The sequence below is a fragment of the Rhizobiaceae bacterium genome (assembly GCA_023953845.1).
Lineage (GTDB): Bacteria > Pseudomonadota > Alphaproteobacteria > Rhizobiales > Rhizobiaceae > Arvimicrobium.
In genome coordinates, this window is record JAMLJC010000001.1 from 3,850,989 (window position 1) to 3,906,277 (window position 55,289).

General features: G+C 63.3%; 61 protein-coding genes (2 of these 61 cut by a window edge). 49 read left to right on the forward strand and 12 right to left on the reverse strand.

Annotated elements, in window-relative coordinates; translation table 11 throughout:
• From rplJ to rpoC, 4 genes are all read left to right on the forward strand, one after another.
• Positions 1–201, forward strand: partial view of a 50S ribosomal protein L10 gene (rplJ, locus tag M9955_18965; protein MCO5083723.1) — the 3' portion only. The gene continues 318 nt to the left of window position 1, outside the view; 201 of the gene's 519 nt are visible here — the last part of the coding sequence; its start codon lies off the left edge, out of view; it ends in the stop codon at positions 199–201.
• A gap of 54 nt (positions 202–255) precedes the next feature.
• The gene (gene rplL, locus M9955_18970; protein ID MCO5083724.1) at positions 256–633 is read left to right on the forward strand and encodes a 50S ribosomal protein L7/L12; all 378 of its coding nucleotides are present in this window, start codon (positions 256–258) and stop codon (positions 631–633) included.
• 237 nt (positions 634–870) lie between these two features.
• Positions 871–5,010 (forward strand): DNA-directed RNA polymerase subunit beta, encoded by a 4,140-nt coding sequence (gene rpoB / locus M9955_18975; GenBank protein ID MCO5083725.1) that lies wholly within the window; start codon positions 871–873, stop codon positions 5,008–5,010.
• Positions 5,011–5,145: 135 nt separating this feature from the next.
• Complete coding sequence (rpoC, locus tag M9955_18980; protein MCO5083726.1) at positions 5,146–9,342, forward strand: DNA-directed RNA polymerase subunit beta'; 4,197 nt, start codon at positions 5,146–5,148, stop codon at positions 9,340–9,342.
• Between the two features lie 99 nt (positions 9,343–9,441).
• Here rpoC and M9955_18985 read toward each other — a convergent pair whose 3' ends face one another.
• The 4 genes from M9955_18985 to M9955_19000 form a co-directional block, all read right to left on the reverse strand.
• Complete coding sequence (locus M9955_18985; GenBank protein MCO5083727.1) at positions 9,442–10,503, reverse strand: peptidoglycan-binding protein; 1,062 nt, start codon at positions 10,501–10,503, stop codon at positions 9,442–9,444.
• Positions 10,504–10,616: 113 nt separating this feature from the next.
• A complete protein-coding gene (locus M9955_18990) occupies positions 10,617–11,546 on the reverse strand; it encodes a Gfo/Idh/MocA family oxidoreductase (protein MCO5083728.1) in 930 nt (309 codons plus the stop codon).
• 85 nt (positions 11,547–11,631) lie between these two features.
• On the reverse strand, positions 11,632–12,744 hold the full coding sequence (locus M9955_18995) for a PLP-dependent cysteine synthase family protein (protein MCO5083729.1): 1,113 nt from the start codon (positions 12,742–12,744) through the stop codon (positions 11,632–11,634).
• A 2-nt stretch (positions 12,745–12,746) separates the two neighbouring features.
• Entirely contained in the window at positions 12,747–13,028 is a 282-nt protein-coding gene (locus M9955_19000; GenBank protein MCO5083730.1) for a transcriptional regulator, read from the reverse strand.
• A 476-nt stretch (positions 13,029–13,504) separates the two neighbouring features.
• Between M9955_19000 and rpsL the strand changes: the two genes are divergently transcribed.
• The 32 genes from rpsL to recJ all read left to right on the forward strand — a co-directional run bounded on the left by rpsL (position 13,505) and on the right by recJ (position 34,347).
• Positions 13,505–13,876, forward strand: coding sequence for a 30S ribosomal protein S12 (gene rpsL, locus M9955_19005; GenBank protein MCO5083731.1), 372 nt, complete (start codon positions 13,505–13,507; stop codon positions 13,874–13,876).
• Positions 13,877–13,943: 67 nt separating this feature from the next.
• Positions 13,944–14,414 carry a 30S ribosomal protein S7 gene (gene rpsG, locus M9955_19010; GenBank protein ID MCO5083732.1) on the forward strand — a complete coding sequence of 157 codons (471 nt, stop codon included), beginning with the start codon at positions 13,944–13,946 and terminating at the stop codon, positions 14,412–14,414.
• A gap of 32 nt (positions 14,415–14,446) precedes the next feature.
• Complete coding sequence (gene fusA, locus M9955_19015; protein ID MCO5083733.1) at positions 14,447–16,537, forward strand: elongation factor G; 2,091 nt, start codon at positions 14,447–14,449, stop codon at positions 16,535–16,537.
• A gap of 69 nt (positions 16,538–16,606) precedes the next feature.
• Positions 16,607–17,782 carry an elongation factor Tu gene (gene tuf, locus M9955_19020; GenBank protein MCO5083734.1) on the forward strand — a complete coding sequence of 392 codons (1,176 nt, stop codon included), beginning with the start codon at positions 16,607–16,609 and terminating at the stop codon, positions 17,780–17,782.
• 70 nt (positions 17,783–17,852) lie between these two features.
• The gene (rpsJ, locus tag M9955_19025) at positions 17,853–18,161 is read left to right on the forward strand and encodes a 30S ribosomal protein S10 (GenBank protein MCO5083735.1); all 309 of its coding nucleotides are present in this window, start codon (positions 17,853–17,855) and stop codon (positions 18,159–18,161) included.
• Positions 18,162–18,264: 103 nt separating this feature from the next.
• Complete coding sequence (gene rplC / locus M9955_19030) at positions 18,265–18,978, forward strand: 50S ribosomal protein L3 (protein ID MCO5083736.1); 714 nt, start codon at positions 18,265–18,267, stop codon at positions 18,976–18,978.
• Positions 18,978–19,598 (forward strand): 50S ribosomal protein L4, encoded by a 621-nt coding sequence (rplD, locus tag M9955_19035; GenBank protein MCO5083737.1) that lies wholly within the window; start codon positions 18,978–18,980, stop codon positions 19,596–19,598. Before rplC ends, rplD begins: the two co-directional genes overlap by 1 nt.
• Complete coding sequence (locus M9955_19040; protein MCO5083738.1) at positions 19,595–19,888, forward strand: 50S ribosomal protein L23; 294 nt, start codon at positions 19,595–19,597, stop codon at positions 19,886–19,888. The genes rplD and M9955_19040 overlap by 4 nt, the downstream gene beginning before the upstream one ends.
• A gap of 22 nt (positions 19,889–19,910) precedes the next feature.
• Positions 19,911–20,744, forward strand: coding sequence for a 50S ribosomal protein L2 (gene rplB / locus M9955_19045; protein ID MCO5083739.1), 834 nt, complete (start codon positions 19,911–19,913; stop codon positions 20,742–20,744).
• A 15-nt stretch (positions 20,745–20,759) separates the two neighbouring features.
• Positions 20,760–21,038 (forward strand): 30S ribosomal protein S19, encoded by a 279-nt coding sequence (gene rpsS, locus M9955_19050; GenBank protein MCO5083740.1) that lies wholly within the window; start codon positions 20,760–20,762, stop codon positions 21,036–21,038.
• A gap of 2 nt (positions 21,039–21,040) precedes the next feature.
• Positions 21,041–21,430 (forward strand): 50S ribosomal protein L22, encoded by a 390-nt coding sequence (rplV, locus tag M9955_19055; GenBank protein MCO5083741.1) that lies wholly within the window; start codon positions 21,041–21,043, stop codon positions 21,428–21,430.
• Complete coding sequence (gene rpsC / locus M9955_19060) at positions 21,430–22,140, forward strand: 30S ribosomal protein S3 (protein MCO5083742.1); 711 nt, start codon at positions 21,430–21,432, stop codon at positions 22,138–22,140. Before rplV ends, rpsC begins: the two co-directional genes overlap by 1 nt.
• Positions 22,141–22,218: 78 nt before the next feature.
• Complete coding sequence (rplP, locus tag M9955_19065) at positions 22,219–22,632, forward strand: 50S ribosomal protein L16 (protein ID MCO5083743.1); 414 nt, start codon at positions 22,219–22,221, stop codon at positions 22,630–22,632.
• 14 nt (positions 22,633–22,646) lie between these two features.
• The gene (gene rpmC, locus M9955_19070; GenBank protein MCO5083744.1) at positions 22,647–22,847 is read left to right on the forward strand and encodes a 50S ribosomal protein L29; all 201 of its coding nucleotides are present in this window, start codon (positions 22,647–22,649) and stop codon (positions 22,845–22,847) included.
• An 11-nt stretch (positions 22,848–22,858) separates the two neighbouring features.
• Positions 22,859–23,101 carry a 30S ribosomal protein S17 gene (rpsQ, locus tag M9955_19075; protein ID MCO5083745.1) on the forward strand — a complete coding sequence of 81 codons (243 nt, stop codon included), beginning with the start codon at positions 22,859–22,861 and terminating at the stop codon, positions 23,099–23,101.
• A gap of 65 nt (positions 23,102–23,166) precedes the next feature.
• Positions 23,167–23,535 (forward strand): 50S ribosomal protein L14, encoded by a 369-nt coding sequence (rplN, locus tag M9955_19080; GenBank protein ID MCO5083746.1) that lies wholly within the window; start codon positions 23,167–23,169, stop codon positions 23,533–23,535.
• A gap of 12 nt (positions 23,536–23,547) precedes the next feature.
• Positions 23,548–23,859 (forward strand): 50S ribosomal protein L24, encoded by a 312-nt coding sequence (gene rplX / locus M9955_19085; protein MCO5083747.1) that lies wholly within the window; start codon positions 23,548–23,550, stop codon positions 23,857–23,859.
• The gene (gene rplE, locus M9955_19090; GenBank protein ID MCO5083748.1) at positions 23,852–24,412 is read left to right on the forward strand and encodes a 50S ribosomal protein L5; all 561 of its coding nucleotides are present in this window, start codon (positions 23,852–23,854) and stop codon (positions 24,410–24,412) included. Before rplX ends, rplE begins: the two co-directional genes overlap by 8 nt.
• 27 nt (positions 24,413–24,439) lie before the next feature.
• A complete protein-coding gene (gene rpsN / locus M9955_19095; GenBank protein MCO5083749.1) occupies positions 24,440–24,745 on the forward strand; it encodes a 30S ribosomal protein S14 in 306 nt (101 codons plus the stop codon).
• 12 nt (positions 24,746–24,757) lie between these two features.
• Positions 24,758–25,156, forward strand: a complete 399-nt coding sequence (gene rpsH / locus M9955_19100; protein MCO5083750.1) for a 30S ribosomal protein S8 — start codon at positions 24,758–24,760, stop codon at positions 25,154–25,156.
• Positions 25,157–25,189: 33 nt separating this feature from the next.
• Positions 25,190–25,723, forward strand: coding sequence for a 50S ribosomal protein L6 (gene rplF, locus M9955_19105; GenBank protein MCO5083751.1), 534 nt, complete (start codon positions 25,190–25,192; stop codon positions 25,721–25,723).
• Between the two features lie 109 nt (positions 25,724–25,832).
• Positions 25,833–26,192: a 50S ribosomal protein L18 gene (rplR, locus tag M9955_19110; protein MCO5083752.1), complete on the forward strand. Its 360-nt coding sequence runs from the start codon at positions 25,833–25,835 to the stop codon at positions 26,190–26,192.
• A gap of 150 nt (positions 26,193–26,342) precedes the next feature.
• On the forward strand, positions 26,343–26,918 hold the full coding sequence (rpsE, locus tag M9955_19115) for a 30S ribosomal protein S5 (GenBank protein MCO5083753.1): 576 nt from the start codon (positions 26,343–26,345) through the stop codon (positions 26,916–26,918).
• A gap of 23 nt (positions 26,919–26,941) precedes the next feature.
• On the forward strand, positions 26,942–27,154 hold the full coding sequence (gene rpmD / locus M9955_19120; GenBank protein ID MCO5083754.1) for a 50S ribosomal protein L30: 213 nt from the start codon (positions 26,942–26,944) through the stop codon (positions 27,152–27,154).
• Positions 27,155–27,171: 17 nt separating this feature from the next.
• Positions 27,172–27,669 (forward strand): 50S ribosomal protein L15, encoded by a 498-nt coding sequence (rplO, locus tag M9955_19125; protein MCO5083755.1) that lies wholly within the window; start codon positions 27,172–27,174, stop codon positions 27,667–27,669.
• Between the two features lie 126 nt (positions 27,670–27,795).
• Positions 27,796–29,136, forward strand: coding sequence for a preprotein translocase subunit SecY (gene secY / locus M9955_19130; GenBank protein ID MCO5083756.1), 1,341 nt, complete (start codon positions 27,796–27,798; stop codon positions 29,134–29,136).
• Entirely contained in the window at positions 29,133–29,726 is a 594-nt protein-coding gene (locus tag M9955_19135; GenBank protein MCO5083757.1) for an adenylate kinase, read from the forward strand. Before secY ends, M9955_19135 begins: the two co-directional genes overlap by 4 nt.
• Positions 29,727–29,915: 189 nt before the next feature.
• On the forward strand, positions 29,916–30,284 hold the full coding sequence (gene rpsM / locus M9955_19140; GenBank protein MCO5083758.1) for a 30S ribosomal protein S13: 369 nt from the start codon (positions 29,916–29,918) through the stop codon (positions 30,282–30,284).
• Between the two features lie 116 nt (positions 30,285–30,400).
• Positions 30,401–30,790, forward strand: a complete 390-nt coding sequence (gene rpsK / locus M9955_19145; GenBank protein ID MCO5083759.1) for a 30S ribosomal protein S11 — start codon at positions 30,401–30,403, stop codon at positions 30,788–30,790.
• Between the two features lie 98 nt (positions 30,791–30,888).
• Positions 30,889–31,899, forward strand: a complete 1,011-nt coding sequence (locus M9955_19150) for a DNA-directed RNA polymerase subunit alpha (GenBank protein MCO5083760.1) — start codon at positions 30,889–30,891, stop codon at positions 31,897–31,899.
• A 104-nt stretch (positions 31,900–32,003) separates the two neighbouring features.
• Complete coding sequence (gene rplQ, locus M9955_19155) at positions 32,004–32,435, forward strand: 50S ribosomal protein L17 (protein MCO5083761.1); 432 nt, start codon at positions 32,004–32,006, stop codon at positions 32,433–32,435.
• 127 nt (positions 32,436–32,562) lie between these two features.
• Positions 32,563–34,347, forward strand: coding sequence for a single-stranded-DNA-specific exonuclease RecJ (gene recJ, locus M9955_19160; GenBank protein MCO5083762.1), 1,785 nt, complete (start codon positions 32,563–32,565; stop codon positions 34,345–34,347).
• Between the two features lie 7 nt (positions 34,348–34,354).
• Here recJ and M9955_19165 read toward each other — a convergent pair whose 3' ends face one another.
• The 3 genes from M9955_19165 to folE all read right to left on the reverse strand — a co-directional run bounded on the left by M9955_19165 (position 34,355) and on the right by folE (position 36,512).
• Positions 34,355–35,329, reverse strand: a complete 975-nt coding sequence (locus M9955_19165) for a patatin-like phospholipase family protein (GenBank protein MCO5083763.1) — start codon at positions 35,327–35,329, stop codon at positions 34,355–34,357.
• Between the two features lie 75 nt (positions 35,330–35,404).
• Positions 35,405–35,854 carry a phosphoribosyl-AMP cyclohydrolase gene (gene hisI / locus M9955_19170; protein ID MCO5083764.1) on the reverse strand — a complete coding sequence of 150 codons (450 nt, stop codon included), beginning with the start codon at positions 35,852–35,854 and terminating at the stop codon, positions 35,405–35,407.
• A gap of 31 nt (positions 35,855–35,885) precedes the next feature.
• The gene (folE, locus tag M9955_19175) at positions 35,886–36,512 is read right to left on the reverse strand and encodes a GTP cyclohydrolase I FolE (protein MCO5083765.1); all 627 of its coding nucleotides are present in this window, start codon (positions 36,510–36,512) and stop codon (positions 35,886–35,888) included.
• A 214-nt stretch (positions 36,513–36,726) separates the two neighbouring features.
• On the opposite strand from folE, the gene M9955_19180 reads away from it, so the two are divergent.
• Positions 36,727–37,176, forward strand: coding sequence for an iron-sulfur cluster assembly scaffold protein (locus M9955_19180; protein ID MCO5083766.1), 450 nt, complete (start codon positions 36,727–36,729; stop codon positions 37,174–37,176).
• Positions 37,177–37,179: 3 nt separating this feature from the next.
• Here M9955_19180 and M9955_19185 read toward each other — a convergent pair whose 3' ends face one another.
• Positions 37,180–38,232: an LLM class flavin-dependent oxidoreductase gene (locus M9955_19185; protein ID MCO5083767.1), complete on the reverse strand. Its 1,053-nt coding sequence runs from the start codon at positions 38,230–38,232 to the stop codon at positions 37,180–37,182.
• 213 nt (positions 38,233–38,445) lie between these two features.
• Between M9955_19185 and yidD the strand changes: the two genes are divergently transcribed.
• Positions 38,446–38,802 carry a membrane protein insertion efficiency factor YidD gene (yidD, locus tag M9955_19190; GenBank protein ID MCO5083768.1) on the forward strand — a complete coding sequence of 119 codons (357 nt, stop codon included), beginning with the start codon at positions 38,446–38,448 and terminating at the stop codon, positions 38,800–38,802.
• A 112-nt stretch (positions 38,803–38,914) separates the two neighbouring features.
• Positions 38,915–40,894, forward strand: a complete 1,980-nt coding sequence (gene thrS / locus M9955_19195) for a threonine--tRNA ligase (GenBank protein MCO5083769.1) — start codon at positions 38,915–38,917, stop codon at positions 40,892–40,894.
• Positions 40,895–40,953: 59 nt separating this feature from the next.
• On the opposite strand, the gene M9955_19200 is transcribed toward thrS, so the two are convergent.
• Entirely contained in the window at positions 40,954–41,940 is a 987-nt protein-coding gene (locus M9955_19200; protein MCO5083770.1) for a hypothetical protein, read from the reverse strand.
• 120 nt (positions 41,941–42,060) lie between these two features.
• Here M9955_19200 and M9955_19205 point away from each other — a divergent pair, with 120 nt between their 5' ends.
• Both M9955_19205 and M9955_19210 read left to right on the forward strand, forming a co-directional pair.
• Entirely contained in the window at positions 42,061–42,645 is a 585-nt protein-coding gene (locus M9955_19205) for a nitroreductase (protein ID MCO5083771.1), read from the forward strand.
• The gene (locus M9955_19210; GenBank protein MCO5083772.1) at positions 42,645–43,262 is read left to right on the forward strand and encodes a flavin reductase family protein; all 618 of its coding nucleotides are present in this window, start codon (positions 42,645–42,647) and stop codon (positions 43,260–43,262) included. The genes M9955_19205 and M9955_19210 overlap by 1 nt, the downstream gene beginning before the upstream one ends.
• 7 nt (positions 43,263–43,269) lie before the next feature.
• Here M9955_19210 and M9955_19215 read toward each other — a convergent pair whose 3' ends face one another.
• Positions 43,270–44,145 carry a CoA ester lyase gene (locus M9955_19215; GenBank protein ID MCO5083773.1) on the reverse strand — a complete coding sequence of 292 codons (876 nt, stop codon included), beginning with the start codon at positions 44,143–44,145 and terminating at the stop codon, positions 43,270–43,272.
• A 2-nt stretch (positions 44,146–44,147) separates the two neighbouring features.
• Positions 44,148–44,603, reverse strand: coding sequence for a MaoC family dehydratase (locus M9955_19220; protein MCO5083774.1), 456 nt, complete (start codon positions 44,601–44,603; stop codon positions 44,148–44,150).
• Positions 44,604–44,731: 128 nt separating this feature from the next.
• Here M9955_19220 and M9955_19225 point away from each other — a divergent pair, with 128 nt between their 5' ends.
• Positions 44,732–45,853 (forward strand): DUF2336 domain-containing protein, encoded by a 1,122-nt coding sequence (locus M9955_19225; protein MCO5083775.1) that lies wholly within the window; start codon positions 44,732–44,734, stop codon positions 45,851–45,853.
• A gap of 21 nt (positions 45,854–45,874) precedes the next feature.
• Here the strand turns inward: M9955_19225 and parE are convergent, their stop codons facing one another.
• The gene (parE, locus tag M9955_19230) at positions 45,875–47,926 is read right to left on the reverse strand and encodes a DNA topoisomerase IV subunit B (protein MCO5083776.1); all 2,052 of its coding nucleotides are present in this window, start codon (positions 47,924–47,926) and stop codon (positions 45,875–45,877) included.
• 225 nt (positions 47,927–48,151) lie between these two features.
• On the opposite strand from parE, the gene cpaB reads away from it, so the two are divergent.
• The 7 genes in view from cpaB to M9955_19265 are tightly spaced (at most 35 nt apart) and all read left to right on the forward strand, a layout consistent with a single transcriptional unit that may run on beyond the window.
• Positions 48,152–49,183, forward strand: a complete 1,032-nt coding sequence (gene cpaB, locus M9955_19235; GenBank protein ID MCO5083777.1) for a Flp pilus assembly protein CpaB — start codon at positions 48,152–48,154, stop codon at positions 49,181–49,183.
• Between the two features lie 35 nt (positions 49,184–49,218).
• On the forward strand, positions 49,219–50,649 hold the full coding sequence (locus M9955_19240; GenBank protein MCO5083778.1) for a type II and III secretion system protein family protein: 1,431 nt from the start codon (positions 49,219–49,221) through the stop codon (positions 50,647–50,649).
• Between the two features lie 4 nt (positions 50,650–50,653).
• A complete protein-coding gene (locus M9955_19245; protein MCO5083779.1) occupies positions 50,654–50,929 on the forward strand; it encodes a hypothetical protein in 276 nt (91 codons plus the stop codon).
• Positions 50,930–50,937: 8 nt separating this feature from the next.
• Positions 50,938–52,152, forward strand: a complete 1,215-nt coding sequence (locus M9955_19250) for a response regulator/pilus assembly protein (GenBank protein ID MCO5083780.1) — start codon at positions 50,938–50,940, stop codon at positions 52,150–52,152.
• The gene (locus tag M9955_19255) at positions 52,149–53,564 is read left to right on the forward strand and encodes a CpaF family protein (protein MCO5083781.1); all 1,416 of its coding nucleotides are present in this window, start codon (positions 52,149–52,151) and stop codon (positions 53,562–53,564) included. Before M9955_19250 ends, M9955_19255 begins: the two co-directional genes overlap by 4 nt.
• A 6-nt stretch (positions 53,565–53,570) precedes the next feature.
• Positions 53,571–54,527 (forward strand): type II secretion system F family protein, encoded by a 957-nt coding sequence (locus M9955_19260; protein ID MCO5083782.1) that lies wholly within the window; start codon positions 53,571–53,573, stop codon positions 54,525–54,527.
• 7 nt (positions 54,528–54,534) lie between these two features.
• Positions 54,535–55,289, forward strand: the 5' portion of a protein-coding gene (locus M9955_19265; GenBank protein MCO5083783.1) for a type II secretion system F family protein. Its footprint extends 208 nt past the window's final position; 755 of the gene's 963 nt are visible here — the first part of the coding sequence; its start codon is at positions 54,535–54,537; its stop codon lies beyond the right edge, outside the window.

Genomic DNA, 55,289 nt, shown 5'->3' on the forward strand with positions numbered 1-55,289 from the left:
GGCGGCGCGATGGGCGCGACCACACTCAACCCCGATGCGGTGAAGGCTCTCGCCTCGCTGCCGTCGCTGGACGAGCTGCGCGCCCGCCTGGTTGGCATGATCGCCACCCCGGCTACCCGGATCGCCCAGGTCGTCAATGCGCCCGCGGCATCCGTCGCGCGCGTCATCGGCGCCTATGCCCGGAAGGACGAGGCGGCATGAGGCCGTTCCTCGCTGTCGAAAACACCTGTTCGAACTTTTTGAAGGAAAACGAAAATGGCTGATCTCGCAAAGATCGTAGATGACCTGTCCTCGCTGACCGTCCTCGAGGCGGCCGAGCTGTCGAAGCTCCTGGAAGAGAAGTGGGGCGTGTCCGCCGCTGCTCCGGTGGCGGTCGCCGCTGCCGGCGGTGGCGCTGCCGCCGCCGCTCCGGTCGAGGAGAAGACCGAGTTCGACGTCGTTCTGGCTGCCGCCGGCGACAAGAAGATCGAGGTCATCAAGGAAGTGCGCGCCATCACCGGTCTCGGCCTGAAGGAGGCCAAGGACCTCGTCGAGGGCGCTCCGAAGACGGTGAAGGAAGCGGTCAACAAGGCCGACGCCGCCAAGATCAAGGAGCAGCTCGAGAAGGCTGGCGCCAAGGTCGAGCTGAAGTAATCGGGTACCGACGGGCGGTGTCCTCACCGCCCGTCTGCCTCGCCTTGCGGGGCGCTCGTTGGGGGAGAGTGACGGAAACCTCTTTCCTGAGGGCCGGGAGCGGCTTTCAGGAAACAGGTTTCCAGCCGTTTTGGAAGACCGCCGGCTGGCGGAGTTGATTTTGGCCGCTTTCCGGGCGGCCGCGAGTTGCAAGGCGGTTCGGCGGAGCCGCCCCAAGAAGCAAGCCAAGGAGCGACGATGGCCCAGACCCAGACTTTCAATGGCCGCAGACGCGTACGCAAGTTCTTCGGAAAGATCCCCGAAGTCGCGGAAATGCCGAACCTCATCGAGGTGCAGAAGGCATCTTATGACCAGTTCCTGATGGTGGACGAGCCCAAGGGCGGCCGTGCGGACGAAGGCCTGCAGGCTGTTTTCAAGTCGGTCTTCCCGATCTCGGACTTTTCGGGCGCGTCCATGCTGGAGTTCGTCCGGTACGAGTTCGAGGCGCCGAAGTTCGACGTCGACGAATGCCGGCAGCGCGATCTGACTTATGCCGCGCCGCTGAAGGTGACGCTGCGCCTGATCGTGTTCGATATCGACGAGGATACCGGCTCGAAGTCCATCAAGGACATCAAGGAGCAGGACGTTTACATGGGCGACATGCCGCTCATGACGATGAACGGCACCTTCATCGTCAACGGCACCGAGCGCGTCATTGTCTCGCAGATGCACCGCTCGCCGGGCGTCTTCTTCGACCACGACAAGGGCAAGTCGCACTCGTCGGGCAAGTTGCTGTTCGCGGCGCGCGTCATTCCCTATCGCGGCTCGTGGCTCGACATCGAGTTCGACTCGAAGGACGTCGTGCATGCGCGCATCGACCGCCGCCGCAAGATCCCCGTCACCAGCCTGCTGATGGCGCTGGGCATGGACGGCGAGGAGATCCTGTCGACCTTCTACAACAAGATCACCTACAAGAAGTCCAAGGACCACTGGCGCATTCCGTTCTCCGTCGAGCGCTTCAAGGGCCTCAAGGCCGTCAACGATCTGGTTGACGCCGACACCGGCGAAGTGGTCGTGGAGCAGGGCAAGAAGATCACTGCCCGTCAGGCGCGCCAGCTCGCCGACAAGGGCCTGAAGGCGATCAAGGCCACCGAGGACGATCTCTACGGCTCCTATCTCGCCGAGGATATCGTCAACTACGCCACCGGTGAGATCTATCTCGAAGCCGGAGACGAGATCGACGAGAAGACCCTGAAGGTCCTGCTTTCGGCAGGCGAGGAGGAGATTCAGATCCTCGACATCGACCACGTCAACGTGGGCGCCTACATCCGCAACACGCTGGCCGTCGACAAGAACGAGAGCCGCCAGGACGCGCTGTTCGACATCTACCGCGTCATGCGCCCGGGCGAGCCGCCGACGCTTGAGACGGCCGAGGCGATGTTCAACTCGCTGTTCTTCGATGCCGAGCGTTACGACCTGTCGGCTGTCGGCCGCGTCAAGATGAACATGCGTCTGGAACTCGATTGCCCGGATACGGTGCGCGTGCTCCGCAAGGAGGACATCATCGCCGTCGTCAAGACGCTGGTGGAACTGCGCGACGGCAAGGGCGAGATCGACGACATCGACAATCTCGGCAACCGCCGCGTGCGTTCGGTCGGCGAGCTGATGGAGAACCAGTATCGCGTCGGCCTGCTGCGCATGGAGCGCGCCATCAAGGAGCGCATGTCCTCGATCGAGATCGACACGGTCATGCCGCAGGACCTGATCAACGCCAAGCCGGCGGCCGCCGCCGTGCGCGAGTTCTTCGGCTCCTCGCAGCTCTCGCAGTTCATGGACCAGACCAACCCGCTCTCCGAGATCACGCACAAGCGTCGCCTATCGGCGCTCGGACCCGGCGGTCTGACCCGCGAGCGCGCCGGCTTCGAGGTGCGCGACGTGCACCCGACGCACTATGGCCGCATCTGCCCGATCGAGACGCCGGAAGGCCCGAACATCGGTCTTATCAACAGTCTGGCGACGTTTGCTCGCGTCAACAAGTACGGCTTCATCGAGTCTCCGTATCGCAAGATCATCGACGGCAAGCTCACCAACGAGGTGGTCTATCTGTCGGCGATGGAAGAGGCGAAGCACTTCGTCGCGCAGGCGAACGCCGAGCTCGACAAGGAAGGCCGTTTCGTCGACGAATTCGTCATCTGCCGCAACGCCGGCGAGGTGATGATGGCGCCGCGCGAGAACGTCGACCTGATGGACGTGTCGCCGAAGCAGATGGTTTCGGTCGCGGCCGCGCTCATCCCGTTCCTTGAGAACGACGACGCCAACCGCGCGCTGATGGGCTCGAACATGCAGCGTCAGGCCGTGCCGCTGGTGCGCGCCGAAGCGCCGTTCGTCGGCACCGGCATGGAACCGGTCGTCGCCCGCGACTCCGGCGCCGCCATCGGCGCCCGCCGCGGCGGCATCGTCGATCAGGTGGACGCGACGCGTATCGTCATCCGCGCCACGGAAGACCTCGAAGCCGGCAAGTCCGGCGTCGACATCTACCGGCTGATGAAGTTTCAGCGGTCGAACCAGAACACCTGCATCAACCAGCGTCCGCTGGTAAAGATGGGTGATCACGTCAACAAGGGCGACATCATCGCCGACGGTCCCTCGACCGATCTCGGCGATCTGGCGCTCGGCCGCAACGTGCTCGTCGCGTTCATGCCGTGGAACGGCTACAACTACGAGGACTCGATCCTTCTGTCCGAGCGCATCGTCGCGGACGACGTCTTCACCTCGATCCACATCGAGGAGTTCGAGGTCATGGCCCGCGACACCAAGCTCGGGCCTGAGGAGATCACGCGCGACATTCCGAACGTGTCGGAAGAGGCGTTGAAGAACCTCGACGAGGCCGGCATCGTCTATATCGGCGCGGAAGTGCAGCCGGGCGACATCCTGGTCGGCAAGATCACGCCGAAGGGCGAGAGCCCGATGACGCCGGAAGAAAAGCTTCTGCGCGCCATCTTCGGCGAGAAGGCGTCCGATGTCCGCGACACCTCCATGCGCATGCCGCCCGGAACCTTCGGCACGGTCGTCGAGGTGCGCGTCTTCAACCGCCACGGCGTGGAGAAGGACGAGCGCGCCATGGCGATCGAGCGCGAGGAGATCGAGCGTCTCGCCAAGGACCGCGACGACGAGCAGGCCATCCTCGACCGCAACGTCTACAGCCGCCTGAGCGACATGCTCGACGGCGCCGAGGCGATTGCGGGTCCGAAGGGCTTCAAGAAGGGAACCAAGCTCTCCAAGGAGTTGCTGGCGGATTATCCCCGCTCGCAGTGGTGGCAGTTCGCCGTGGAAGTCGAAAAGCTTCAGGGCGAGCTGGAAGCCCTGCGCGGCCAGTATGACGAGTCCAAGAAGGCGCTGGAACAGCGCTTCATGGACAAGGTCGAGAAGGTGCAGCGCGGCGACGAGATGCCTCCTGGCGTCATGAAGATGGTCAAGGTCTTCGTGGCTGTGAAGCGCAAGATGCAGCCGGGCGACAAGATGGCCGGCCGTCACGGCAATAAGGGCGTCGTGTCGCGCATCGTTCCGGTCGAGGACATGCCGTTCCTCGAGGACGGCACGCATGCCGACATCGTGCTCAATCCGTTGGGCGTGCCGTCGCGCATGAATGTCGGCCAGATCCTGGAGACGCACCTAGGCTGGGCGTGCGCGGGCATGGGCCGGAAGATCGGGCAGCTGATCGACGCCTACAAGTCCAGCGGCGACATCAAGCCGTTGCGCCAGACGATCGAGCAGATCATTCCGGACAACGACCGCAACGAGCCGGTCCGCAGGTTCGACGATGACTCCATCGTGCGGCTCGGCGAGCAGATGCGACGTGGCGTTTCGATCGCCACCCCGGTGTTCGACGGCGCGCACGAGGTCAACATCAACGAGATGCTGGAGCAGGCGGGCCTGCATTCCTCCGGCCAGTCGACGCTCTATGACGGGCGCACCGGCGAGCCGTTCGATCGCAAGGTGACGATGGGCTACATATATATGCTCAAGCTGCATCACCTCGTGGACGACAAGATCCACGCCCGTTCGATCGGACCGTACTCGCTCGTCACCCAGCAGCCGCTGGGCGGCAAGGCGCAGTTCGGCGGCCAGCGTTTCGGCGAGATGGAGGTCTGGGCGCTGGAAGCCTACGGCGCGGCCTACACGCTGCAGGAGATGCTGACGGTGAAGTCGGACGACGTGGCCGGCCGCACCAAGGTCTACGAGGCGATCGTCCGCGGCGACGACACGTTCGAAGCCGGCATCCCGGAGAGCTTCAACGTTCTCGTCAAGGAAATGCGGTCGCTCGGGCTCAATGTCGAGCTTGAGAACACCAAGGTCGACGACCAGGCGCAGCAGCGTCTGCCCGACGCCGCGGAATAGCGGCGTATCCTCGCGGCGTATGATGCCGCACCACGAAGCCGGCAGCGCGCCTTCTGCGCGCTGCGCCGGCAACGCGAAGGGCCGCGGCGCCCGTCAGAAATTCAGGGGGTCACGAGGCCCCGAAAGGAGAACGGCATGAACCAAGAGGTCATGAATCTCTTCAATAACCAGGCTCCGGCGCAGGTGTTCGATTCCATTCGCATCTCGCTGGCGAGCCCCGACAAGATCCTGTCCTGGTCGTTCGGCGAGATCAAGAAGCCGGAGACGATCAACTACCGCACGTTCAAGCCCGAGCGTGACGGCCTGTTCTGCGCGCGCATCTTCGGTCCGATCAAGGACTACGAGTGCCTGTGCGGCAAGTACAAGCGCATGAAGTACAAGGGCGTCATCTGCGAGAAATGCGGCGTGGAAGTCACCCTGTCGCGCGTTCGCCGCGAGCGCATGGGCCATATCGAGCTGGCCGCGCCCGTCGCCCATATCTGGTTCCTGAAGTCGCTGCCGTCGCGCATCGGCACGCTGCTCGACATGACGCTCAAGGATATCGAGCGGGTTCTCTATTTCGAGAACTATATCGTCATGGAGAACGGCCTGACCGATCTCAAGCAGCACCAGCTCCTCTCCGAAGAGGAGTACATGCTGGCGGTCGACAATTACGGTGAAGACGCCTTCACCGCCAAGATCGGCGCCGAGGCCATCCAGGAACTGCTGGCCGGCATGGAGCTGGAGAAGATCGCGGGCGAACTGCGTTCGGAACTCGCCTCGACCACGTCGGAGCTGAAGCAGAAGAAGCTGCTGAAGCGCCTGAAGGTCGTCGAAAACTTCATGGAATCCGGCAACCGTCCGGAATGGATGATCCTCAACGTCATCCCGGTCATCCCGCCGGATTTGCGCCCGCTCGTCCCGCTGGACGGCGGCCGCTTCGCCACGTCGGATCTGAACGACCTCTACCGCCGCGTCATCAACCGCAACAATCGCCTGAAGCGGCTGAAGGAGCTGCGCGCCCCCGGCATCATCATCCGCAACGAGATGCGCATGCTGCAGGAGGCTGTCGACGCGCTGTTCGACAACGGTCGCCGCGGCCGCGTTATCACCGGCGCCAACAAGCGCCCGCTGAAGTCGCTCTCCGACATGCTGAAGGGCAAGCAGGGTCGCTTCCGCCAGAATCTGCTCGGCAAGCGCGTCGACTATTCCGGCCGTTCGGTCATCGTGACCGGTCCGGAGCTCAAGCTGCATCAGTGCGGCCTGCCGAAGAAGATGGCGCTGGAGCTGTTCAAGCCGTTCATCTACGCCCGCCTCGACGCCAAGGGTTACTCCTCGACGGTCAAGCAGGCGAAGAAGCTGGTCGAGAAGGAGAAGCCGGAAGTCTGGGATATCCTCGACGAGGTTATCCGCGAGCATCCGGTGCTGCTGAACCGCGCGCCGACGCTGCACCGCCTGGGCATCCAGGCGTTCGAGCCGATCCTGATCGAAGGCAAGGCGATCCAGCTTCATCCGCTGGTCTGCACGGCCTTCAACGCGGATTTCGACGGCGACCAGATGGCCGTGCACGTCCCGCTGTCGCTGGAAGCGCAGCTGGAAGCGCGCGTGCTGATGATGTCGACCAACAACATCCTGCACCCGGCCTCCGGCGCGCCGATCATCGTGCCGTCGCAAGACATGGTGCTCGGCCTCTACTATCTCTCGATCGTCAACGAAAACGAGCCGGGGCAGGGCATGGCGTTCGCCGACATGGGCGAGCTCCAGCACGCGCTGGAGACGAGGGCCGTCACTCTGCACGCCAAGATCAAGGGTCGTTTCCGCACGGTCGACAAGGACGGCAACGTCGTCTCGAAGATCTACGATACGACGCCCGGCCGCATGATTATCGGCGAGCTTCTGCCGAAGAACCACAACGTGCCGTTCGAGACCGCCAACCAGGAGATGACCAAGAAGAACATCTCCAAGATGATCGACACCGTCTACCGCCACTGCGGTCAGAAGGAGACGGTCATCTTCTGCGACCGCATCATGTCGCTCGGTTTCGCCCATGCCTGCCGCGCCGGCATTTCATTCGGCAAGGACGACATGCTGATCCCGGACACCAAGGCGAAGCTGGTGGCGGACACCGAGGCTTTGGCCAAGGAGTACGAGCAGCAGTACAATGACGGCCTGATCACGCAGGGCGAGAAGTACAACAAGGTGGTCGACGCCTGGGCCAAGTGCTCGGAGAAGGTCGCGGACGAGATGATGGGCCGCATCAAGGCGGTTGAATTCAACGACAATGGCCGCCAGAAGCCGATGAATTCGATCTACATGATGAGCCACTCCGGCGCCCGCGGCTCGCCGACGCAGATGCGTCAGCTTGCCGGCATGCGCGGTCTGATGGCCAAGCCGTCGGGCGAGATCATCGAGACGCCGATCATCTCGAACTTCAAGGAAGGCCTGACCGTGCTCGAGTACTTCAACTCGACCCACGGCGCCCGCAAGGGATTGGCCGACACCGCCTTGAAGACGGCGAATTCGGGCTATCTCACGCGCCGTCTCGTCGACGTGGCGCAGGACTGCATCGTCAACGCGGTCGACTGCGGCACCGACAAGGGCCTCACCATGCAGCCGATCGTCGATGCCGGTCAGGTCGTCGCCTCGCTCGGACAGCGCATCCTCGGCCGCACGGCGCTCGAGGACATCAACCATCCCGTCAGCGGCGATCTGCTGGTGAAGGGCGGTAAGCTGATCGATGAGCGTGACGTCGACGTCATCGAGAAGGCCGGCATCCAGTCCGTCCGCATCCGCTCGGCGCTCACCTGCGAGGTTCGGGTCGGTGTCTGCGCGGTCTGCTACGGTCGCGATCTGGCTCGCGGCACGCCCGTCAACCAGGGCGAGGCAGTCGGCGTCATCGCGGCGCAGTCGATCGGCGAGCCGGGCACGCAGCTCACCATGCGTACCTTCCACATGGGCGGCACGGCGCAGGTCGTCGACCAGTCGTTCCTGGAGGCCTCGTATGAGGGCACGGTGCAGATCCGCAACCGCAATGTGGTGCGCAACTCCGACGGCCAGCTGGTCGTCATGGGCCGCAACATGGCGGTGCTGATCCTCGACGAAGCCGGCAAGGAGCGCGCGACGCACCGCGTCACCTACGGTTCGCGCGTCTATGTGGATGACGGCGACAAGGTGAAGCGCGGCCAGCGCATCGCCGAGTGGGACCCGTATACCCGCCCGATCCTCACCGAGATCGAGGGTCGCGTGGCGTTCGAGGATCTGGTCGACGGCATTTCCGTGCAGGAGACGACCGACGAGTCGACCGGCATCACCAAGCGCGAGGTCATCGACTGGCGGTCCACGCCGCGCGGTTCGGACCTCAAGCCGGCTCTCGTCGTGCAGGACGCCAAGGGTAAGGTCGGCAAGCTGTCCAAGGGTGGCGATGCCCGCTTCATGCTCTCGGTCGAGGCCATTCTGTCGGTCGAGCCGGGCGCGCATGTGAAGCCGGGCGACGTGCTGGCGCGTATCCCGATGGAAAGCGCCAAGACCAAGGACATCACCGGCGGTCTGCCGCGTGTGGCCGAGCTGTTCGAGGCCCGTCGTCCGAAGGACCACGCCATCATCGCCGAGATCGACGGCACGGTCCGCTTCGGCCGCGACTACAAGAACAAGCGCCGCATCATCATCGAGCCGCATGACTCGACGCTGGAGCCGGTGGAGTATCTCATTCCGAAGGGCAAACCGTTCCATCTTCAGGACGGCGACGTCATCGAGAAGGGCGACTACATCCTCGACGGCAACCCGGCGCCGCACGACATCCTGGCGATCAAGGGCGTGGAGGCTCTGGCTTCCTACCTCGTCAACGAAATCCAGGAAGTCTACCGGTTGCAGGGCGTGGTCATCAACGACAAGCACATCGAGGTGATCGTTCGCCAGATGCTGCAGAAGGTGGAGATCACGGAGCAGGGCGACTCGGTCTACATCCCGGGCGACCATGTCGATGTGATCGAACTGGACGAGGTCAACGAACGCCTGATCGAGGATGGCAAGAAGCCGGCGGCCGGCCAACCGGTGCTGCTCGGCATCACCAAGGCCTCCCTGCAGACTCCGTCCTTCATCTCGGCGGCCTCCTTCCAGGAGACCACCCGCGTGCTCACCGAGGCGGCGGTCGCCGGCAAGATGGATACGCTGCAGGGCCTCAAGGAAAACGTCATCGTCGGCCGTCTCATCCCGGCCGGCACTGGCGGCCAGATGAGCCAGATCCGTCGCATCGCGACCCATCGCGACGAACTGATCCTCGACGAGCGCCGCAAGGCTTCGGGCGTCGAGATCGCCGATCCGCTGCTGGCGGACATGTCGACCGCCGCGCAGTAAGCACGCCGGTCACTGCGAAACCAAAAGGCCGCCGGATCGCTCCGGCGGCCTTTTTCGTTGCGGATAATGCGGCGCCATCAAGGCACGTCTCCTGGCTTCCTACTTCCTCACGTCACGCAAAGGGTTGAAGGGAGCGCTATTTTCTGCCACCGCGCGAGCGAACGTATCGAGTTCAGCCCAAACCTTCAGCAGCAAATCCCTTATTTCCGGTGTCTCGTGAAATGTCTCGGGACTGCGAAGCGGCCGGTGCTGGTTGGGCGCATGATGATCCATAACCAGCAGGAGACGGTTGCGGGCAATGGCCTCTATCGGACGGCCGCGTCTTTGCAGAGAAAGGAACGTGTTGGCGACCACGATTGCGATAAAGTCTCCAAAATTGCCGAAGAAAAGCTTGTCCAGGAAGATGTGCGGCTTGCTGATGATCTTGATGGGATGGACGATGCCGGGAACATTCGTATCGCGTGCGGTGCTGCCACGACTGAAAAGCATGGCATGCACAAGTTCGTGACAGAACGTCATGTCATCGCTCCAGACGATCATGCGACTGCGCTCGGTAGATTTCGGCCCGGACGGCGGCCCTTCGTAGAGCGGCGACCCCGGCCAAAAGAGGTAAGGTGTGTAGAAGAGATACTCTTCCAGGCCGGACCAGTAGGGCTCGGTCTTCGCAGACTTTCCCGGCCGAACTCTTATCCTGCCCAGAATGTGATCCAGAATGGCGCGAAACACGGAATTTGAATTCATACGGAGAATCACGCTTCTCACGTCAGCGCGATACTGATCGGCTTCCCATTTGACGCCCTCGGGCAGGTTGCCGGGCGCCGGCAATCCTTCGATCTTGAACTTCAGCCAGGGCGAGGGCCTCTCGTCTTTCGCAAGAATCGCATCGATTCCGGTGATCGTCAGCCTGCCGACGATTCCATCGATTTTCAGTCCGGCCCATTCCTGAAAGGCCTTCACCTGGGTGAAGGTCTCGTTGCCGAAGATGCCGTCCGGCAATCCTTCGGCGCCAACGGAGATCGGCAGCTTGTAGCCGAGATCGACCAGACTTTTCTGAACAAGGGCGACGGCGAAGCCTGTCTCGCCGACGAACATGGCAGGGTTGTTGAGGGCGACGGCCTGAAGTCGCGCATTTCCGCACAGGCATTGCGACACGAGCGCCACGGCAACGAACCTTCTACCGGAACGTCAAGCCCGCCGATCATGTAACCCGCCTACTATCCTACGCCGAAACCGGCGGCGGGAGAAGCTTTCGGATTGTCATGCCTGCCGTCGTCTCAGTCGTAAAACGCCTCGACCACGTTCCTCTTGCCCAGCATGAAGGCGTCGGCGACATGCTGCAGCGGGGCGACGTCCACGTCCGAGACACCGGCCCGAACGATCTCGGCAAAGCGCTCATAGAGAGCAGGGTATTCGCGCTCCGGCTGGTCCTGCACCGTCTTGCCGTCGATGGCGAGTTTTGCGCCGCCGCTTGACAGCACCATGCGCCCGGCGTCCGTCTCGGCGACGATGTCCCACGTCTGGGGGCCGGTCTGAAGCCAGTCGATCTCCGCAGCCGCCACCAGCCCGCCCGCGCCTTGAAACGCCATTCGCGCAGCCACCGGCGCGTCGCGGTTTTCGGGAAAGTCGAGCGTCGCTTCTGTGATGTGCAGCGGCGGCAGTATGTGGGTGACGATCGACAGCGCGTTGATGAACGGGTCGAACACGCCGAAGCCGCCGGGTTCCCATATCCAGGCCTGGTACGGATGCCAGCGGCGGACGTCCTCCTTCCAGACGATGGAGGCCGACCTTACGACTGTTCCGGCGAGGAAGGAGCGCGCCGCCTCGACGGCAGGCGCATAGCGGGAATGCCAGCTTGCAAAAAGCGACACACCTTTTGCGTCAGCCAAATGCTTCAGCTCCTCGACCTCGCTGACCGTCGCGCCGGGCGGCTTCTCCAGAAAAACGTGCTTGCCGGCCTGAAGCGCCGCGAGCGCCGGAGCGTAGCGCGCCTGAGGCGGCATGCAGAGCGAAACCGCGTCGAGTTCCGGCATGGCGGCCAGCATCTCCTCGATCGAGGAGAAGTTCGCGATTCCCTCGACCTTCCCGTGGCGGCTCGCCGCCGCGATCAGGTCGAAATCCGCATTGCGCGCGATGGCCGGCAGATGCTGGTCGCGCACGATCTTGCCGATACCGACAAGGCCCAGCCGGATTTTACCTTGCGCCATGCTTCAAAAATCTCCCGATCGAATGCGGAGATTGATAAGAGGGACACGCGCGGCGGGCAAGCGCTGCCCTCGCCAGTGCCGCCGCTCAACTGCTTTCGTCGAAGCCGAGTTCGAATGGGCCGCCATCGAGGAACGTCTCGATGGCCTGCATATGAGACGCCGTCTCGAAGCCTTGTGCGTCCAGCCACTCGTCCGAGTGATAAGTGTTCCCATAGCGTTCGCCGGAATCGCATATCAGCGTGACCACGGAGCCGGAAACGCCGGATGCACGCATCCGCGCGGCGTGCAGGCACATGCCGGCGAAATTCGTGCCGGTCGAGCCGCCGACGCGCCGGCCAAGCCGGCGCGACAGGACCTGCATTGCTGCCAGCGACACGGCATCTGGCACGCGGATCATGTGGTCGATGACGCCGGGAACGAAGGACGGTTCGACGCGCGGCCGTCCTATGCCCTCGATGCGCGTCGGCTTTTCGCAGATGCATGAGGCGTCGCGCCGGGAGAACCCGTCGAAGAAGGCGGAATGTTCGACATCGGGCACGCTGAGCCGCGTGGCGTGGCGGCGATAGCGGACGTAGCGGCCGATCGTGGCCGTCGTTCCTCCAGTGCCGGCGCTCATCACGATCCATTCGGGAACGGGGAAACGCTCGCCGGCCATCTGCTGGAAGATGGATTCGGCGATGTTGTTGTTGCCGCGCCAGTCGGTCGCCCGTTCGGCATGGGTGAACTGGTCCATGAAATAGCCGCCCAGACGATCCGCCAGATCCGTCGACTCGGCATAGATACGGCGGCCGTCATCGATAAAATGGCAGTTTCCGCCATAATGTTCGATGGCCGCGATCTTTTCCCGCGAGGTCGAGCGGGGCATGACGGCGTAGAAGGGTACGCCGATCATGCGCGCGAAATAGGCCTCCGAAACGGCCGTCGATCCTGACGAAGCCTCGACCACCGCCGTTCGCTCATGAATGCGCCCGTTGCAAAGTGCATAAAGAAAGAGTGATCGCGCCAGCCGATGCTTGAGGCTGCCGGTCGGATGTGTGGATTCGTCCTTGAGATAAAGGTCGATACCGGGGAGCGCAGGAATGTCCAGCTTCCATAGATGCGTGTCCGCCGAGCGCCGCTGATCGGCCTCGATCCGCGAAATGGCCTCTTCGACCCACACCCTTGGCGAAGCGGCGACATCCACGGTCGACGCCTCGATCGTCAAAGGCCTTCCTCGAATGTGACGATCGAAACGTCGCCTTCCACCGCGCCCTGATAGGCGGAGGCATGCGGTTCCTCGTCCGGCATGCCCTCCATATCGCCGATCTGGTCGAGTTCGGCTTCCGCGAATCCTTCTTTTGCGAGCGCCTCGAGGGCGCGGCGCACGGCGCTGTCGTCGTCCGGAGCGACGAGCATCACGTGGACGCCTTCCGACTCGCCGCCCTTCTCGCGCCAGGCGCGTCCGGTGATGATGGTGACGGACCGCTGATCGTTGTCGTTCACCGCCGATTCTCTCTTGATATCGTTCGACATCCGGCGACTCTATATGGGTTTGCCGCCGGATGACATTCCCATCCGCAATCCCGCTTGATGGCTCATTACATTATTCCGCCGGATGGATGGCACACGAAACAAAATTGCGCTGCATTCCACACATGGCTGCCAACCGCCCGCGATGCGCGGATTTTGGTGGTTCGGGGTTGACGCTTTCCGACTCTGCGAGTAGAAGCCGCCCGTCTGGACCGATGTGAAGCTTCGGTTTCGGGACGTCTTGTCCTGAAGTTTTGCTTCAAACAGGGTTCGTTCTACGAGCACTAAGACATTTCCGGCGTGCACGAAGCGGCTGACGCTTCCTCTGCTTTTGTTCGGGCGGAACCGCAAGAAGCGGTTTTTGGCCCGAATTTGCGTATGGAAATTCCAGTGCCGAACGAGCCCGCAAGGGCCATCGACACGAGATTGAGATTGAGAAGGAAGGTTTAATGCCTACCGTAAACCAGCTGATCCGCAAGCCGCGCCAGGCGCCGGCGACGCGCAACAAGGTTCCGGCCATGCAGCAGAACCCGCAGAAGCGGGGTGTCTGCACGCGCGTCTACACGACGACGCCGAAGAAGCCGAACTCGGCGCTGCGCAAGGTCGCCAAGATTCGCCTGACGAACGGCTTCGAGGTGATCGGCTACATTCCCGGCGAGGGTCACAACCTTCAGGAGCACTCCGTGGTCATGATCCGCGGCGGCCGCGTGAAGGATCTTCCGGGTGTGCGTTATCACATCATCCGTGGCGTGCTCGACACGCAGGGTGTGAAGAACCGCAAGCAGCGCCGCTCGAAATACGGTGCCAAGCGTCCGAAGTAAGGGCTTTTTCCCGGTTTCGGCGCTTTGTTTTTCTGCGCCGGGCCGTCGATAGCGAGAGACGAGAAGTATGTCCCGACGTCACAGTGCAGAGAAGCGTGAGATCAATCCGGACCCGAAGTTCGGCGATCTCGTCGTCACCAAGTTCATGAACGCCGTCATGTATGACGGCAAGAAGTCGGTCGCCGAGACGATCGTCTATGGCGCGCTCGATCAGGTGCAGGCCAAGACGAAGCAGGAGCCGGTCGCCGTCTTCCATCAGGCGCTCGACAATGTCGCGCCGCACGTAGAAGTGCGCTCGCGCCGCGTCGGTGGTGCGACCTATCAGGTGCCGGTCGACGTTCGTCCGGAGCGCCGTCAGGCTCTCGCCATCCGCTGGCTGATCACGGCCGCCCGCAACCGTAACGAGACGACGATGGTCGATCGCCTGTCGGGTGAACTGATGGACGCTGCGAACAATCGCGGCACCGCCGTCAAGAAGCGTGAAGACACCCACAAGATGGCGGAAGCCAACCGCGCCTTCGCGCATTACCGCTGGTAACGGCGCGAAAGAAGGACTGAGAGGCACCTCCCATGGCCCGCGAATACAAGATCGAAGACTACCGCAATTTCGGTATCATGGCGCATATCGACGCCGGCAAGACGACGACGACCGAGCGCGTGCTCTATTATACCGGCAAGTCGCACAAGATCGGCGAAGTCCACGACGGCGCCGCGACCATGGACTGGATGGAGCAGGAGCAGGAGCGCGGCATCACCATCACCTCGGCCGCCACGACGACCTTCTGGAAGGGTCGCGACGGCAAGACGCGCCGCTTCAACATCATCGATACGCCGGGCCACGTCGACTTCACCATCGAGGTGGAGCGTTCGCTGCGCGTGCTCGACGGCGCCATCGCGCTGCTCGACGCCAACGCCGGTGTCGAGCCGCAGACCGAGACGGTCTGGCGTCAGGCCGACAAGTATCGCGTTCCGCGCATGATCTTCTGCAACAAGATGGACAAGATCGGCGCCGATTTCTACCGCTCGGTGGAGATGGTCGGTTCGCGCCTCGGTGCGCAGGCCGTCGTCATGCAGTTGCCGATCGGTGCCGAGAGCGAATTCAAGGGTGTCGTCGACCTCGTCGAGATGAATGCGCTCGTCTGGCGCGATGAAAGCCTGGGCGCTGCCTGGGATGTCGTCGAGATCCCGGCCGATCTCAAGGAGAAGGCCGAACAGTACCGCGAGAAGCTCATCGAGGCCGCCGTCGAGATGGACGACGACGCGATGAACAACTACCTCGAGGGCAACCTGCCGGACAACGATCAGATCCGCGCGCTGATCCGCAAGGGTACGATCGCGGTGAAGTTCTTCCCGATGTTCTGCGGCTCGGCGTTCAAGAACAAGGGCGTTCAGCCGCTGCTCGACGCGGTGGTCGAATACCTGCCGTCGCCGGTCGACGTGCCCGCCATCAAGGGTGTTGATGCCAAGACCGATCAGGAGATCGAGCGTCACGCCGACGACAACGAGCCGCTGTCGATGCTGGCGTTCAAGATCATGAACGACCCGTTCGTCGGTTCGCTGACCTTCGCGCGCATCTATTCGGGCAAGCTCACCAAGGGCGTTTCGCTCGATAACACCGTGAAGGGCAAGAAGGAGCGCATCGGCCGCATGCTGCAGATGCACGCCAATTCCCGTCAGGACATCGAGGAGGCCTATGCCGGCGACATCGTTGCCCTGGCTGGTCTCAAGGAGACCACGACGGGTGACACGCTGTGCGATCCGCTGAAGCCGGTCATCCTGGAGCGCATGGAGTTCCCGGACCCGGTCATCCAGATCGCCATCGAGCCGAAGACCAAGGGCGACCAGGAGAAGATGGGCCTTGCCCTGCATCGTCTCGCCGCCGAGGACCCGTCCTTCCGCGTCAAGACCGACGAGGAAAGCGGCCAGACCATCATCGCCGGCATGGGCGAGCTGCATCTCGACATCATCGTCGATCGCATGCGTCGCGAGTTCAAGGTGGAGGCCAATGTCGGCGCGCCGCAGGTGGCCTATCGCGAGACGATCACCCGCGCTCACGAGCAGGACTACACCCACAAGAAGCAGACCGGCGGCACCGGCCAGTTCGCCCGCGTCAAGGTTCTGTTCGAGCCGGATGCCGAAGGCGGCGATTTCAAGTTCGAATCGAAGATCGTCGGCGGCGCGGTGCCGAAGGAATACATTCCGGGCGTCGAGAAGGGCATCCAGAGCGTGCTGTCGTCCGGCCCGTTCGCCGGCTTCCCGATGATCGGCGTGAAGGCGACCCTCATCGATGGAGCTTACCACGACGTCGACTCCTCGGTTCTTGCCTTCGAGATCGCGGCGCGCGCCTGCTTCCGCGAGGCGGCTCCGAAGCTCGGCGTGCAGTTGCTCGAGCCGATCATGAAGGTCGAGGTGGTGACGCCGGAAGACTATGTCGGCAACGTCATCGGCGACCTGAACGGCCGCCGTGGCCAGATCCAGGGGCAGGAGTCGCGCGGTGTTGCGGTTGTCGTCAACGCCATGGTGCCGCTGGCCAACATGTTCAAGTACGTCGACAATCTGCGTTCGATGTCGCAGGGCCGCGCCCAGTACACGATGCAGTTCGACCACTATGAGCCGGTTCCGACCGCTGTCGCCCAGGAAGTCCAGAAGAAGTACGCGTGATCGGCACGATCAGCGCATTAACGCAATCGAGTGCCGCGCGCGGCGTAGACAAGAGAATGGAGACCTCACATGGCCAAAGGTAAATTCGAGCGTAATAAGCCTCATGTGAATGTTGGAACGATTGGTCACGTTGACCATGGCAAGACGTCGTTGACGGCGGCGATCACGAAGTATTTTGGTGAGTTCAAGGCGTATGACCAGATCGATGCAGCGCCTGAGGAGAAGGCGCGCGGCATCACGATCTCGACGGCGCATGTGGAGTATGAGACGGCGGCCCGTCACTATGCGCATGTCGACTGCCCGGGCCACGCCGACTATGTGAAGAACATGATCACGGGCGCGGCGCAGATGGACGGCGCGATCCTGGTGGTTTCGGCGGCCGACGGCCCGATGCCGCAGACGCGCGAGCACATTCTTCTGGCGCGTCAGGTCGGCGTTCCGGCGATCGTGGTGTTCCTGAACAAGGTGGACCAGGTCGACGACGCCGAGCTTCTGGAGCTGGTCGAGCTCGAGGTCCGCGAGCTTCTGTCGGCCTACGAGTTCCCGGGCGACGACATTCCGATCGTCGCGGGCTCGGCGCTGGCCGCGCTCGAGGATTCGAACAAGGAGATCGGCGAGGACGCGGTTCGCAAGCTGATGGCCGAGGTCGACCGCTACATCCCGACGCCGGAGCGTCCGATCGACCAGCCGTTCCTGATGCCGATCGAGGACGTGTTCTCGATCTCGGGCCGCGGCACGGTGGTGACGGGTCGCGTCGAGCGCGGCATCGTCAAGGTCGGCGAGGAAGTCGAGATCGTCGGCATCCGCCCGACGACGAAGACGACCTGCACGGGCGTCGAGATGTTCCGCAAGCTGCTCGACCAGGGCCAGGCTGGCGACAACATCGGCGCGCTGCTGCGCGGCGTCGACCGCGAGGGCGTGGAGCGCGGCCAGGTTCTGGCCAAGCCCGGCTCGGTCAAGCCGCACACCAAGTTCAAGGCCGAGGCCTACATCCTGACGAAGGAGGAGGGTGGCCGTCACACGCCGTTCTTCACCAACTACCGTCCGCAGTTCTACTTCCGCACGACGGACGTGACGGGCATCGTGACGCTGCCGGAAGGCACGGAGATGGTGATGCCGGGCGACAACGTGACGGTCGACGTCACCCTGATCGTGCCGATCGCCATGGAGGAGAAGCTCCGCTTCGCCATCCGTGAAGGCGGACGTACCGTCGGCGCCGGCATCGTCGCATCCATCGTCGAGTAAGAAGAAACGCAAGTGATCTGTCGCGGGCGGGAATTCGCCCGCGCCGCGCCAGAACAAGGAATTCAGTAAGATGAACGGCCAGAATATCCGCATACGCCTCAAAGCGTTTGATCATCGTGTGCTCGACGCGTCGACGCGCGAGATCGTGTCGACGGCGAAGCGCACCGGCGCCAATGTCCGGGGCCCGATTCCGCTGCCGACCCGCATCGAGAAGTTCACGGTCAATCGCTCGCCGCACATCGACAAGAAGAGCCGTGAGCAGTTCGAGATGCGCACCCACAAGCGTCTGCTCGACATCGTCGATCCAACCCCCCAGACGGTCGACGCGCTTATGAAGCTCGACTTGGCTGCGGGTGTCGACGTCGAAATCAAGCTCTGAGGTCAAGAGGCGAGGAGGGGTAAAACCCCGAAAGCGACTTCGGAAACAAACATGAGCCTGCCGGCTTCGTTCGGGCATGGCTCCTCTGAAGGAAGATGAACCGATGCGTTCAGGTGTAATTGCAAAGAAGGTGGGGATGACGCGCGTCTATAACGACGCTGGCGAGCACATCCCGGTCACCGTGCTCCAGATGGAGAACTGCCAGGTCGTGGCTCAGCGCACGCAGGAGAAGAATGGCTATACCGCCGTTCAGCTCGGCGTCGGCCTCTCCAAGGTGAAGAACACGTCCAAGGCGCTGCGCGGCCATTTCGCCGCCGCCTCGGTTGAGCCGAAGGCGAAGGTCGCCGAGTTCCGCGTCTCTCCGGAGAACCTGCTGGACGTCGGCGCCGAGATCACCGTCGAGCACTTCGTCGTCGGCCAGAAGGTCGATGTCACCGGCACCTCGATCGGCAAGGGCTTCCAGGGCGTGATGAAGCGCTACAATTTCGGCGGTGGCCGCGCGACGCACGGTAACTCGGTGTCGCACCGCGTGCACGGTTCGACTGGTCAGCGCCAGGATCCGGGCAAGGTGTTCAAGGGCAAGAAGATGGCCGGCCACATGGGCTCGACCCGCGTGACGACGCAGAACGTCGAGGTTGTCTCGACCGATACGGACCGTGGTCTGATCCTGATCCGCGGCGCTGTACCGGGCTCGAAGGGCGCATGGATCCTCGTTCGCGATGCCGCCAAGGTCGCTCTGCCGGAGAATGCGCCGAAGCCGGCTGCCATTCGCGCCGGTGGCAAGTCAGAAGCTCCGGCCACCCAGGGAGCGGAATAATGGACGTCAAGATCACCACGCTCGCCGGCGCGGAAGCCGGCAACGTCAAGCTCTCGGACGAGATCTTCGGTCTCGAACCGCGGGAGGACATCCTTCAGCGCGTCGTGCGCTGGCAGTTGGCGAAGCGCCAGCAGGGCACCCACAAGGCGCAGACCCGCGCCGAGGTCGCCCGCACTGGCGCCAAGATGTACAAGCAGAAGGGCACGGGTCGCGCCCGCCACCATTCGGCTCGCGCTCCGCAGTTCCGCGGCGGCGGCAAGGCCCATGGCCCGGTGGTGCGCAGCCACGAGCATGACCTGCCGAAGAAGGTTCGTGCGCTCGGCCTGAAGCATGCGCTCTCGGCCAAGGCGAAGTCGGCATCGATCATCGTCATCGACGATCTGAAGCTGGCGGACGCCAAGACCAAGGCGCTGGTAGCGAATTTCGCCACGCTCGGCCTGACCAACGCGCTGCTGATCGGCGGCGCCGAGCTGGACCAGGGCTTTGCCCGGGCGGCCCGCAACATCCCGAACATCGACGTGCTGCCGATCCAGGGCATCAACGTCTACGACATTCTGCGCCGCGGCACGCTGGTTCTTTCCAAGGCCGCCGTCGAGGCCCTCGAGGAGCGCTTCAAATGACTGATCTTCGCCACTACGACGTGATCGTCAGCCCGGCGATCACCGAAAAGTCGACCATGGCTTCGGAACAGAACCAGGTCGTGTTCAACGTCGCGAAGAAGGCGACGAAGCCGCAGATCAAGGCCGCCATCGAAGCGCTGTTCAGCGTCAAGGTCACGGGCGTCAACACCCTCGTCCGCAAGGGCAAGGTGAAGCGTTTCCGCGGCACGGTCGGCCGTCAGAGCGACGTGAAGAAGGCGATTGTGACGCTGGCCGACGGCCAGTCGATCGACGTCGCCACGGGCCTCTGAGCGAAGGCGCGAGGATAGAGCAATGGCACTGAAGAAATACAAGCCGGTAACGCCAGGTACGCGCCAGCTGGTCATCGTCGACCGTTCGGGTCTCTACAAGGGCAAGCCGGTCAAGGGTTTGACCGAGGGTCTCACCAAGTCGGGCGGCCGCAACAATTACGGGCGCATCACGGCGCGCTTCATCGGCGGCGGTCACAAGCAGACCTACCGCATCGTTGACTTCAAGCGCCGCAAGCTGAACGTCACGGCGACGGTCGAGCGGCTTGAATACGACCCGAACCGCACCGCGTTCCTCGCGCTGCTGAAGTACGAGGACGGCGAGCTGTCCTACATCCTCGCGCCGCAGCGTATCGCCGCCGGCGATCAGGTGGTGGCCGGCGAAGTGGTCGACGTGAAGCCGGGCAATGCGATGCCGTTGTCGGCGATGCCGGTCGGCACGATCGTCCACAATGTCGAGCTGAAGCCGGGCAAGGGCGGTCAGGTCGCCCGTTCGGCCGGCACCTATGCCCAGCTCGTCGGTCGCGACCAGGGCATGGCGATCCTGCGCCTGAATTCGGGCGAGCAGCGCGTCGTCCACGGTTCTTGCTTTGCCACGGTCGGCGCGGTGTCCAATCCGGACCACGGCAACGTCAACCTCGGCAAGGCCGGCCGCAAGGTCTGGCTCGGCAAGCGCCCACACAATCGCGGCGTCACCATGAACCCGGTCGACCACCCGCATGGCGGCGGCGAAGGCCGCACCTCGGGCGGCCGTCACCCGGTCACGCCGTGGGGCAAGCCGACCAAGGGCAAGAAGACGCGGTCCAACAAGGCGACCGACAAGTTCATCATGCGCTCGCGCCATGCGCGCAAGAGCTAAGAAGAGGTAGCTGAAGTGACCCGTTCAGTCTGGAAAGGTCCGTTCATCGACGGCTATCTGCTGAAGAAGGCAGACAAGGTTCGTGAAGGCGGCCGCAACGAGGTGATCAAGATGTGGACCCGCCGGTCCACCATCCTGCCGCAGTTCGTCGGCCTCACCTTCGGCGTCTACAACGGCCAGAAGCACATTCCGGTCTCCGTCTCGGAAGAGATGGTCGGCCACAAGTTCGGTGAGTTCGCCCCGACCCGTACCTATTACGGTCATGGCGCGGACAAGAAGGCGAAGAGGAAGTAACGATGGGCAAGGCCAAAGCTCCGCGCAGGCTTGCTGACAACGAGGCGCGTGCGGTTCTCCGCACCATTCGTATCAGCCCGCAGAAGCTGAACCTGGTTGCCGCGATGATCCGTGGCAAGAAGGTCGCGAACGCGCTGAACGATCTGGAATTCTCGCAGAAGCGCATTTCCGGCACCGTCAAGAAGACGCTCGAGTCGGCGATCGCCAATGCCGAGAACAACCACGACCTCGACGTCGACGCGCTCGTCGTGGCCGAGGCCTATGTCGGCAAGTCGCTCGTCATGAAGCGTTTCCACGCTCGTGGTCGTGGCCGCGCCAGCCGCATCGAGAAGCCGTTTTCGCACCTCACGATCGTCGTTCGTGAGGTCGAGGAGAAAGGGGAGGCCGCCTGATGGGCCAGAAAATCAATCCGATCGGTCTCCGTCTCGGCATCAACCGCACCTGGGATTCGCGCTGGTACGCGAACACCGGCGAATACGGCAAGCTGCTGCATGAGGACATCAAGATCCGCGAGTACCTGAAGAAGGAGCTCAAGCAGGCTGCAGTGTCGAAGATCGTCATCGAGCGCCCGCACAAGAAGTGCCGCGTGACGATCCATGCTGCCCGTCCGGGTCTTATCATCGGCAAGAAGGGCGCCGACATCGAGAAGCTGCGCAAGAAGCTGACCGAGATGACGAAGTCCGAGACGCACCTGAACATCGTCGAGGTGCGCAAGCCGGAAATCGACGCCACGCTGGTCGCGCAGTCGATCGCCCAGCAGCTCGAGCGCCGCATCGCCTTTCGCCGCGCCATGAAGCGCGCCGTGCAGTCGGCCATGCGTCTCGGCGCCGAGGGCATCCGCATCAACTGCTCGGGTCGCCTGGGCGGCGCGGAAATCGCGCGCATGGAATGGTACCGTGAGGGTCGCGTGCCGCTGCATACGCTGCGCGCCGACGTCGACTACGGCACCGCCGAGGCGCAGACCGCCTACGGCACCTGCGGCGTCAAGGTATGGGTGTTCAAGGGCGAGATCCTGGAGCACGACCCGATGGCTTCCGAGCGTCGCGCGACTGAGGGCGAGGCCTCTGGCGGCGAGCGCAATCGCCGTCGCGAGAACGCCTGAGACATGGCGTGATCCCGAAAAGTGGAAGCCGGTTTTCGGACAAGATCACGTCGATAAAGGGATTTTGGAGTAAGAACGATGTTGCAGCCTAAGCGCACAAAGTTCCGCAAGCAGTTCAAGGGGCGCATCCACGGCAACGCCAAGGGTGGCACGAACCTCGATTTCGGCGGCTTCGGACTGAAGGCATTGGAACCGAACCGCGTGACGGCTCGTGAGATCGAGGCGGCGCGCCGCGCGATCACCCGCGAAATGAAGCGCCAGGGCCGCGTCTGGATCCGGGTGTTCCCGGACCTGCCGGTGACCTCGAAGCCGACCGAGGTCCGCATGGGCAAGGGCAAGGGCGCGGTCGACTATTGGGCGGCTCGGGTCAAGCCCGGCCGCGTCATGTTCGAGATCGACGGCGTTTCGGAAGAGACCGCCCGTGAAGCTCTGCGTCTCGGCGCCGCCAAGCTGTCGGTCCGCACGCGCTTCGTGCAGCGCATCGCGGAATAGGAAGGGTTTTGACCATGAAAGCTTCGGATCTCAGGACCAAGACCCCGGACCAGCTCGGCGACGATCTGGCCGCCCTCAAGAAGGAGCAGTTCAACCTGCGCTTCCAGAAGGCGACCGGCCAGCTCGAGAAGACCGGCCGCGTGAAGCAGGTCCGCAAGGACATCGCCCGCATCAAGACGATCGCCGCTGAAAAAGCGGCGGCCAAGAAGGCTTAAGGACAACAACAATGCCAAAGCGCGTATTGCAGGGCACCGTCGTCAGCGACAAGAACGACAAGACCGTCGTGGTCAAGGTCGAGCGCCGCTTCACGCACCCGGTCATGAAGAAGACGGTTCGCATGACCAAGAAGTACAAGGCGCATGACGAGAACAACCAGCACAAGGTTGGCGACGTCGTGTTCATCGAGGAATCGAAGCCGATTTCCAAGGACAAGCGCTGGGTCGTCATCACCGAGACCCAGGCGCAGTAATCGAGTTTGGACAGGCGGGGAGGGCGGAAAGCTCCTCCCGGAAAGAATAAAGAAGGCGGCCAGTCATGATTCAGATGCAAACAAACCTCGACGTCGCGGATAATTCCGGCGCCCGTCGTGTCATGTGCATCAAGGTGCTGGGCGGTTCGAAGCGGAAGTATGCTTCGGTCGGCGACATCATTGTCGTCTCGATCAAGGAAGCCATTCCGCGCGGCCGCGTGAAGAAGGGCGACGTGATGAAGGCGGTCGTGGTTCGCACGGCCAAGGACATCCGCCGCCCGGACGGCAGCGTGATCCGTTTCGACAAGAACGCGGCCGTTCTCGTCGACAACAAGAAAGAGCCAGTCGGCACCCGTATCTTCGGGCCGGTTCCGCGCGAGCTTCGCGCCAAGAACCACATGAAGATCATCTCGCTGGCGCCTGAAGTGCTGTAAGGAGCCGGAGACATGCAGAAGATCCGTAAAGGCGACAAGGTCGTCGTGCTCGCCGGCAAGGACAAGGGCCGCACCGGCGAGGTGCTGTCGGTTCAGCCGAAGGACGATACGGCGATCGTGCGTGGCGTGAACCAGATCCGCCGCCACCAGAAGCAGACGCAGAACCAGGAAGGCGGCATCATCACCAAGGAAGCGCCGATCCACCTGTCGAATCTCGCCATCGCCGATCCGAAGGACGGCAAGCCGACCCGCGTCGGTTTCCGTGTCGATGGCGACAAGAAGGTGCGCTTTGCGAAGCGCTCGGGAGAAGTGATCAATGGCTAAGGCAGCAGATTACCAGCCGCGGCTGAAGAAGGTCTACAAGGAGACCATCCGCCAGGCGCTGCAGGAGCAGTTCAAGTATGACAACGAGATGCAGATTCCGCGTCTCGACAAGATCGTGCTGAACATGGGTGTCGGCGAGGCGACGGGCGACTCGAAGAAGCCTTCGGTCGCGGCCGAGGACCTTGCGATGATCGCCGGCCAGAAGCCGGTGATCACCCGCGCACGTAAGTCGATCGCGACCTTCAAGGTCCGCGAGAACATGCCGATCGGTACCAAGGTGACGCTCCGCAAGGAGCGCATGTACGAGTTCCTGGACCGTCTGGTGAACATCGCCCTGCCGCGCGTCCGCGACTTCCGCGGGCTCAATCCGAAGAGCTTCGACGGCCGTGGCAACTACGCCATGGGCATCAAGGAGCACATCGTGTTCCCGGAGATCAACTACGACAAGGTTGATCAGATCTGGGGCATGGACATCATCGTTTGCACGACTGCGAAGACGGACGACGAAGCCCGGGCGCTGCTCAAGGCGTTCAACTTCCCGTTCCGGCAGTAACGGCGGCGATCAAGGGATTTTTGAGAAATGGCAAAGACCAGCTCAGTCGAGAAGAACAACCGCCGGCGCAAGCTGGTTGACAGCTACGCCGCGAAGCGCAAGGCGCTCAAGGACGTGGTGATGGACCAGTCGAAGTCGCTTGAGGAGCGTTTCCGCGCCCAGCTCAAGCTGAACGAACTGCCGCGCAATTCGTCCAAGACCCGCATCCGCAACCGCTGCGAAGTGACCGGCCGTCCGCGCGCCGTCTATCGCAAGCTGATGATGAGCCGCGTTGCGCTGCGCGAGCTCGGCAACAACGGCCTCATTCCGGGCCTGGTGAAGTCGAGCTGGTAAGGAGGGCATGATATGTCGATGAATGATCCTCTGGGCGATATGCTCACCCGCATCCGCAACGCCGTCGGCCGCAAGAAGTCGAAGGTTTCGACCCCGGCCTCGAAGCTGCGCGCCCGCGTGCTCGAAGTGCTGAAGTCTGAGGGCTATATCCGCGACTACAGCCAGACTGATTTCGACAACGGCAAGTCCGAGATCGAGATCGAGCTGAAATATTTCGACGGCGTGCCGGTGATCCGCGAGATCGCTCGCGTGTCGAAGCCGGGCCGTCGCGTTTATGTCGCCGCCAAGTCGATCCCGCAGGTTGCCAACGGCCTCGGCATCTCGATCCTGTCGACGCCGAAGGGCGTGATGGCGGATCACGAGGCTCGCGAGCAGAACGTCGGCGGCGAGATTCTCTGCCAGATCTTCTGATCTGCGGAGCATTGAGAAGTAGAGGACAGCAAAATGTCTCGTATTGGTAAGAAGCCCGTCGCCGTTCCGGCCGGTGTCACCGCGTCGGTGAATGGCCAGACGGTTACCGCGAAGGGTCCGAAGGGCGAGCTGAAATTCGTCGTCAACGACGAGGTTCTGGTCAAGTTGGAGAACGGCGAGATTGCCGTTGAGCCGCGCGACCAGTCGAAGACGGCCCGCTCGAAGTGGGGCATGTCCCGCACCCAGATCGTCAACATCCTGACGGGCGTGAAGGACGGCTTCGAGAGGAAGCTCGAGATCACGGGCGTCGGCTATCGTGCGGCGATGCAGGGCAAGAACCTGCAGCTTGCGCTGGGCTTCAGCCATGACGTCGTCTACCAGACGCCGGAAGGCATCACCATCGCGACCCCGAAGCCGACCGAGATCACCGTTTCCGGCATCGACAAGCAGCAGGTCGGCCAGGTCGCGGCCGAGATCCGCGAGTATCGCGGTCCCGAGCCCTACAAGGGCAAGGGCGTGCGCTACGCCGGCGAGAAGATCGTCCGCAAGGAAGGCAAGAAGAAGTAAGCCCGTCAGGGCGTTAGCCACGGAAGGCGGTCGCGGGCAGCTTGTATCGGCTGACCGCACGGTGAGAAGTCGGGCCGCCACCGTTTCACAAGGCAGAAGGAAATTGGCCATGGCCGACAAGCAGGTTGTTCAGAAGCGCGCGCAGCGTATCCGCCGTCAGTTGAAGAAGGTGGCGGGCGGTCGTCCGCGTCTTTCCGTGCATCGTTCCTCGAAGCACATCTACGCGCAGGTCATCGACGACGCGAAGGGCCACACTGTCGCGGCGGCGTCCTCGCTTGAGAAGGATCTCCGCGGCTCGCTGAAGACCGGCGCCGACACGGCCGCGGCGGCCGCCATCGGCAAGCTGGTCGCCGAGCGTGCCGTAGCCGCTGGCGTCAAGGAAGTGATATTCGATCGCGGCGCCTACATCTATCACGGCCGCGTCAAGGCGCTGGCCGATGCGGCCCGCGAGGCCGGCCTCAGCTTCTGATTTGCCTTTTCCGGCGTCGGCCTCTGAAAAGGGGCTGACATTTGGACAAGGATCGGGCAGAAGCCGCATGATTTTCGCCGCCGGCGACCCCCGAACGGGGCGCTGGCATTTCAGCAACCCGTGCTTCCGGAAAAGAACAAGGACTAGGATATGGCACAGGAACGTAGGGAAGGCGGCCGCGATCGCGAGCGCAGCCGTGACCGGGAAGAGCGCGACAGCGAGTTCGTCGACAAGCTCGTCCACATCAATCGCGTCGCCAAGGTGGTGAAGGGCGGCCGTCGCTTCGGCTTTGCCGCACTCGTCGTCGTCGGCGACCAGAAGGGCCGCGTCGGCTTCGGCCACGGCAAGGCGCGCGAAGTGCCGGAGGCGATCCGCAAGGCGACCGAAAGCGCCAAGCGCGACCTGATCTTCGTGCCGCTCCGCTCGGGCCGCACGCTGCACCATGACGTGGAAGGCCGCTGGGGCGCCGGCAAGGTTCTGCTGCGCGCCGCCAAGCCGGGTACCGGCATCATCGCCGGCGGCCCGATGCGCGCCGTCTTCGAGACGCTCGGCATGCACGACGTCGTCGCCAAGTCGATGGGCTCGTCCAACCCGTACAACATGGTTCGCGCCACCTTCGACGCGTTGAAGAGCCAGTTGCATCCGAAGGATGTCGCCGCTCAGCGCGGCATCAAGTATTCGACCCTTCAGGCACGCCGCGGCTCCGCGGTTACGGCTGAAGAATAAGCGCTGACCAGGGGATCAAAACCATGGCCAAGAAAGCAGCAGCCCAGAAGGCAGCCAGGACGGTGACCGTCGAGCAGGTCGGTTCGCCGATCCGCCGGCCGAAGGAACAGCGTGCGACGCTGGTCGGCCTCGGTCTGAACAAGTTGCATCGCCGCAGCACGCTGGAGGACACTCCCTCCGTGCGGGGCATGATCAACTCGGTGCAGCATCTCGTTCGCGTCGTCGACGAGAAGTGAGCTGAGGAGCAAGACAGATGAAACTCAACGAAATCAGCGACAAGCAAGGCGCGACCCATTCGCGCAAGCGCCTCGGCCGTGGTATCGGCTCGGGCTCTGGCAAGACCGGCGGCCGCGGCGTGAAGGGCCAGAAGGCGCGCTCGGGCGTTGCCATCAACGGCTTCGAGGGTGGTCAGATGCCGCTTTATCGGCGTCTGCCGAAGCGCGGCTTCAAGAACCCGTTCCGCAGCGACTTCAACGCCGTCTCGCTCGCTCGCATCCAGGCCGCGATCGACGCCAAGAAGCTCGACGCCTCGGCGACGGTCGACGCAGCCGCGCTGGTCAAGGCCGGCGTGATTCGTCGCGTCAAGGACGGTGTCCGCGTTCTCGGCGGCGAGGGCGAGTTCAAGGCCAGGCTGACTCTTGATGTCGCAGGCGCCTCGAAGTCGGCGATCGAGAAGATCGAGAAAGCCGGCGGATCGGTAAAGCTGCCTGAAAAGGCGGAGCCTCAGCCCAAGGTGAAAAAGGCCAAGTAGCAGACGTATCCAGGCGGCGGACATTGTCCGCCGCTTGCATGTTTGGTGTCCGGAGCCTATCTCGTGCTTCGGCGACGCGCGCCCCGCCATTTTCGGCAAGCCAGCGCGATCCAGCGGAGAATTTGCATGGCTTCGGCTGCCGAACAACTTGCCGCCAATCTGAATTTCGCTGCTTTCGCGAAGGCGGAAGATCTCAAGAAGCGCATCTGGTTCACCCTCGGCGCGCTTCTCGTCTATCGTCTCGGCACCTACATTCCGCTTCCGGGCATCAATCCGGATGCGTTCGAGCAGGCGTTCCAGTCGCAGAGCGGCGGTGTGCTTGGCATCTTCAACGCCTTTTCCGGCGGCGCCGTCGAGCGCATGGCGATCTTCGCCCTCGGCATCATGCCATACATCTCCGCCTCCATCATCATGCAGCTCATGACGTCGGTCGTGCCGTCGCTTGAAGCGCTTAAGAAGGAAGGCGAGCAGGGCCGCAAGGTCATCAACCAGTACACCCGCTACGGCACCGTCCTTCTGGCGCTCGTGCAAGCCTATGGCATCTCGGTCGGTTTGGAGAGCGGCAACGGCATCGTCACCGATCCCGGCTGGTTCTTCCGGATTTCCGCCGTCATCACGCTGGTCGGTGGTACCATGTTCCTGATGTGGCTCGGCGAGCAGATCACGGCGCGCGGCATCGGCAACGGTATTTCGCTCATCATTTTCGCCGGCATCGTGGCCGGGCTGCCGCACGCGCTCGGCAACATGCTGGAGCAGGGGCGCACCGGCGCCCTGTCGACCGGCCTGATCCTCGGCATCATCGTGCTCGCGATCGTCGTGATCGGCGTCATCGTCTTCTTCGAGCGCGCCCAGCGCCGGCTGCTGATCCAGTATCCCAAGCGCCAGATCGGCAACCGCATGTTCCAGGGCGACACGTCGCACCTGCCGTTGAAGCTCAATACGGCGGGCGTCATCCCGCCGATCTTCGCTTCCTCGCTGCTGCTTCTGCCTGCGACGCTGGCCGGCTTCTCCAACACCCAGACGCTTCCTGCCTGGGCGAACATGGTGCTGGCCACGCTTGGTCACGGCCAGCCGCTCTATATGGCGCTTTACGCGGCGCTGATTGCGTTCTTCGCCTTCTTCTATACAGCGATCGTGTTCAACCCGAAGGACACGGCCGACCAGCTGAAGAAGCATTCCGGCTTCATTCCGGGCTATCGCCCCGGCGAGCGCACGGCGGAGTATATCGATTATGTGCTGACGCGCATCACCGTCGTCGGCGCGGTCTATCTTGTGGTTATCTGCTTGCTGCCGGAATTCCTGATCTCGGCCGCCGGCGTTCCGTTCTACCTTGGGGGCACGTCGCTTCTGATCGTCGTCAGCGTCACGCTCGACACCGTCGCCCAGATCCAGGGCCACCTGATTGCCCATCAGTATGAAGGGCTGATCAAGAAGTCGAAGCTCCGGGGGGGCAAGAGGGGACGATGAGGCTTATACTGCTTGGGCCGCCGGGGGCAGGCAAGGGAACGCAAGCGCAAAGACTGGTTGAGAAGCACGGGATTCCGCAACTGTCGACAGGCGACATGCTGCGCGCGGCCGTCGCCGCCAAAACACCTGTCGGCTTGAAGGCCAAGGCCGTGATGGACGCTGGCGAGCTCGTCTCGGACGCCATCGTGAACGCCATCGTTGCCGAACGCATCGATCAGCCGGATTGCGCCAGAGGTTTTATCCTCGACGGCTATCCGCGCACGCTGCCGCAGGCTGACGCCGTCGAGGCCATGCTGGCTGATCGCGGCACGAAGCTCGATGTCGTCATAGAGCTGGTCGTCGACGACAAGGCGCTGGTCGGCCGTATCCTGAAGCGGGCGGAGGAGGCGAAGGCTGCCGGTCAGCCCGTGCGCAAGGACGACAATGCCGAAGTGTTCGATGAACGGCTGCGCGAATATTACAAGAAGACGGCGCCGCTGATCGGCTATTATTATGCGAAGGATCTGCTGAAGAGCACCGACGGCATGGCCGACATGAACAGCGTCACGGAAGCCATCGAGGCGATCCTCGCCGACTTCAGGAATTCGTAGCGAACCCTGTTGACGAAAGCAGGTGGCTGGACTATAGCGGCCATCTTCCATTCAGACATATGGCTGAAGGGCCCGTTTGGGCTACGCCCTGAATTGTCTGGAAGCCCGCATGGGCCGGCCTCCACCGGACGCGGGATAACGAAACGCCGGAAGCCGTGGGCTTTACCGGCCTACATGGAGAAGGTGAAGATGGCTCGTATAGCCGGCGTCAATATTCCGACCAACAAGCGCGTCATCATCGCGCTGCAATACATCCACGGCATCGGACCCAAATTCGCCAAGGAGATCACCGAGAAGGTGGGTATCCCGGCGGAGCGCCGCGTCAGCCAGTTGACCGACGCCGAGGTCCTGCAGATCCGCGAGACCATCGACCGCGACTATCAGGTCGAGGGTGACCTGCGCCGTGAAGTCTCGATGAATATCAAGCGCCTTATGGACCTCGGGTCCTATCGCGGCCTGCGTCACCGCCGCTCGCTGCCTGTTCGCGGCCAGCGCACGCACACGAATGCCCGTACCCGGAAGGGTCCGGCCAAGCCGATCGCCGGCAAGAAGAAGTAATTCAGTGAACCGTGAGCAGTGAGCGGTGATCAGTTCACTGCTCACGGTTCACTGTTCACTGTCCAGGTGGAGCCGCTGGCATTACGGCGGTGTAGAGATCAAACGGAAGGACCAATATGGCCAAGGAAGCCACACGTGTTCGCCGCCGCGAACGCAAGAATATCTCGTCGGGCACCGCGCACGTCAACTCGACCTTCAACAACACCATGATCACCATCACCGACGCGCAGGGCAACGCGATTGCCTGGTCGTCGGCTGGCGCTCAGGGCTTCAAGGGCTCGCGCAAGTCGACCCCGTTCGCCGCGCAGGTGGCCGCCGAGGATGCCGCCAAGAAGGCGCAGGAGCATGGCATGCGCATGCTCGAGGTCGAGGTCTGCGGTCCGGGTTCCGGCCGTGAATCGGCGCTGCGCGCCTTGCAGGCTGCGGGCTTCACCATTACATCCATTCGTGACGTGACCCCGATCCCGCACAATGGCTGCCGGCCGCGCAAGAAGCGCCGCGTCTAATACGACATCGCGATGGCAGGAGCGCCGCTGGGCGCTCCTTCTTGGTTTCCAGATCGCCTGTCACGATTGGATGGTGACGGGCGCAGGAAGGAAGAAAGATGATCCAGAAAAACTGGCAAGAACTGATCAAGCCGAACAAGATCGACTTCTCGTCCAAGGGACGCACCCTGACGACGCTGGTCGCGGAGCCGCTGGAGCGCGGTTTCGGTCTCACCCTCGGCAACGCGCTGCGGCGTGTGCTCCTTTCGTCGCTGCGCGGCGCGGCTGTGACCGCGGTGCAGATCGACGGCGTGCTCCACGAATTCTCCTCGATTGCCGGCGTTCGTGAGGACGTTACCGACATCGTGCTCAACATCAAGGAAATCGCCATCAAGATGGAAGGCGACGGCCCGAAGCGCATGGTCGTGCGCAAGCAGGGACCGGGCGCCGTCACCGCCGGTGACATTCAGACGGTTGGCGATGTCGAGATTCTGAACCCCGATCATGTGATCTGCACCCTCGACGAGGGCGCGGAGATCCGCATGGAGTTCACCGTCGACACCGGCAAGGGTTATGTGCCGGCAGACCGCAACCGCGCCGAGGATGCGCCGATCGGCCTTATCCCGGTCGACTCACTCTATTCGCCGGTCAAGAAGGTCTCCTACAAGGTCGAGAACACCCGCCACGGCGAAGAACTCGACAAGGACAAGCTGACCATGACGATCGAGACGAACGGCTCGGTCACCGGCGAGGACGCCGTCGCTTTCGCGGCGCGCATCCTGCAGGATCAGCTCGGCCTGTTCGTCAATTTCGACGAGCCGCAGAAGGCTGTTGCCGAGGAAGCGGTCACCGAGCTGGCGTTCAATCCGGCGCTGCTCAAGAAGGTGGACGAGTTGGAGCTGTCGGTGCGTTCGGCAAACTGCCTGAAGAACGACAACATCGTCTATATCGGCGACCTGATCCAGAAGACGGAAGCCGAGATGTTGCGCACGCCGAACTTCGGCCGCAAATCGCTCAACGAAATCAAGGAAGTGCTGGCCTCGATGGGCCTGCACCTCGGCATGGAAGTGCCGGACTGGCCTCCGGAGAACATCGAAGACTTGGCCAAGCGTTACGAAGACCAGTATTGAGCATGATGCCAAGGGCTGGCGGCGCGAGCCGTTGAGCCCGACGGTCATGCGGAAAACATCGGAGGCCGTGGCCTCTTTGAACCAGAAATAAGAAGGAGAAAGCCATGCGCCACGGTTTCAAAGGCCGCCGGTTCGCCCGCAGTGTAAGCCATCGCAAGTCGATGTTCGCCAACCTCGCCGTCTCGCTGATCGAGCACGAGCAGATCGTCACCACGCTCGAGAAGGCGAAGGATCTGCGTCCGATCGTCGAGAAGCTTGTAACGCTCGGCAAGCGCGGCGACCTGCATGCCCGTCGTCAGGTGATCGCGCAGATCGGCAACGAGAAGGTCGTGAAGCGTCTGTTCGAGACCGTTGCGCCCCGCTATGCCGACCGTCATGGCGGCTATCTCCGCATCATGAAGGCGGGCTTCCGCCACGGCGACAACGCGGCGTTGGCCGTCATCGAGTTCGTCGACCGCGACGTTTCGGCCAAGGGTGCCGCCGATCGTGCTCGCCTCGAAGCCGAAGGCGCCAATGATGAAGCGCAGGCCGCCTGATCGGCGTTTCCCGCGATATGGGGACTTTTGAAAGGGACCTTCGGGTCCCTTTTGTTTTGCCGATGGCTTCGACCTCACGCTATCGTTGCCGGCAAGCATGTGTTTGGCGGGATGGTGCGGTGATCGGTTGACCAGCGAGAAGCGATATTTCCTCGGCGTGCGGAACTCTGCCACCGGGCTTGCCTGGGAGCATCGACTGAGCGAGCGTCAGGACATGGCCGCGCTTGCCATCGCGCAGACGCATGGCGTGTCCGATATCGTCGCACGCGTACTTGCTGGCCGTGGCGTGACCGCGTCCGAGACGCCGCGTTTCCTCGATCCCACGATCCGCGACCTGTTGCCTGATCCGACCCGGCTGACCGACATGGAAGCCGCCGCAAGCCGCATCGCCGATGCGGTGACGCGCCGGGAAAAGGTGGCGATCTTCGGTGACTACGACGTCGATGGAGCCGCTTCTTCGGCGCTTCTCGCCCGCTTTCTCACGCATTACGGGGTAGAGTGGGAAATCTACATCCCGGATCGCATTTTTGAGGGCTACGGTCCGAATCCCGAGGCCATGCGCGATCTCGTGTCGCGTGGCGCGACGCTGATCGTGACGGTCGACTGCGGAACGAACAGCGCGCCCTCCATCGCCGCCGCGCGGGAAGCCGGCGCCGATGCCGTCGTGCTCGATCATCATCAGGTTGGCGGCGACCTGCCGGCGAATACTCCTGTGGTCAATCCGAACCGCGAGGATGATCTGTCGGGGCAGGGGCATCTGTGCGCCGCCGGCGTCGTTTTTCTGACGCTGGTTCAGACTGCGAAGGTTTTGCGCAACCGCTTGCCGGGAACACCTGGGCCGGATCTGCTCGGCTATCTCGATCTCGTTGCGCTCGCCACCGTTTGCGACGTCGTTTCCCTGACCGGGGTGAATCGAGCCTTCGTCACCAAGGGCCTGCTCGCGATCCGACATCAGCAGAATGTCGGTCTTGCGGCGCTGTCGCGTGTGGCGCGCATCGGCGAGCCGCTGGGCTGCTTTCATCTGTCGTTTCTGCTCGGTCCCCGCATCAATGCCGGCGGCCGCATCGGGGACGCAGCGCTTGGCAGCCGGCTTCTGGCGGGCGACGACCCTTCCGAGGCCCAACGCATCGCCGAGACGCTGGATCGTCTCAATCAGGAGCGGCAGGCCATGGAACAGGCCATGCTCTCCGAGGCGAGAACGGAAGCCGACGCGGAACTGGCGAGCGGGCATGGACCCGCCGTGCTGGTGACGGCGCGGGACAACTGGCATCCGGGCATCGTCGGGCTGCTGGCGTCGCGGCTCAAGGATCACGCGCGGCGTCCCGTCTTCGTGATCGCCTTCAATCCGAATGGCGTCGGCACGGGCTCCGGCCGTTCAATCCCCGGCTTCGATCTTGGCCACCTGGTGCGCGAGGCCGTGGCGCAGGACCTGCTGCTCAAGGGCGGTGGCCATGCCATGGCGGCAGGCATCACGGTGGAACGTACGAAGCTCGGAGCCTTACGCGCCTTCTTCGAGGAGCGGGCACAGGAGGCGGTGTCGCGTCTGCGGGATGAGGAAACGCTGAAGATCGACGCCGCGCTCACCGGCGAGGGCGCTACGGAAACGCTGCTCGATTCGCTCGAGGCCGCGGGACCCTATGGCGCAGGCCATCCGGCGCCGATGTTTGCCGTGCCGCGCCACCGTATTGTGGACGCACGGCTTGTGGGCGCGAACCATATCCGTGTCGAGCTTCGGTCGGAAATGGGCGGACGCCTGCAGGCCATGGCCTTCCGCGCCGCCGACAGCGATCTGGGAAACTTCCTCGTCGGCAATCGCGGCGGCACCATACATCTCGCCGGCACGCTGTCCTCGAACTACTGGAACGGCTCGCGCAGCGTGCAGTTTCGCATCGTGGATGCCGCACCGGCCTGACGGCGCATCAGCGCGCCGCGATCACCTGCATCTGCCTGAGGTCCGCGATCTGAGCCTTGGCCGTCTCGTATCCGGCGCTGATCGTTTCCGCTGCCCGATGAAATTCGGTCAGGCCGACATGGCCGAGCTTCGGGCTGATCGAAAGGTCGGGTGGATCGCCCGCCAGACGGGCGCGCGCGATGCGGTCCTGGATGATGTTGAAGGCCTCCACCATAACCCCGGTGATGCCCAGCCGGCTTTCCCGATTGGGGCTTTCGCGATTGGCGCCGCTGGAAAGCGGTGGTGCGTCGTGCTCCACCACGAGTTCGCCGGCATTGTGTTTCACCACCGCCGCGCGGCCGAAAAGGTCGTAATGGAGGTTGACGGCGACAACGAGCGGCTGCTCGTAAGCCCGGCAGACGGAGACAGGCACCGGATTGACCAGGGCGCCATCGACCAGCATGCGCTTGTTGCAGAGCACCGGCTCGAACACGCCCGGGAGCGCGTAGGAAGCCCGCATGGCTGTGATCAGCGAACCGCTGGACACCCAGATCTCGTGGCCTGTGCGGATCTCCGTCGCGACCGCCACGAAAGGCTTCGGCAAATCCTCTATGCGGATGCCGTTGAGGTGTTCCTGCATGCGCTGCGTGAGCTTCATGCCGCCGAGGAGCCCGCTGCCGCCGAAGCTGAAGTCCAGCAGGCCGAAGATACGGCGCTTTGTCAGGCTGCGCGCGAATTCTTCCAGGGCGTCGAGCTTGCCGGCCAGATAGCATCCGCCCACCAGCGCGCCGATTGACGTTCCCGCGATCATCTCTATTTCGATGCCGGCTTCGTCCAGCGCGCGCAACACGCCGATATGCGCCCAGCCGCGGGCTACGCCGCCGCCCAGAGCCAGCGCAATGCCTCTCCGCGGTAGTGCCTCGGCCGGCGCTGCAGCCGCGAGGGAAGCGTCGCTCGCCTCCCGCGCGGGGCCGCGCCCATACATCGATGCCCAGTCGAGCATCCCAGCCCTCCCGTCCTCATTCTCTATTCTAAGCAGGGCGCGTATCGAAAACGTCAACGCCTCGGGCGAGAATGTTCAGGCAAGCTTGCCATAGGTTGCGGCCGCGTCAAAGAGCGGTGCGCTGCCGTCGTCCGTCAGGATCGCGCGTCCGTCACGCATGCCTGCAATCCGGTAGAAACAGGAACGTCGACCCGTATGGCAGGTGGCCTGATCGCCCTCGACCGCCACCCTGATCCAGACCGCGTCCTGATCGCAGTCGGTGCGCATTTCGACCACGCGCTGCGTGTTTCCCGAGGTCTCGCCCTTCTTCCACAATGCGTTGCGGGAGCGCGACCAGTAGTGTGCGATGCCGGTGGAAAGCGTCAGCTCGAGCGCTTCGGCGTTCATGTGCGCGACCATGAGCACGGTTCCGTCGTCGGCGTCGGTAACGACCGCGGTCACCAGCCCGTTGGCGTCGAAGCGCGGCGAGAACACCGCGCCTTCTTCCAGTTCCTGCTTGTTGGCCGGGGGCGAGGGGAAGGTCATTGCCGATGCTGTTTGGGAAGGCCGTTGCCGGTCAGCTGCGGACCATGGTGACGAAACGAACCTGCTCCTCCGGACTGTCGCGGAAGACGCCGGTGAAGCTGGAGGTCAGCGTGGACGAGCCCTGTTTGCGGATGCCGCGCATGGCCATGCACATATGCTCGGCCTCGATCATGACCGCCACGCCGCGTGGGTTGAGCACGTCTTGGATGACTGAGGAGATCTGCGCGGTCATGGCTTCCTGCGTCTGCAGGCGATGCGCGAAAATATCCACGACGCGGGCGATCTTGGACAGCCCCACCACCTTGCGGTCCGGCAGGTAGCCTACATGAGCGCGCCCGATGATCGGCACCATGTGGTGCTCGCAATGTGAATGGAATTTGATGTCTCTGACGATGACCATGTCGTCGTAGCCGGCGACCTCCTCGAAGGTCCGGCCGAGTTCCTCCGCGGGGGATTGGTCATAGCCGCTGAACATCTCGCGATAGGCCTTGGCAACGCGCCTTGGCGTATCGACAAGACCCTCCCTGTCCGGATCGTCGCCCGTCCAGCGGATCAGCGTGCGGACTGCCGCTTCCACCTCAGCCTGGCTTGGGCGGTTCGACTTGTGCTCGTCGAGGCTTGAAACGACCGCAAGCGGCTTCTTGGCAATGGCATCCATCCAGGTGTCTCCCGTAGTTCCCCTCTCAGGAGGAACGAGTTGAACGGACCGACTTTTCCCAGACTGTCGAAAAACATCGGGAAGCGGCATTGCGCCCCCGACCCGGCTTGCCTTGCCGTTGGGGGCGCGCGACCATTATATATGGCGCTATCGCACGATTGAAAGACACGTCCGTGGAAGGACGATTCGCAGGTTGGCGATTGGGCGGCAAAATATGATCGACGACGTCTACAACACGAAAATCCTTGGCTTTGCCGGCAATATCGGCCGTATCGGCCGCCTGGAAAATCCGGATGCGACGGCGACTGCCCATTCCAGATTGTGCGGCTCGACCGTCACCATCGATCTCAAGATGGACGAAGACGTCGTCACGGACTTTGCCCATGTCGTGAAGGCGTGCGCGCTGGGTCAGGCCTCCTCCTCCATCATGGCACGGCATGTCGTGGGCGCTACGGCATCGGAACTCCGCGCCGTTCGCGACGAGATGCTGAAAATGCTCAAGGAGAACGGCGCCCCGCCCGCAGGTGAGCGTTTCGCCGATCTCAAATATCTCGAGCCCGTGCGCGACTACAAGGCGCGCCACGCCTCCACCATGCTCACCTTCGATGCCGTCGTCGAGGCGATCGGCCAGATCGAGCGGCGGCGTGCGGGAGAGGCGGCCTGACGATCAGGCCGCCGCTTCGTCTGGTTCCGCGAGGAGGTTCCTGACCATCGGGATGACCTTCGTTCCATAAAGCTCGATGGAACGCATCATCTTCTCGTGCGATGTGGTCCCGCCGGAATATTTCATGTCGAAGCGGTCCGTGCCCAACGCCTTGACCGTCGCGGCGATCTTGCGGGCGACGGTTTCGGGCGAGCCGGCATACGTCGAGCCGTGCTCGATCTCGTGGATGAAGCTCTCCTTCGTCGTCGCCGGCCAGCCCCGCTCCCGGCCGATCCGGTCGTGCATGGCCTTGTAGCCGGGCCAGAGCTGTTCACGCGCCTCGACGTCCGTGTCGGCCACATAGCCGGGCGAGTGGACCCCGAGCGGCATGACAGGCACGTCAAGCTGCTTCTGCGCCCGCTTGTAGAGGTCGACATAGGGCAGGAAGCGCCGCGGATCGCCGCCGATGATCGCAAGCGTCATCGGGATCTGGTAGCGCACGGAACGGACGACCGATTCCGGACTGCCGCCGACGCCGATCCAGGCGCTGAGTTTGCCACTCTCGATCGGTGGATAAATGGTCTGCTCCTTGAGCGGCGGGCGCAGCTTGCCCTGCCAGTTGACCGGGCCGTTCTGAAGCAGCGCGGCGAAAAGATCGAGCTTCTCCTCGAACAGCGTCTCGTAGTCGTTGAGGTTGTAGCCGAACAACGGGAACGACTCGGTGAAAGAGCCTCGCCCGAGGATCACTTCGGCGCGGCCGTTCGACAGCGCGTTGACTGTGGAAAAGCGCTCGAAAACGCGGATCGGGTCGTCCGAGCTGAGAACGGTCACCGCCGAGCCGAGCTTGATGCGCTTCGTGCGTGTGGCGATGCCGGCGAGCACGATTTCCGGCGCTGAAACGGCGAAGTCGTCCCGGTGATGCTCTCCGACACCGATGAAATCTATGCCGACCTCATCGGCAAGGATCGCTTCGTCCAGCACGTTGCGAATGACCTGCGCATGGTGCAGCCGTTCGCCGTCCGGGCCGACGGTGACGTCGCCGAAGGTATCGATGCCGAATTCGATTGCTCTTGTCATAATCAGTTCCGATCCGCGGGTGGTCCGGCCGTTGCCGGTCGCGAGGCGTGCCGCTTTGCGGCGCGATTGGATGACGGCAAGATAGGAAAGGCTGGGCTCGCGTTCAAATTGAACGAATTCTACGCGCCGTTCAGTTCACGTTGACAGTCATCGAAGCACTTCGAAAAACGCGAGACAGCGCCTATCTGTGAGCGGTACGGACAGGGCAAGCGCTTGCACGATCACACATCGCATCACGATACCGTTCGACGCAGCCGGAATTACTCCGGCCCGTGGCGCAAAACGCCCGGTCGCCTGATCGGCACCGCATTCGTTCGATTATACCAGCTTACCCTGTCGGGCTTCGCCGGCAACACCTGCCGGCATCTGCCGACTTGCTCGGAATATGCCTACGAGGCGATAGCGCGCCATGGATTGTGGGCCGGCGGCTGGATGGGGCTGTTCCGCTTCGCGCGCTGCGGTCCGTTCGGCACCAGCGGCATAGACCGCGTGCCGGAACAACTGGCTCCGCGTTACCGGTGGTTTCTGCCGTGGCGATATTGGCAGATCGGCCGAGAACGCCGAGATTGAAAGCGACTGGCCCTTTACGCCTGCGTTTTCCCTGATAAAAGACCGCTCGCCGCCGGAAATACCCGGCAATCACCACCCGCGCTCGTTTGCGGGACTGGATAGGAAAGAAGCCATGTTGAACATCTCCCTCACATTCCCCGATGGTTCCGTCCGCGAATACGATGCGGCGACGACCGGCGCTGCGCTCGCCGAATCCATCTCCAAATCGCTCGCGAAGAAGGCCGTCGCCTATGCGCTGGACGGTACCGTGCGCGATCTTGCTGATCCGATCGGCCGGTCGGGCAAGGTCGAGATCGTCACGCGCGAGGACCCGCGCGCTCTGGAACTGATCCGCCACGATACCGCTCACGTGCTCGCCGAAGCCGTGCAGGAGCTCTGGCCCGGTACGCAGGTCACCATCGGCCCCGTCATCGACAACGGGTTCTATTACGACTTCGCCCGCAACGAGCCGTTCACGCCGGAGGACTTCCCCATCATCGAGAAGAAGATGCGGGAGATCATCGGCCGCAACAAGCCGTTCACGAAGGAGGTATGGGACCGCGAGCGCGCGCGAAAAGTCTTCCGCGACAAGGGCGAGAGCTACAAGGTTGAGCTGATCGACGCCATTCCGGACGACCAGGACCTCAGGATCTACTATCAGGGCGACTGGTTCGACCTTTGCCGTGGCCCGCATATGGCTTCCACCGGCCAGATCGGCAACGCCTTCAAGCTGATGAAGGTCGCCGGAGCCTACTGGCGCGGCGATAGCAACAACCCGATGCTGACCCGCATATACGGTACGGCATGGGCGGATCAGGCGCAGCTCGACGCCTATCTTCATATGCTTGAAGAGGCCGAGAAGCGCGACCATCGCCGGCTCGGCCGCGAGATGGACCTGTTCCATTTCCAGGAGGAGGGGCCGGGAGTCGTCTTCTGGCACGCCAAGGGCTGGAAGATGTTCCAGAACCTGATCGCCTATATGCGCCGCCGCCTCGGCGACGATTATCAGGAGGTCAATGCCCCGCAGGTGCTAGACAAGAGCCTGTGGGAGACGTCTGGCCACTGGGGCTGGTATCAGGAGAACATGTTCGCCGTGAAGTCGGCCCACGCCTTCACCCATCCGGACGATCCGGAAGCGGATCAGCGCATCTTCGCACTGAAGCCAATGAACTGTCCCGGCCATGTGCAGATCTTCAAGCACGGTCTGAAGTCTTACCGCGATCTGCCTATCCGGCTTGCGGAATTCGGCAATGTCCATCGGTACGAGGCATCCGGCGCGCTGCACGGCCTGATGCGCGTGCGCGCTTTCACGCAGGACGACGCGCACATCTTCTGCACCGAAGATCAGCTCGAGGCGGAGATCCTCAAGATCAACGACCTCATGATGTCGGTCTACAAGGATTTCGGCTTTGACGAGGTCGTGGTGAAGCTGGCGACGCGCCCTGAAAAGCGTGTCGGCACCGACGCCATGTGGGATCATGCCGAGGACATTCTGAAGCGCGCTCTCGCCCGCATGGCGCGGGAGGACAACCGCATCAAGACCGGCATCAGCGAAGGCGAGGGCACCTTCTACGGCCCCAAATTCGAGTACACGCTGAAGGACGCCATCGGTCGCGAATGGCAATGCGGCACGACGCAGGTGGACTTCAATCTGCCGGAGCGTTTCGGCGCCTTCTATATCGGCTCGGATTCGGAGAAGAAGCAGCCGGTCATGGTGCACCGCGCCATCTGCGGCTCGCTGGAACGTTTCCTAGGCATTCTGATCGAGAGCCATGCCGGGCAGATGCCGCTGTGGTTCGCGCCGCTGCAGGTCGTGGTGGCGACGATCACCTCGGAAGCCGATGGCTATGCCGGGCAGGTTGTCGCGAAGTTGAAGAAGGCCGGCTTGTCGGCGGAACTCGACCTGCGCAATGAGAAGATCAACTACAAGGTCCGCGAGCACAGCCTTGCCAAGGTCCCTGTGATCCTTGTCTGCGGCAGGCGAGAGGCCGAGGAAGGGTCGGTCAACGTTCGCCGTCTCGGTTCTCGCGACCAGCACGCCATGTCTCTGGATGCCGCGATAGCCGCGCTAGTCGAGGAAGCCACGCCGCCGGACCTTCGAGATCGGCAGTAATCGACCAAAGTTAAGGGCGGCTCGTGCCGCCCTTTTCATCTCAAACCGGAATTTGTCGCTCAATCGGTGATTTCGTCATCGGGCACGGCGTCCTCTTCGGTCGCCAGAACCTCGACATCTTGGTTCTCGCCCGCGACGACGGTCAGATCGCGCTGATAGATACGGTCGCGGTTCTTGGCGATGACCGTATATTCGCCCTCCGCCAGCACCATGGATGCGTAGGCGCCGACCGTCTCGCGGATCGGATCGCCCGAGCCGGTTAGGATGGACCACGACGTATCGGCGATCGCTTCACCGCCTTTTTCGCGCACGAGTTTCATGGTCAGTTCCGCCGCCCGATGCTCCACGGTCGCCTCGGTCAGCTTGCCGGCTTCGACACGGATGTCCGACCGGATCACGGCGTTGACCGAACCATAGGTGGAAACGACGTGATAGACGCCGGAGTTCAGCCGGACCACCGTGCGCGGCTTGACGTCCGGAATGATAAGCGCCCGCTCGCCCTTTTCGTCGGGCGTGCCTTCGTAGATCGAGAACTTCAGTTCTTCGGGCGGAACGCGCAGGCCGCCGTCAACCACTGCGTCGAGTTCGAGGCCACCGGCGTCGAGGACCAGCGTCTCGCGCCGTGATTCCCGGCCTACGGTGATCTTTTTCGTTGCCCCGGCGCGTCCGAACGCCGCGTGGACGAGATATTTGCCGGGTTGAAGATCAAAAACGCTGGTTCCGCCTTGCGCGGAGGCCACCAGCGGCAATTTGCCGTCGGGACCGGGTTCCGGCTTGAAGACACGCCATACCAGGCCGCGGGTGATTTCCTTGCCGTCCCCGACGAGTTGCGCCGCGAGCGTGGTCCTGTTGGTGACGACCGCCGTGGAAAGCGGACGGTCGCGATTGCCTTCGTCCGGCGCGGCAAAATTGTTGAGCGGAGGCAGGTCGAGCGGAAACGAAGGCGCCGAATCGACGAATCCCTGTGCATGCGCGCTTACGCCCGCGGCAACGAAGATGCCGAAGGCGACGAGCCGCACAAGATCGCGTGTAGGTCCCCGGAACATTCCTTGCGTTGAAACCCAAGCCGGTGGCAATTTCAAGACCTGTTCCCCTGGGCGCGGCATCGCGCTCCTGCAAGGCCATGCCTTTCCGCGTGGCTTCAGCCAGAAACGTGGAGACCTGGAATGGCATCGCCCATCATCGATTTCATGCTGTCCCGTATCTCACCGCCGATTCAGGAACTGAAGGCGCCGGGTCCGAATGACGCGGAGATCGAGACGATGATTCGCGTTGCGTCGCATGTGCCGGATCACGGGCGGCTGGAGCCGTGGCGTTTCATCGTCTATCGCGGTTCGGCACGGGAAAAGGCGGGCGAATTGCTCGCCGGACTGGCGGAAAAGCAGGAAGGGCCGCTTTCGGATGTCCGCCGCAATCAGGAGCTGACGCGGTTTTCGCGAGCGCCGCTCGTGATCGGCGTGGTTTCCAGCCCGAAGGAGCATCCCAAGATTCCCGAATGGGAGATGTTCCTGTCCGGCGGCGCCGCTGCCATGAGTCTCGTGCTGGCCGCTAATGCCTTGGGCTACGGCACGAACTGGATCACCAACTGGTATTCCCAGAATGAAGAGGGACGTCGCCTGCTTGGCCTTGCGCCGCATGAGCGCGTGATCGGCTTCGTCCATATCGGCACGTTCCATGGCAGCGTCCCCGAACGGCCGAGACCCGATATCCCCGCGGTCATGACTGAATACCAGGGGCCTTGGGAGGGCTGATGTTCTACGAGCCGGACAAGGGGCACGGTTTGCCGCGCGATCCTTTCAAGGCGCTTGTCGCACCCCGGCCGATAGGCTGGATATCGACGCGGAACAGGGCGGGGGAGATGAACCTCGCGCCATATTCCTTCTTCAACGCGCTGCACACCGACCCTTATCTGGTGTTCTTCTCCTCTGAAGGTTTCAAGGACAGTCCCGCTTTCGCACGCGAGACCGGAGAGTTCGTGGCCAATCTCGTCGGCCGCGAGCTTGCCGAACGGATGAACGCGACGTCGGTCGATGCACCGCGAGGCGTCAGCGAGTTCGGCTACGCCGGCCTGACGCCGGCGCCCTGCCGCATCGTCGCCGCGCCCCGGGTGGCCGAAGCCCCGGCTGCGCTGGAATGCCGGGTAACCGAGATTCTCGAGCCGCGCGCGCTGGACGGCTCCCGCACCCGCGCGGTTGTCGTGGTCGGACAGGTGGTGGGCATTCACATCGCCGACGAGATGCTTGTCGACGGGCTGTTCGATGTGCGAAAGGTCGGTAACGTTGCCCGCCTTGGCTATCTCGATTTCAGCAGCACGGAGGAAATCTTCTCCATGCGGCGCCCGAAGTGGAAAGACGACAGCAAGGTCTGATCGCTGGTCATCCGGCTTTTGTCTGCGTGGCGCGTGCAAGCAACCGTTCGGCGAGCCGGAGATGCGGCCGGTCGTACATCTTGCCGTCGATAGCGACAACGCCGGGATTGCCTGCTGCACGGAATGCGTCGACGATCGCCTGCGACCGGGCAACCGCTTCGGCCGTCGGCGTGAAAACCTCGTTGATGACGGCGACCTGCGCCGGATGAATCGCCATCTTGGACGTGAAGCCGTCGCGTTCCGCCGCGACGCACTCGGCGCGAAATCCATCTTCGTCGCGGAAATTCGGGAACACCGTGTCGATTGCCGGCACTTCGCTGGCGGAGGCAGCGAGAAGGGTGAGCGCGCGCGCCAGCCGGAAGACGTCGGTGTACTGCCCGTTCCCGTCGCGTGCCGCGCGCGCGCCGATCGAGGCTGAAAGATCCTCAGCTCCCCACGTGATCCCTGAGAAGCGCGCGTGCGGGCGATAGGACGATGCGGCCAGCACGGACGCGGCGGTCTCGGTGATCAGCGGGATGATGCGCGTGGCGCCATCTTTCAGGCCGTTGTCAGCCTCATGCACGCGCAGTTTCGTCGACAGATGCTCGACATCGGCGAAACCTGTGCATTTGGGCAGCATGATCCCGTCCGGATGCGCCGCCATGATGCCGTCGAGATCGCGGTCGGTCTCGCCCGTCGTCAGATCGTTGACGCGGATGAAGATGCGGGCGCGCGTCTTGGCGCGTTCGGCCAGGATGAATTCCCGCGCCAGCGCACGCGCTGCCGCCTTGTTGTCGGCAGAGACCGAATCTTCAAGATCGACGAGCAAGACATCGGCGTCAGAACCGAAACCCTTGGCGAGCTTCTTTTCGGAATCGCCGGGTACGAACAGCAATGAGCGCATCGTCAGGCCACCGGCTTCTTCTGGATCATCGTCTGGCGCAGGCAGCGCGCCACGAGCACGCCGTGCTGGTTGAAGGCGCGATGCTCCATTTCGACTATTCCCCTGTCGTCCCTGGATTTCGATTCGCGGACGGATTTGATCTCCGTCTCGACAGATATCGTATCGCCGTGAAAAACCGGGTTCGGGAACACGGTTTCGCTCATGCCGAGATTGGCGACGATGGTGCCGACCGTGGTGTCGTTGACCGAAATGCCGATCATCAGGCTGAGCGTGAACAGCGAATTGACCAGCGGTTTGCCCCACTCGGTCTTCGACGCATAGTCGAAGTCGATGTGAAGCGGCTGGGTATTCAGCGTCATGGTGGAAAAGAACATGTTGTCCGCTTCGGTCACGGACCGTCGCAGCGGGTGCCTGATGACCTGACCGACGACGAACTCCTCCAGATAAAGTCCCGGCATCGCATTCCTCCTGATGCCGCGTGATAGGCGTCGGGCTGCGGTCAGGCAAGCGACACGTTAAGAGATATGGTGAACGGTTCGTAAACCTATTCCCCGCTAGTCTCGACGCAGGCTGGGAAAAGGCTTGCATGGTCATCGAACATCTCCTCAAGTGGATCAGAACGGCGCGCGTCGCGGAGCGCGCGGCTGCGGCGAGCGCGCTGGCGCGTATATTCAACGAGCGGGACCTTTCATTCGAGCAGCGCTGCGCGGCGGAAGCGGCGCTGACATTGCTGATGGACGATCCGTCGGCCAAGGTCCGCATGGCGATCGCCGAGGCGCTGTCCATGAGCCGCCACGCACCGCTGCAGATCGTCAGCGCGCTGGCTTCCGATCAGCCCGACGTCGCCGCGATGATCATTGCCCGGTCGCCGCTGCTCACCGATTCGGATCTGGTCGAGCGCGTCGCGGATGGCAGCGTGGCGACGCAGAAGCTCATCGCCGGCCGCCCTCGCGTCTCGCTTCAGGTCGCCGCCGCTTTGGCGGAACTCGCCGAAGTGGAGGCATGCGTCGTCCTTGCCCGCAATTCCGGCGCCGAGATCGCGACGATCAGCTTCAGGCGTATGATCGAACGGCATGGAGACAATGCCGGGCTTCGCGGTGCTCTGCTCGAACATCCGGCGCTGCCGTCCGATTGCCGGCATATGCTCGTCATACGCGTCGGCGAAGTTCTCAAGCAATCCACTCTGCTGCAGCGCGCGATCGGTGCGACACGCGCCGAGCGGGTGACACGCGACGCCTGCGTCCGCGCATCGCTTACGCTGATCGACGGGACGCCCACGGAGGAGCACGCTGCCCTGGTCGAGCATCTGCGCCTGTCGGGCGAACTCACCGCCAGCTTCGTGATCCGCACGGTCGCCCATGGCAAGATCGATTTCTTCGGCGCCAGCCTGATCGCGCTTACGGGGCAGGCGGAGCATCGCGTTCGCGCGCTGCTCGCCAATGGTCAGGATCTGGCGGTATCGGCCTTGATGCGCGCCGCCGGCCTCGCCGACTCCATCCACCGCGTCATCCTCGCCGCGCTGAAGGTCTGGCGTGAAGTGGCGAGCGGCAAACGCATTGCCGGCGCCCAGGAAGTGTCCTGGTTGATGCTCAGGGAGATCGGCGGCCAGTCGGCCGAAGGCGACATGGCCGCGCTGCTGCGCTCGATCCATATCGACGCGTTGCGCGACAATGCGCGGGGACATGCGTTGGCGATAGCGGCGGCGTGACCGGCTCGCCGGAAAAAATGCCTAAATATCGAGCGCTTCGGCTTCGGCGAACTCCGCCCGCTCCTGGATGAAGCGGAAGCGCGCCTCCGGCTTCGTGCCCATCAGCGCATCCACCGCATTCTTCGTGGCGTCCTCTGCGTCCAGAACCTCGACACGCAGCAAGGTGCGCTTTTTCGGGTCCATGGTCGTTTCCTTGAGCTGGCTCGCCATCATCTCACCGAGGCCCTTGAAGCGACCGATCTCGACCTTGCCGCGCCCGGTGAACTCCGTCTTGAGCAACTCGTCCTTATGGGCGTCGTCACGGGCGTACATGATCTTGCCACCCTGGCTGATGCGATAAAGGGGCGGCACGGCCATGTAGAGATGCCCGCCGCGCACGAGCTGCGGCATCTCCTGATAGAAGAAGGTGATGAGCAGCGACGCGATATGCGCGCCGTCGACGTCGGCGTCGGTCATGATGATCACGCGGTCGTACCGCAGATCGTCGTCGCGATATTTCGAACGCGTGCCGCAGCCCAGCGCCTGTATCAGGTCCGAAATCTGCTGGTTGGCGGCGAGCTTGTCGCTGCCCGCGCTGGCGACGTTGAGGATCTTGCCACGCAGCGGCAGCACGGCCTGCATGGCGCGGTTCCGCGCCTGCTTGGCGGAGCCGCCGGCCGAGTCGCCTTCGACGATGAAGATTTCGGCGCCTGCAGCGGCGTTCTGGGTGCAGTCGGCGAGTTTGCCGGGCAGCCGCAGCTTGCGCACGGCAGACTTGCGGCTGATCTCCTTCTCCTGTCGCCGGCGAACGCGCTCGTCGGCGCGCGCGATGACCCATTCCAGAAGCTTCGACGCCTCCTGCGGATTGTCCGCCAGCCAGTGGTCGAAGGGATCGCGGAGCGCCGTCTCGACGATGCGCTGCGCCTCGATGGTCGCCAGCCGGTCCTTGGTCTGGCCGACGAACTCCGGCTCGCGGATAAACACCGAAAGCATGCCCGCCGCCGAGATCATCACGTCTTCGCTGGTGACGATCGATGCGCGTTTGTTGCCCGTCAGATCGGCATAGGCCTTTAGGCCGCGCATCAGCACGTTGCGGAAGCCGGTTTCGTGCGTGCCCCCTTCGCCGGTCGGGATGGTGTTGCAGTAGGAGTTGACGAAACCGTCGCCGCCATACCAGGTCACGGCCCACTCCACCGATCCGTGGCCGCCCTGACGCTCGCTCTTGCCGGCGAACACCTCCCGCGTCACCTGGAACTCGTCGCCCAGCGAGGCGATGAGATAGTCCTTCAAGCCGCCGGGAAAATGGAACTCGGCCTTCGCCGGGGTCGAATCCTTCTCCTTTATCAACGACGGATCGCAGGACCAGCGGATGTTCACGCCGCCGAAGAGGTAGGCCTTGGAACGCGCCATGCGGTAGAGCCGGGCCGGCTCGAAGACGTGGCCCTTGAATATCTGCGGGTCGGGATGGAAGCGGGTGCGCGTGCCGCGCCGGTTATGGACCTCGCCCAGGTGTTCGAGCTTGCCTTGGGGAACGCCACGCGAAAAGCGCTGGCGGTAGAGCTGGCGGCCGCGCGCCACCTCGACTTCCAGCATGTCCGACAGCGCGTTGACCACCGAAACGCCGACCCCATGCAGGCCGCCGGACGTCTCATAGACCTTGGAATCGAATTTGCCGCCGGAATGCAGCGTCGTCATGATGACTTCGAGTGCCGACTTGTTCTTGAACTTCGGATGCGGATCGACGGGAATGCCGCGGCCGTTGTCCGTCACCGTCAGGAAGCCGTCTGCTCCGAGTTCGACATCGATGAACGTCGCGTGCCCGGCGACCGCTTCGTCCATCGAATTGTCGATGACCTCGGCGAAGAGATGATGCAGCGCCTTTTCGTCGGTGCCGCCGATATACATGCCCGGACGCCGCCGGACCGGCTCGAGGCCTTCGAGAACCTCGATGTCCGCGGCGCTATAGCTGTCGCTGGCGTCCTTCACCGCTCCCCGCCGGGCGGCTTGCGCCAGCGGTTCGGCAGTCTTCACCGGCGCGCGCGCCATTCCCGGCCGCCGTTCCAAGCTGCCGAAGAGGTCGTTGCCGTCATCCATACGCGATCTCGTTGCCCTTACGAATCAAATCCATAGTGCCATTTTTCAGCGTCGGGATCGATCATGTTCGATCTATGTTCCGTTCAAAGATTCGCGCCGGATGGAACGGTTCGATAACCAAGCGCTCCAAAATACCCCCGGATACACCCTGTCTGATTCCTGAAGTTTTAAGAATGGCGCGTAGCCTGCCTGCATAAAAAGACGTGGGCGTGCAGGGATTGGGCTTTGAAACGTAAGATCATCACCATGATCGGCATTGCCGCTGTGATGGGAGCTGTCTCCATATTCGCAGCGGACGCCTGGATCAAGAGAGCGGCCAGCGAAAGAGCGCGCGCCATGGCGGACAACGCGCCGAAGCCGGCGCCTGCCGAGCCCGCCGTCGAGTTCAAGACGATCGTCGTCGCCAGGGAGCCATTGCGCTTCGGCATGCCGCTGGATCGCGTGCAACTCGCCGAGATCCCATGGCCGCAGGAAGCGATGCCGCAGGGCGCCTTTGCGTCGATCGACGGGCTGTTTGCCGAAGGATCGCGCGTCGTGCTCACGCCGATCGAACCGAATGAGCCGGTATTGCTCGCCAAGCTTTCCGGTCCGAACGGCCGCGCCACGCTGTCGAACCTGCTGACGCCGGGCATGCGCGCCGTGACCATCAAGACCGACGAGATCGCCGGCGTCGGCGGTTTCGTGACGCCGGGCGACCGGGTCGACGTCGTGCTGACCCGCGACGCCGGCGAGATCGAGGAAGTCCAGAAGAACGCGCAGGGCGCTTCAGGGTCGACAATCACCACGGAGGTGGTCGTCGAGAACGCCAAGGTTCTTTCCGTCGGCCAGGCCGCCGACGAACGCCAGACGGCCCCTCAGGTCGCAAGCTCGGTCACGATCGAGGTGACGACCGCGGGGGCGCAGAAGATCGCGCTCGCCCGCAATGTCGGCAGCCTGTCGCTCACGCTGCGCGCCAGCGCCGAGGACGACGGAAGCGGCACGGGCCTGACCACGATCTCGGCCTTCAGCGGATCGGCCGCGAGCCGTGCGATGGAGAAGGTCAGCAAGCTGATCACCTCCGCGACGGAAGAGCCTGAGGGACCGAAGCACAAGACGGTGATCGTCACCCGTGCGCTGGACTCGAAGCCTTATCAGGTGGTCGTGCCGCCCAAGGGAGCGAAGGGCGCCCAGGCAAGGTCCGGGACCGCTGGCGGCGCAGGGGTCGGAGAGCCTGTGGTTCTCACCGTTACGGGCGAACAGAACGCACCGACGAACTGAACAACGGCTGGGGAGCCGTGATTAGGGGACGGGGAATGAACAGCTGGACTCGGAATACGGCTGGGATCGCGATGATCCGGAAAGGCGCCGTGGCTTTCGCGGCGGCGATCCTGGCGGGAACGTTCGTGCTGGTGCAGCAGACGGAGGTTCGCGCCGCCGATGGGGTCATCCGGATTTCCTCCACAAAGCCGGCGTCGGTGAAGATCGCCAAGGGCAAGCCGCGCACCATCAAGACCGACGTGCCGTTCTACGAGATCGTGATCGGCGATCCGGAAGTCGCGAACATCAATCCGCTGACCGACCAGTCATTCTATGTGCTCGGCAACAATCTCGGCACCACCGCCATCGCGCTGTTCGACCAGAACAAGCAACTTGTCGGAACCGTCGATATCGAGGTGACGCTCGACACCGACCGCCTGGCGAGCACGATCCGCGACACGGTCCCGGATGCCGACATCAAGGTGAAGTCGGCTAACGGTCGTCTGGTTCTGTCTGGCGAGGCCAAGGACGCGGTCGCGGCTGAAAAGGCGCAGCAGATCGCGTCCGAGTTCTCCGGCTCGGAAAACGTCATCAATTCCGTCAACATCTCCTCGTCGCAACAGGTCCAGCTCAACGTCCGCTTTGTGGAGATCAACCGCCAGGTCGGCCGCGAACTCGGAACGACGCTGAATGCGTCCTACTTCGGCAGCAACGGCGGCATCAGCTTCAATTCCGCGCCCAAGAGCACGTCCTCCACGCCCGCGGGCCAGATCATAGGCGGCCTGATAACTGGCGGCTGGACGATCGACATGGCGATCAAGGCGCTGGAGGACCGCGGCGTGGCGCGTTTGCTCGCCGAGCCCAATCTCATCGCCCGCTCCGGCGAGAAGGCCAGCTTCCTTGCCGGCGGCGAATTTCCGATCCCGATCTCGGAAGACGACAACAAGATCACCGTCACCTACAAGAAGTACGGCGTCAGCCTGGATTTCAAGCCGACCGTGCTGAAGGACGGGCTTATCAGCCTCGACATCGAGCCGGAAGTGTCGTCGGTCGACACATCCGCCTCCTATCAGGTCGGCAACATCGCCATTCCCGGTTTCATCGTGCGGCGCGCCAGCACGTCGATCGACCTCAAGAGCGGCCAGAGCTTCATGATCGCCGGCCTGCTGCAGAGCGAGAACAGTCTCGGCAACCAGCGCGTGCCGGGAGTGGGCCAGATGCCGGTCATTGGCGCGCTGTTCTCGTCGAAGGCCTATCAGCGTCGGGAGACCGATCTGGTGATGATCGTGACGCCGCATCTGGTGAAGCCGATAGACCCGACGAAGAAGGTAATGACACCGGTCGACCAGATGGCACCCGGAAACGACGCGGATTTCTTCCTCGGCAATGTCGAGGAGGTGAAGGTGTCCGACGCGAACCGCGCGCTGTCGTCTTCGCGCCGCAGTGCGGCGCCTAAGTCCGGCCACTTCCTCGATCTCTCGGAGTAGCACGATGAAGCGCCTTTCCCTGCTCGCGATCGCGCTGGCGGCCAGCGGCTGCACCAGCGACCAGACCATGCGGATGGACGGCGTCACCCCCGGCGCGGGCGAGGCGATCGCCGCCAACATGGTGATGCAGATGGTCGATCCGTGGCCTACGGGCGTCGACGACACCGAGCTTCTCGTTCCGGCGCAGCGGGCCGCTCAGGCCGCCGAAGCGCAAGCGTCCGGCAAGGTGACGGGCGAGGACAGCGGCCGCGCGACGTCGTCTTCCGTCGTCTCAGACTGAGGTTCGACATGGCAGCCCAGACCACCCCGAAGACGATCCTGCTGGTATCGACCGACAAGGCTTTCGTGCAGGATGCGCGCGCGGCCTTCGCGACATCGGAAAAGATCACCGTCGTTGCGGTCGAGAAACCTGTGACCGATCTGCGGGGCGAGATCCACGATGCCGAAGGCGACGCCGTCATCATCGATCTCGATGCCTCCAGGCTCGACCAGATCGAATCCCTGCAGCGTATCGTGCGCCGGCTTGAAGGCCGGACCCCGATCGTCGTCGTCACGCGGGAGTTCAACGCCGCTGCGGTGCGCATACTCGTCCAGCTTCAGATCGCGGACTTCCTGACCAAGCCGTTGACGACAGCCGATCTCGTGCGCTCGTGCTTGCGCGCCTTGCAAGGGCAGGGCAGGGACGAAAGCACGGAATCTGAAATCTACACCTTCATGCCGGCGGCCGGCGGCGTGGGCACGACCACGCTGGCCCTCCAGACGGCATTCCAGCTCCATAATTCCGTCTCACGCGGCGCCTCGACCTGCATTGTCGACCTGAATTTCCAGCAGGGCGCCTGCGCGGAGTATCTGGACCTCGATCCGCGCTTCGACATCACGGAGATCGAGAACCAGCCCGAGCGCCTCGACCGCCAGCTTCTCGATGCCATGCTGTCGAAACATGCGAGCGGCCTTTGCGTGCTGGCGGCGCCGACGAAGCCGTCCGAGATGCGTTCGTTCAACACCGACGTCGTCGTGCGCATGCTCGACCTCGTCTCGGCCTATTTCGACAATGTTGTCATCGACATGCCGCGCACGTGGTTCCCGTGGACCGAAACGGTGCTGCTCGGCTCCAACCGCCTCTACATCGTGTCGGAAATGACGGTTCCGTGCCTGCGCCACACGCAGCGTCTCATCCAGGCGATCTACGAGACGGTCGGCAAGGAAGTGAAGCCCAACGTCATCGTCAATCGTTTCGAGCAGCGCATGTTCGAGAACGGCATCAAGCAGGCCGACGTCCAGGCGATCCTCGGCGAGCATTTCGTCGGCGGTATTTCCAACAATTACAAGCTGGTGCGCGAAGCTGTTGATCGCGGCGTGCCGCTGCAACAGATCGATCCGCGCGCCAACGTCATCGCCGATCTCAGGCGCATCATCCTGCCGGAAGAGGTGGAAGCCGAGGAGCAGAAGTCGAAGTCGTTCCTGTCGTTCGGCCGCAGTCTGCTTGGGAAGAAGAAGGCATGAGCTCGCGCTTCTCCACGCTTCAGGGGCGCAGCGCGGCGCCGGTCAAGCAGGCGGAGCATCCCGCTCCGGCCGCCAGCGCTGTCATCCTGCCGGCGATGCGGCCGGCGGCGCCCCGGCCGGAATCGGTGGGCATCAAGAGCAATCGCGTGCTCGACGCCCGCGACCGCATCCATCGCATGCTGATCGAGGAGATCAACCTCGTCGCGCTGGAGCGATTGCCCCGGCCGGAAATGCGCAAGCAGGTCCACGACTTCGTGTCGGAGAAGATCCGCGAAGAGCGCATGGCAATCAATGTGGCGGAACTCGATGCGCTGGTCGACGACATCGTTGACGAGATGGTCGGACTGGGGCCGCTGGAGCCTCTGCTCAAGGACCCTGACATCGCCGACATCCTCATCAATGGGCATCGCAGTTGCTTTGTCGAAAAGAAGGGCAAGCTGACGCAGGTCCAGATCCCGTTCAAGGATGAGGCGCACCTGCTGCGCATCGTCAACAAGATCGTGGCGGCCGTCGGCAGGCGCGTGGACGAGTCCCAGCCCATGGTCGACGCCCGCATGAGCGATGGCTCGCGCTTCAACGCCGCGATCCGCCCCATTGCCGTGGACGGGCCGCTGATCTCGATCCGCAAATTCTCCAAGCACAAGCTGGGCCTGAACCAGCTGGTGGAGTTCGGCGCGCTCACACAGAACATGGCGGAGGTGCTGGCGGCCGCGGTCCACGCCCGCAAGACAACCATCATCTCGGGAGGCACGGGCACCGGCAAGACGACCATGCTCAACGCCCTCTCGGCCTATATCTCCGAGGACGAACGCCTGATCACCATCGAGGACGCAGCCGAGCTTCAGCTCCAGCAGCCGCATGTGGCGCGCATGGAAACCCGCCCGGCCAACGTTGAGGGACATGGCGAGCTTAAGCAGCGCGATCTCGTCAAGAACGCGCTGCGCATGCGCCCCGACCGCGTCATTCTCGGCGAGTGTCGCGGCGAGGAAGCCTTCGACATGCTTCAGGCCATGAACACCGGTCATGAAGGGTCGATGGCCACGATCCACGCCAATACCCCCCGCGACGCCATCGGTCGCCTGGAGCAGATGCTCGGCATGACCGGCATGCCGATGACGGTCCAGTCGATCCGCAGCCAGATCTCCAGCGCCCTCGACATCATCGTGCAGCTTACCCGCCTGTCCGACGGCAAGCGCAAGGTGACCAGCGTCGCGGAAGTCACCGGCATGGAAGGCGACGTCATCCAGATGCAGGAGATTTTCCGTTTCGTGCGCACCGGCATGGAGCCGGACGGCAAGATACAGGGCTATTTCGAGGCGACCGGCCTGCGTCCGCGCTTCCTCGAGGATCTGCGCGCCATGGGCATCGAGTTCCCGGGCAAGTATTTCGAACCCGGCAAACCGCAGGCCTGAACGAGAATGGGCAGCGAGCTCTTCCTGATCTATGCGGCGGTGGGCCTGACGGCGATCATGATCGCCGAGGCGATCTACCTCATGCTGTCTTCCAGTCAGGACAGGCGCGCCGCGATCAACCGCCGCATGAAGCTCCAGGACAAGCGGCTGACGCAAGAGCAGGTGCTGATCCAGTTGCGCAAGGAGCGCGGCGTCGACGGCGGCAAGTCGCTGTTCACGCCCGCCGGGCTGCGCGCGTTGCGCATCCAGTCCGGCCTGACGACGCCGCTCCCGCAATTCCTGCTGAAGACCTCCGGCGCGGCGCTGGTGGTCACCCTGCTCGCTGTCTGGAAAGGTTTGCCTCTGCTCTTCTCGCCGCCGCTTTTCGTGGCGCTTTCGATGCTCTTCCCGATCTTCGCCATGAAATATCTGCTTGGCCGCCGTCACAAGATGTTCGGCATGCAGTTGCCGGAGGCGATCGAGCTCATCACGCGCGGCCTCAAGGCGGGTCATCCGGTGCCGGTGGCGATCGCCATGGTGGCGCGCGAGATGCCCGACCCGATCGGCACGGAATTCGGCGTCATCGCCGACGAGGTGACCTACGGCTCCGATCTGATCACCGCGCTCCAGAACATGTTCGAGCGCGTCGGCCACGAGGATCTGCCGCTTTTCGTCACGGCGGTCTCGATCCAGAGCACGACCGGCGGCAATCTGCGCGAAATCCTTGACGGTCTCGCCACGGTCATCCGCGAGCGCGGCAAGCTCAGGCGCAAGGTGCGCTCGATCTCCACCGAAGGGCGCATGTCGGCCTATATCCTCACCGCGGTGCCCGCGCTGCTGTTCGCAGGCATCATGGTGCTGATGCCGAAATTCTACAGCGAGGTCTGGGGCGAGCCGATGACCTGGTATCTGCTCGGCGGTTCGATCTCCTGGCTGATGCTGGGTAATCTGATGATGTTCAAGATGGCCAATTTCAAGTTCTAGACCCCGGATGGACGCGCTTTTCGATATACTCTCCCCCGGTCAGTCGCTGCTGCTGCCCGCTGCGCTGCTGATGCTGGCGGTCGGCGGCGTTGCGCTGGCCTGGCCGCTTCTGGCCGGCGGCGATGGTCGCGGCGAGATGAAGCGGCGGCTGAAGGTCGAGGAGAAGGGGCCTGCGCTGAAGCCCGAAGCGCCGGCGGACAAGAAGGCGGCCGCGCTCGTACACGAACGCGCGCTGAAGACCGCGCAGGAGTTCTATGCCAAGAGCGATCCGGAAAACGTCGCCCGGCTCAGGATGAAGCTGATCCAGGCCGGCTATATGCAGCCCAACGCGGTGGGCAATTACTTCCTGGCCCGCTTCGGCATGTTCTTCGGCTTTGCGCTGCTGGCCTTTGTGGTCGAACGCTGGCTGGGCCGCGAGGCCACCGCGTTCAGCCGCTGGACCTTCGTCGTCATGGCCGGCGGCGCGGGTTACTTCATGACCGGCCTTTTTCTCGCGGGCCGCATCCGCACCAAGATGCGCGAATACCGCAACGGTTTTCCGGACTTCATGGATCTGATGATCGTCTGTTCCGACGCGGGCATGAGCATGGAAGCTGGCATCGAACGCGTGTCGAAGGAGCTGGCCCTGACCTATCCTTCGCTCAGCCAGAATCTTCAACTCGTCTCGCTCGAGTTGCGGGCCGGTCGCCGGCTGGATGATGCGCTGCGATCGCTTTCCGACCGGCTCAATCTCGACGAGGTACGGTCTTTCGCGACGCTTCT

What these genes read in the sequence shown, in the direction of transcription:
- rplD (MCO5083737.1), top strand. Translation starts at nt 18,978, where the DNA reads ATGGACGTCAAGATCACCACGCTCGCCGGCGCGGAAGCCGGCAACGTC.
- M9955_19205 (MCO5083771.1), top strand. Translation starts at nt 42,061, where the DNA reads ATGGCATCGCCCATCATCGATTTCATGCTGTCCCGTATCTCACCGCCG.
- M9955_19225 (MCO5083775.1), top strand. Translation starts at nt 44,732, where the DNA reads ATGGTCATCGAACATCTCCTCAAGTGGATCAGAACGGCGCGCGTCGCG.
- rplF (MCO5083751.1), top strand. Translation starts at nt 25,190, where the DNA reads ATGTCTCGTATTGGTAAGAAGCCCGTCGCCGTTCCGGCCGGTGTCACC.
- M9955_18990 (MCO5083728.1), bottom strand. Translation starts at nt 11,546, where the DNA reads ATGGCGCAAGGTAAAATCCGGCTGGGCCTTGTCGGTATCGGCAAGATC.
- secY (MCO5083756.1), top strand. Translation starts at nt 27,796, where the DNA reads ATGGCTTCGGCTGCCGAACAACTTGCCGCCAATCTGAATTTCGCTGCT.
- rpsQ (MCO5083745.1), top strand. Translation starts at nt 22,859, where the DNA reads ATGCCAAAGCGCGTATTGCAGGGCACCGTCGTCAGCGACAAGAACGAC.
- hisI (MCO5083764.1), bottom strand. Translation starts at nt 35,854, where the DNA reads ATGACCTTCCCCTCGCCCCCGGCCAACAAGCAGGAACTGGAAGAAGGC.
- M9955_19245 (MCO5083779.1), top strand. Translation starts at nt 50,654, where the DNA reads ATGAAGCGCCTTTCCCTGCTCGCGATCGCGCTGGCGGCCAGCGGCTGC.
- rpsK (MCO5083759.1), top strand. Translation starts at nt 30,401, where the DNA reads ATGGCCAAGGAAGCCACACGTGTTCGCCGCCGCGAACGCAAGAATATC.
- rplR (MCO5083752.1), top strand. Translation starts at nt 25,833, where the DNA reads ATGGCCGACAAGCAGGTTGTTCAGAAGCGCGCGCAGCGTATCCGCCGT.
- M9955_19250 (MCO5083780.1), top strand. Translation starts at nt 50,938, where the DNA reads ATGGCAGCCCAGACCACCCCGAAGACGATCCTGCTGGTATCGACCGAC.
- M9955_19260 (MCO5083782.1), top strand. Translation starts at nt 53,571, where the DNA reads ATGGGCAGCGAGCTCTTCCTGATCTATGCGGCGGTGGGCCTGACGGCG.
- M9955_19220 (MCO5083774.1), bottom strand. Translation starts at nt 44,603, where the DNA reads ATGCCGGGACTTTATCTGGAGGAGTTCGTCGTCGGTCAGGTCATCAGG.
- M9955_19255 (MCO5083781.1), top strand. Translation starts at nt 52,149, where the DNA reads ATGAGCTCGCGCTTCTCCACGCTTCAGGGGCGCAGCGCGGCGCCGGTC.
- rpsN (MCO5083749.1), top strand. Translation starts at nt 24,440, where the DNA reads ATGGCAAAGACCAGCTCAGTCGAGAAGAACAACCGCCGGCGCAAGCTG.
- rplE (MCO5083748.1), top strand. Translation starts at nt 23,852, where the DNA reads ATGGCTAAGGCAGCAGATTACCAGCCGCGGCTGAAGAAGGTCTACAAG.
- tuf (MCO5083734.1), top strand. Translation starts at nt 16,607, where the DNA reads ATGGCCAAAGGTAAATTCGAGCGTAATAAGCCTCATGTGAATGTTGGA.
- rpsG (MCO5083732.1), top strand. Translation starts at nt 13,944, where the DNA reads ATGTCCCGACGTCACAGTGCAGAGAAGCGTGAGATCAATCCGGACCCG.
- M9955_19165 (MCO5083763.1), bottom strand. Translation starts at nt 35,329, where the DNA reads ATGCTCGACTGGGCATCGATGTATGGGCGCGGCCCCGCGCGGGAGGCG.
- rpmD (MCO5083754.1), top strand. Translation starts at nt 26,942, where the DNA reads ATGGCCAAGAAAGCAGCAGCCCAGAAGGCAGCCAGGACGGTGACCGTC.
- rpsC (MCO5083742.1), top strand. Translation starts at nt 21,430, where the DNA reads ATGGGCCAGAAAATCAATCCGATCGGTCTCCGTCTCGGCATCAACCGC.
- rplV (MCO5083741.1), top strand. Translation starts at nt 21,041, where the DNA reads ATGGGCAAGGCCAAAGCTCCGCGCAGGCTTGCTGACAACGAGGCGCGT.
- rpoC (MCO5083726.1), top strand. Translation starts at nt 5,146, where the DNA reads ATGAACCAAGAGGTCATGAATCTCTTCAATAACCAGGCTCCGGCGCAG.
- fusA (MCO5083733.1), top strand. Translation starts at nt 14,447, where the DNA reads ATGGCCCGCGAATACAAGATCGAAGACTACCGCAATTTCGGTATCATG.
- M9955_19135 (MCO5083757.1), top strand. Translation starts at nt 29,133, where the DNA reads ATGAGGCTTATACTGCTTGGGCCGCCGGGGGCAGGCAAGGGAACGCAA.
- rplX (MCO5083747.1), top strand. Translation starts at nt 23,548, where the DNA reads ATGCAGAAGATCCGTAAAGGCGACAAGGTCGTCGTGCTCGCCGGCAAG.
- M9955_19210 (MCO5083772.1), top strand. Translation starts at nt 42,645, where the DNA reads ATGTTCTACGAGCCGGACAAGGGGCACGGTTTGCCGCGCGATCCTTTC.
- thrS (MCO5083769.1), top strand. Translation starts at nt 38,915, where the DNA reads ATGTTGAACATCTCCCTCACATTCCCCGATGGTTCCGTCCGCGAATAC.
- M9955_19240 (MCO5083778.1), top strand. Translation starts at nt 49,219, where the DNA reads ATGAACAGCTGGACTCGGAATACGGCTGGGATCGCGATGATCCGGAAA.
- parE (MCO5083776.1), bottom strand. Translation starts at nt 47,926, where the DNA reads ATGGATGACGGCAACGACCTCTTCGGCAGCTTGGAACGGCGGCCGGGA.
- rpsH (MCO5083750.1), top strand. Translation starts at nt 24,758, where the DNA reads ATGTCGATGAATGATCCTCTGGGCGATATGCTCACCCGCATCCGCAAC.
- rpsM (MCO5083758.1), top strand. Translation starts at nt 29,916, where the DNA reads ATGGCTCGTATAGCCGGCGTCAATATTCCGACCAACAAGCGCGTCATC.
- rpsJ (MCO5083735.1), top strand. Translation starts at nt 17,853, where the DNA reads ATGAACGGCCAGAATATCCGCATACGCCTCAAAGCGTTTGATCATCGT.
- rplB (MCO5083739.1), top strand. Translation starts at nt 19,911, where the DNA reads ATGGCACTGAAGAAATACAAGCCGGTAACGCCAGGTACGCGCCAGCTG.
- rpoB (MCO5083725.1), top strand. Translation starts at nt 871, where the DNA reads ATGGCCCAGACCCAGACTTTCAATGGCCGCAGACGCGTACGCAAGTTC.
- rpmC (MCO5083744.1), top strand. Translation starts at nt 22,647, where the DNA reads ATGAAAGCTTCGGATCTCAGGACCAAGACCCCGGACCAGCTCGGCGAC.
- M9955_19040 (MCO5083738.1), top strand. Translation starts at nt 19,595, where the DNA reads ATGACTGATCTTCGCCACTACGACGTGATCGTCAGCCCGGCGATCACC.
- M9955_19180 (MCO5083766.1), top strand. Translation starts at nt 36,727, where the DNA reads ATGATCGACGACGTCTACAACACGAAAATCCTTGGCTTTGCCGGCAAT.
- M9955_19150 (MCO5083760.1), top strand. Translation starts at nt 30,889, where the DNA reads ATGATCCAGAAAAACTGGCAAGAACTGATCAAGCCGAACAAGATCGAC.
- M9955_19215 (MCO5083773.1), bottom strand. Translation starts at nt 44,145, where the DNA reads ATGCGCTCATTGCTGTTCGTACCCGGCGATTCCGAAAAGAAGCTCGCC.
- rplP (MCO5083743.1), top strand. Translation starts at nt 22,219, where the DNA reads ATGTTGCAGCCTAAGCGCACAAAGTTCCGCAAGCAGTTCAAGGGGCGC.
- rpsE (MCO5083753.1), top strand. Translation starts at nt 26,343, where the DNA reads ATGGCACAGGAACGTAGGGAAGGCGGCCGCGATCGCGAGCGCAGCCGT.
- M9955_19185 (MCO5083767.1), bottom strand. Translation starts at nt 38,232, where the DNA reads ATGACAAGAGCAATCGAATTCGGCATCGATACCTTCGGCGACGTCACC.
- rplO (MCO5083755.1), top strand. Translation starts at nt 27,172, where the DNA reads ATGAAACTCAACGAAATCAGCGACAAGCAAGGCGCGACCCATTCGCGC.
- rplC (MCO5083736.1), top strand. Translation starts at nt 18,265, where the DNA reads ATGCGTTCAGGTGTAATTGCAAAGAAGGTGGGGATGACGCGCGTCTAT.
- folE (MCO5083765.1), bottom strand. Translation starts at nt 36,512, where the DNA reads ATGGATGCCATTGCCAAGAAGCCGCTTGCGGTCGTTTCAAGCCTCGAC.
- rplL (MCO5083724.1), top strand. Translation starts at nt 256, where the DNA reads ATGGCTGATCTCGCAAAGATCGTAGATGACCTGTCCTCGCTGACCGTC.
- M9955_19200 (MCO5083770.1), bottom strand. Translation starts at nt 41,940, where the DNA reads ATGTTCCGGGGACCTACACGCGATCTTGTGCGGCTCGTCGCCTTCGGC.
- rplQ (MCO5083761.1), top strand. Translation starts at nt 32,004, where the DNA reads ATGCGCCACGGTTTCAAAGGCCGCCGGTTCGCCCGCAGTGTAAGCCAT.
- rpsL (MCO5083731.1), top strand. Translation starts at nt 13,505, where the DNA reads ATGCCTACCGTAAACCAGCTGATCCGCAAGCCGCGCCAGGCGCCGGCG.
- rplN (MCO5083746.1), top strand. Translation starts at nt 23,167, where the DNA reads ATGATTCAGATGCAAACAAACCTCGACGTCGCGGATAATTCCGGCGCC.